48 protein-coding genes, 1 tRNA gene and 1 pseudogene (1 of these 50 running past the window's edge) are annotated in these 57,671 nt (G+C 48.4%); 24 read left to right on the top strand and 26 right to left on the bottom strand.

The window, feature by feature from the left end; genetic code table 11:
• Positions 1–513 carry the beginning of a cation transporter gene (locus Q365_RS0117495; protein ID WP_028024565.1) on the bottom strand. Its footprint begins 2,250 nt before the window's first position, so 513 of the gene's 2,763 nt are visible here — the first part of the coding sequence; it begins with the start codon at positions 511–513; its stop codon lies off the left edge, out of view.
• A gap of 121 nt (positions 514–634) precedes the next feature.
• Between Q365_RS0117495 and cueR the strand changes: the two genes are divergently transcribed.
• Positions 635–1,030: a Cu(I)-responsive transcriptional regulator gene (gene cueR / locus Q365_RS0117490; RefSeq protein ID WP_028024564.1), complete on the top strand. Its 396-nt coding sequence runs from the start codon at positions 635–637 to the stop codon at positions 1,028–1,030.
• 74 nt (positions 1,031–1,104) lie between these two features.
• Here the strand turns inward: cueR and Q365_RS0117485 are convergent, their stop codons facing one another.
• The 3 genes from Q365_RS0117485 to Q365_RS0117475 form a co-directional block, all read right to left on the bottom strand.
• On the bottom strand, positions 1,105–1,959 hold the full coding sequence (locus Q365_RS0117485; protein ID WP_028024563.1) for a co-chaperone YbbN: 855 nt from the start codon (positions 1,957–1,959) through the stop codon (positions 1,105–1,107).
• 450 nt (positions 1,960–2,409) lie between these two features.
• Positions 2,410–3,237, bottom strand: coding sequence for an SDR family oxidoreductase (locus Q365_RS0117480; protein WP_028024562.1), 828 nt, complete (start codon positions 3,235–3,237; stop codon positions 2,410–2,412).
• 8 nt (positions 3,238–3,245) lie between these two features.
• Complete coding sequence (locus Q365_RS0117475; protein WP_028024561.1) at positions 3,246–3,854, bottom strand: arylesterase; 609 nt, start codon at positions 3,852–3,854, stop codon at positions 3,246–3,248.
• On the opposite strand from Q365_RS0117475, the gene Q365_RS0117470 reads away from it, so the two are divergent.
• Entirely contained in the window at positions 3,853–4,530 is a 678-nt protein-coding gene (locus tag Q365_RS0117470) for an ABC transporter ATP-binding protein (RefSeq protein ID WP_028024560.1), read from the top strand. The two genes, Q365_RS0117475 and Q365_RS0117470, sit on opposite strands and share 2 nt — an antisense overlap.
• On the top strand, positions 4,527–6,947 hold the full coding sequence (locus Q365_RS0117465; protein ID WP_028024559.1) for an ABC transporter permease: 2,421 nt from the start codon (positions 4,527–4,529) through the stop codon (positions 6,945–6,947). Before Q365_RS0117470 ends, Q365_RS0117465 begins: the two co-directional genes overlap by 4 nt.
• A gap of 174 nt (positions 6,948–7,121) precedes the next feature.
• Here Q365_RS0117465 and Q365_RS0117460 read toward each other — a convergent pair whose 3' ends face one another.
• A complete protein-coding gene (locus Q365_RS0117460) occupies positions 7,122–8,015 on the bottom strand; it encodes a TIGR01777 family oxidoreductase (protein WP_028024558.1) in 894 nt (297 codons plus the stop codon).
• Positions 8,016–8,285: 270 nt separating this feature from the next.
• Between Q365_RS0117460 and Q365_RS0117455 the strand changes: the two genes are divergently transcribed.
• Genes Q365_RS0117455 through Q365_RS0117440 form a run of 4 tightly spaced genes read left to right on the top strand, consistent with a single transcriptional unit; the run spans position 8,286 to position 10,565 of the window.
• Positions 8,286–9,020 (top strand): DUF1538 domain-containing protein, encoded by a 735-nt coding sequence (locus Q365_RS0117455; protein ID WP_028024557.1) that lies wholly within the window; start codon positions 8,286–8,288, stop codon positions 9,018–9,020.
• Complete coding sequence (locus Q365_RS0117450; RefSeq protein WP_028024556.1) at positions 9,017–9,823, top strand: DUF1538 domain-containing protein; 807 nt, start codon at positions 9,017–9,019, stop codon at positions 9,821–9,823. Before Q365_RS0117455 ends, Q365_RS0117450 begins: the two co-directional genes overlap by 4 nt.
• Complete coding sequence (locus Q365_RS0117445; RefSeq protein ID WP_028024555.1) at positions 9,823–10,173, top strand: P-II family nitrogen regulator; 351 nt, start codon at positions 9,823–9,825, stop codon at positions 10,171–10,173. The genes Q365_RS0117450 and Q365_RS0117445 overlap by 1 nt, the downstream gene beginning before the upstream one ends.
• Complete coding sequence (locus Q365_RS0117440) at positions 10,170–10,565, top strand: CBS domain-containing protein (RefSeq protein WP_028024554.1); 396 nt, start codon at positions 10,170–10,172, stop codon at positions 10,563–10,565. The genes Q365_RS0117445 and Q365_RS0117440 overlap by 4 nt, the downstream gene beginning before the upstream one ends.
• 63 nt (positions 10,566–10,628) lie before the next feature.
• Here Q365_RS0117440 and Q365_RS0117435 read toward each other — a convergent pair whose 3' ends face one another.
• The 5 genes from Q365_RS0117435 to metN form a co-directional block, all read right to left on the bottom strand.
• The gene (locus tag Q365_RS0117435) at positions 10,629–10,904 is read right to left on the bottom strand and encodes a SelT/SelW/SelH family protein (protein ID WP_028024553.1); all 276 of its coding nucleotides are present in this window, start codon (positions 10,902–10,904) and stop codon (positions 10,629–10,631) included.
• A 2-nt stretch (positions 10,905–10,906) separates the two neighbouring features.
• Positions 10,907–11,671: a sulfite exporter TauE/SafE family protein gene (locus Q365_RS0117430; protein ID WP_028024552.1), complete on the bottom strand. Its 765-nt coding sequence runs from the start codon at positions 11,669–11,671 to the stop codon at positions 10,907–10,909.
• Positions 11,672–11,838: 167 nt separating this feature from the next.
• Positions 11,839–12,651 carry a MetQ/NlpA family lipoprotein gene (locus Q365_RS0117425; RefSeq protein WP_028024551.1) on the bottom strand — a complete coding sequence of 271 codons (813 nt, stop codon included), beginning with the start codon at positions 12,649–12,651 and terminating at the stop codon, positions 11,839–11,841.
• A gap of 52 nt (positions 12,652–12,703) precedes the next feature.
• Positions 12,704–13,396 (bottom strand): methionine ABC transporter permease, encoded by a 693-nt coding sequence (locus Q365_RS0117420; RefSeq protein WP_028024550.1) that lies wholly within the window; start codon positions 13,394–13,396, stop codon positions 12,704–12,706.
• Positions 13,386–14,420 carry a methionine ABC transporter ATP-binding protein MetN gene (gene metN / locus Q365_RS0117415; protein WP_028024549.1) on the bottom strand — a complete coding sequence of 345 codons (1,035 nt, stop codon included), beginning with the start codon at positions 14,418–14,420 and terminating at the stop codon, positions 13,386–13,388. The genes Q365_RS0117420 and metN overlap by 11 nt, the downstream gene beginning before the upstream one ends.
• Positions 14,421–15,047: 627 nt before the next feature.
• Between metN and Q365_RS0117410 the strand changes: the two genes are divergently transcribed.
• From Q365_RS0117410 to Q365_RS0117395, 4 genes are all read left to right on the top strand, one after another.
• The gene (locus Q365_RS0117410) at positions 15,048–16,157 is read left to right on the top strand and encodes a TRAP transporter substrate-binding protein (RefSeq protein ID WP_028024548.1); all 1,110 of its coding nucleotides are present in this window, start codon (positions 15,048–15,050) and stop codon (positions 16,155–16,157) included.
• A gap of 74 nt (positions 16,158–16,231) precedes the next feature.
• Entirely contained in the window at positions 16,232–16,798 is a 567-nt protein-coding gene (locus Q365_RS0117405; RefSeq protein WP_028024547.1) for a TRAP transporter small permease subunit, read from the top strand.
• Complete coding sequence (locus Q365_RS0117400; protein ID WP_028024546.1) at positions 16,795–18,174, top strand: TRAP transporter large permease; 1,380 nt, start codon at positions 16,795–16,797, stop codon at positions 18,172–18,174. The genes Q365_RS0117405 and Q365_RS0117400 overlap by 4 nt, the downstream gene beginning before the upstream one ends.
• A gap of 145 nt (positions 18,175–18,319) precedes the next feature.
• Positions 18,320–18,928 carry a LysE family translocator gene (locus Q365_RS0117395; protein WP_211254266.1) on the top strand — a complete coding sequence of 203 codons (609 nt, stop codon included), beginning with the start codon at positions 18,320–18,322 and terminating at the stop codon, positions 18,926–18,928.
• A 98-nt stretch (positions 18,929–19,026) separates the two neighbouring features.
• Here the strand turns inward: Q365_RS0117395 and Q365_RS0117390 are convergent, their stop codons facing one another.
• Complete coding sequence (locus tag Q365_RS0117390) at positions 19,027–20,127, bottom strand: response regulator (protein WP_028024544.1); 1,101 nt, start codon at positions 20,125–20,127, stop codon at positions 19,027–19,029.
• A 273-nt stretch (positions 20,128–20,400) separates the two neighbouring features.
• Between Q365_RS0117390 and Q365_RS0117385 the strand changes: the two genes are divergently transcribed.
• Positions 20,401–23,322: a hybrid sensor histidine kinase/response regulator gene (locus tag Q365_RS0117385; RefSeq protein ID WP_028024543.1), complete on the top strand. Its 2,922-nt coding sequence runs from the start codon at positions 20,401–20,403 to the stop codon at positions 23,320–23,322.
• Positions 23,323–23,475: 153 nt separating this feature from the next.
• Here the strand turns inward: Q365_RS0117385 and pta are convergent, their stop codons facing one another.
• A complete protein-coding gene (pta, locus tag Q365_RS0117380) occupies positions 23,476–25,620 on the bottom strand; it encodes a phosphate acetyltransferase (RefSeq protein ID WP_035025261.1) in 2,145 nt (714 codons plus the stop codon).
• A gap of 155 nt (positions 25,621–25,775) precedes the next feature.
• Positions 25,776–26,972, bottom strand: a complete 1,197-nt coding sequence (locus tag Q365_RS0117375) for an acetate kinase (protein ID WP_028024541.1) — start codon at positions 26,970–26,972, stop codon at positions 25,776–25,778.
• A 417-nt stretch (positions 26,973–27,389) separates the two neighbouring features.
• On the opposite strand from Q365_RS0117375, the gene yfbV reads away from it, so the two are divergent.
• The 3 genes from yfbV (at position 27,390) to Q365_RS0117360 (ending at position 30,074) form a co-directional block, all read left to right on the top strand.
• Complete coding sequence (gene yfbV / locus Q365_RS0117370; protein WP_028024540.1) at positions 27,390–27,839, top strand: terminus macrodomain insulation protein YfbV; 450 nt, start codon at positions 27,390–27,392, stop codon at positions 27,837–27,839.
• Positions 27,840–28,148: 309 nt separating this feature from the next.
• Positions 28,149–29,720 (top strand): cryptochrome/photolyase family protein, encoded by a 1,572-nt coding sequence (locus Q365_RS0117365; RefSeq protein WP_028024539.1) that lies wholly within the window; start codon positions 28,149–28,151, stop codon positions 29,718–29,720.
• 90 nt (positions 29,721–29,810) lie between these two features.
• Positions 29,811–30,074, top strand: coding sequence for a TIGR03643 family protein (locus tag Q365_RS0117360; protein ID WP_028024538.1), 264 nt, complete (start codon positions 29,811–29,813; stop codon positions 30,072–30,074).
• Between the two features lie 4 nt (positions 30,075–30,078).
• Here Q365_RS0117360 and Q365_RS0117355 read toward each other — a convergent pair whose 3' ends face one another.
• Together Q365_RS0117355 and rlmA are read right to left on the bottom strand one after the other, a co-directional pair.
• Complete coding sequence (locus tag Q365_RS0117355; RefSeq protein ID WP_028024537.1) at positions 30,079–31,035, bottom strand: ChaN family lipoprotein; 957 nt, start codon at positions 31,033–31,035, stop codon at positions 30,079–30,081.
• 95 nt (positions 31,036–31,130) lie between these two features.
• Positions 31,131–31,943 (bottom strand): 23S rRNA (guanine(745)-N(1))-methyltransferase, encoded by an 813-nt coding sequence (gene rlmA, locus Q365_RS0117350; protein ID WP_028024536.1) that lies wholly within the window; start codon positions 31,941–31,943, stop codon positions 31,131–31,133.
• Positions 31,944–32,377: 434 nt separating this feature from the next.
• On the opposite strand from rlmA, the gene Q365_RS0117345 reads away from it, so the two are divergent.
• Entirely contained in the window at positions 32,378–34,210 is a 1,833-nt protein-coding gene (locus tag Q365_RS0117345; protein WP_028024535.1) for a hypothetical protein, read from the top strand.
• Positions 34,211–34,367: 157 nt separating this feature from the next.
• On the opposite strand, the gene speB is transcribed toward Q365_RS0117345, so the two are convergent.
• The 3 genes from speB to Q365_RS0117325 all read right to left on the bottom strand — a co-directional run bounded on the left by speB (position 34,368) and on the right by Q365_RS0117325 (position 38,433).
• Positions 34,368–35,294 carry an agmatinase gene (gene speB, locus Q365_RS0117340; protein ID WP_028024534.1) on the bottom strand — a complete coding sequence of 309 codons (927 nt, stop codon included), beginning with the start codon at positions 35,292–35,294 and terminating at the stop codon, positions 34,368–34,370.
• Positions 35,295–35,345: 51 nt separating this feature from the next.
• Positions 35,346–37,265: a biosynthetic arginine decarboxylase gene (gene speA, locus Q365_RS0117335; RefSeq protein WP_028024533.1), complete on the bottom strand. Its 1,920-nt coding sequence runs from the start codon at positions 37,263–37,265 to the stop codon at positions 35,346–35,348.
• Between the two features lie 661 nt (positions 37,266–37,926).
• Entirely contained in the window at positions 37,927–38,433 is a 507-nt protein-coding gene (locus tag Q365_RS0117325) for a YfbU family protein (protein ID WP_028024531.1), read from the bottom strand.
• A 212-nt stretch (positions 38,434–38,645) separates the two neighbouring features.
• Between Q365_RS0117325 and Q365_RS0117320 the strand changes: the two are divergent.
• A pseudogene (locus Q365_RS0117320) lies at positions 38,646–39,296 on the top strand (energy-coupling factor ABC transporter permease); the annotation flags it as partial.
• Between the two features lie 80 nt (positions 39,297–39,376).
• On the opposite strand, the gene pflA reads toward Q365_RS0117320, so the two are convergent.
• The 5 genes from pflA to ycaO all read right to left on the bottom strand — a co-directional run bounded on the left by pflA (position 39,377) and on the right by ycaO (position 48,071).
• Positions 39,377–40,117, bottom strand: a complete 741-nt coding sequence (pflA, locus tag Q365_RS0117315; RefSeq protein WP_028024529.1) for a pyruvate formate lyase 1-activating protein — start codon at positions 40,115–40,117, stop codon at positions 39,377–39,379.
• Positions 40,118–40,336: 219 nt separating this feature from the next.
• Complete coding sequence (locus Q365_RS0117310) at positions 40,337–41,542, bottom strand: EAL domain-containing response regulator (protein ID WP_028024528.1); 1,206 nt, start codon at positions 41,540–41,542, stop codon at positions 40,337–40,339.
• A 248-nt stretch (positions 41,543–41,790) separates the two neighbouring features.
• Positions 41,791–44,067 (bottom strand): formate C-acetyltransferase, encoded by a 2,277-nt coding sequence (gene pflB / locus Q365_RS0117305; RefSeq protein ID WP_028024527.1) that lies wholly within the window; start codon positions 44,065–44,067, stop codon positions 41,791–41,793.
• 199 nt (positions 44,068–44,266) lie between these two features.
• Positions 44,267–45,811, bottom strand: coding sequence for a DUF3360 family protein (locus Q365_RS0117300; RefSeq protein ID WP_028024526.1), 1,545 nt, complete (start codon positions 45,809–45,811; stop codon positions 44,267–44,269).
• A 505-nt stretch (positions 45,812–46,316) separates the two neighbouring features.
• On the bottom strand, positions 46,317–48,071 hold the full coding sequence (ycaO, locus tag Q365_RS0117295) for a 30S ribosomal protein S12 methylthiotransferase accessory factor YcaO (RefSeq protein WP_028024525.1): 1,755 nt from the start codon (positions 48,069–48,071) through the stop codon (positions 46,317–46,319).
• 220 nt (positions 48,072–48,291) lie between these two features.
• Here ycaO and Q365_RS0117290 point away from each other — a divergent pair, with 220 nt between their 5' ends.
• Positions 48,292–49,452 carry a tetratricopeptide repeat protein gene (locus Q365_RS0117290; protein WP_028024524.1) on the top strand — a complete coding sequence of 387 codons (1,161 nt, stop codon included), beginning with the start codon at positions 48,292–48,294 and terminating at the stop codon, positions 49,450–49,452.
• 8 nt (positions 49,453–49,460) lie between these two features.
• Here the strand turns inward: Q365_RS0117290 and Q365_RS0117285 are convergent, their stop codons facing one another.
• Positions 49,461–51,107 (bottom strand): ABC transporter substrate-binding protein, encoded by a 1,647-nt coding sequence (locus tag Q365_RS0117285; RefSeq protein ID WP_028024523.1) that lies wholly within the window; start codon positions 51,105–51,107, stop codon positions 49,461–49,463.
• A 383-nt stretch (positions 51,108–51,490) separates the two neighbouring features.
• Between Q365_RS0117285 and Q365_RS0117280 the strand changes: the two genes are divergently transcribed.
• The 4 genes from Q365_RS0117280 to Q365_RS0117265 all read left to right on the top strand — a co-directional run bounded on the left by Q365_RS0117280 (position 51,491) and on the right by Q365_RS0117265 (position 54,735).
• Entirely contained in the window at positions 51,491–52,261 is a 771-nt protein-coding gene (locus Q365_RS0117280) for an ABC transporter ATP-binding protein (RefSeq protein WP_028024522.1), read from the top strand.
• Between the two features lie 111 nt (positions 52,262–52,372).
• A complete protein-coding gene (locus tag Q365_RS0117275; protein ID WP_028024521.1) occupies positions 52,373–53,137 on the top strand; it encodes a transporter substrate-binding domain-containing protein in 765 nt (254 codons plus the stop codon).
• 162 nt (positions 53,138–53,299) lie between these two features.
• Positions 53,300–54,001, top strand: a complete 702-nt coding sequence (locus Q365_RS0117270; protein WP_028024520.1) for an ABC transporter permease — start codon at positions 53,300–53,302, stop codon at positions 53,999–54,001.
• 11 nt (positions 54,002–54,012) lie between these two features.
• Positions 54,013–54,735: an ABC transporter permease gene (locus Q365_RS0117265; RefSeq protein ID WP_028024519.1), complete on the top strand. Its 723-nt coding sequence runs from the start codon at positions 54,013–54,015 to the stop codon at positions 54,733–54,735.
• 174 nt (positions 54,736–54,909) lie between these two features.
• Here Q365_RS0117265 and xthA read toward each other — a convergent pair whose 3' ends face one another.
• A complete protein-coding gene (xthA, locus tag Q365_RS0117260) occupies positions 54,910–55,716 on the bottom strand; it encodes an exodeoxyribonuclease III (protein ID WP_028024518.1) in 807 nt (268 codons plus the stop codon).
• Positions 55,717–55,927: 211 nt separating this feature from the next.
• Between xthA and Q365_RS0117255 the strand changes: the two genes are divergently transcribed.
• Together Q365_RS0117255 and Q365_RS0117250 are read left to right on the top strand one after the other, a co-directional pair.
• Entirely contained in the window at positions 55,928–56,356 is a 429-nt protein-coding gene (locus Q365_RS0117255; protein ID WP_028024517.1) for a hypothetical protein, read from the top strand.
• Between the two features lie 204 nt (positions 56,357–56,560).
• Positions 56,561–57,529 (top strand): glutathione S-transferase family protein, encoded by a 969-nt coding sequence (locus tag Q365_RS0117250; protein ID WP_028024516.1) that lies wholly within the window; start codon positions 56,561–56,563, stop codon positions 57,527–57,529.
• 53 nt (positions 57,530–57,582) lie between these two features.
• On the opposite strand, the gene Q365_RS0117245 is transcribed toward Q365_RS0117250, so the two are convergent.
• Positions 57,583–57,667: transfer RNA gene (locus Q365_RS0117245), tRNA-Tyr, on the bottom strand.
• Positions 57,668–57,671 lie beyond the last annotated feature (4 nt).

Raw genomic sequence — 57,671 nt, 5'->3', positions numbered from 1 at the left:
CTTGTCAGAAGGTACTTGCGTCACGTTGGCTTCGTTATTTTGCAAGGGTGCGGGACCTGCATTGTCAGCCTCCGATGTGACGTTTTCCGGATCGATAACCTGATAACCAGCCTGCTCAACGATTGCAACCAGGTCATGTCGCTCTAGCCCACTGGTGATGGTGGCTTCTGTTTTGCGAACGTCGACATCATAGACATCAGGGGATGCGTCAAAGGCTGCCGCCAGTTTTGCTACACAGCGACCGCAGCTCAGGCCTGCAAGTGGCAGTGTCACTGAATTTCCGACGTGGTAACCCAGCGATTGAACAGCGCCAATCACGTCCTTGATCGGCGCATCATTGTTGATTTTCAGGCTGGTTTTGTCTGCATCGGTGAATGTGATGCCGTCAATGTCGTTAACTGCCTTCATCACTTTACGCGCACAATTCATGCAATTTAACCCAGACAAGGGAAGCGTGATCAGATCTTGCGCTTTGGTTGGCGAGGTTGTGTTTGGAGCTTCTGTATCAGCCATTGCGTTAACCTTGTTTTGCCTCTCGTGACTTGAAGTCAGGCATAGGAATTGTTCATAATGTAGAGCATAAACCTTCCATCAACTGTAAGGTCAAGCATGAATGTGAGATTGGGTGTAATTGATGAAGATTAATGAAGTTGCCCGTATAACGGGGCTGACAGCGAAGACCATACGATTCTACGAACAGAAGGGCGTGATAAGCGAGCCGGACCGCAGTGATAACGGATACCGAGTCTACAGCGAGCGGCACATCAATGAACTTCAGATGATCAAGCGATCGAGATTGGTTGGGTTTAGTCTAGATGAGTGTCAATCGTTGCTGGATATGTCGCGCAACCCGAATCGCAGAAGTGCCGATGTAAAACAGAAAGCGTTGGATAAAATATCCGAGATTGATGAAAAAATCATTGAACTGAAAGCGATGAAAGCAACCCTCAAATCTTTAGCCAGCACATGCCCTGGCGATGAGAGCTCATGCTGTCCGATCATTGCGGCCTTGTCATCGGACGAAAGCTAGGCGGCGGATAGAGGCAAACAGAAACAAAAAAACGCCTGACGGCGTTTTTTTGTAGTCTGTATTTCTTTAAGCGCTTAGTAGAGCATTGAATACAGCTGACGACGGTAACGGCTGGCGACTTCATTGCCTTGACCGAGCGCAGCAAGAATATCCATCATGGTTTTCTTTGCATCACCATTGGCGCAGTTAAGATCTTTGCGCAGCAAGCCAATGAGTAACTCGAGTGCTTCTTCTTGGCGGTTAACTTGGCTGAATTGAATCGCCAACTCATAAGCCAAATCCGCATTGTCTGGGTCTGCATCATACGCATTTTGAAGTTCGCGAATTTCTGGCGTGTCAGCCGCTTGTTTGTGCAGTTCAACTTTGGCGATGAGCGCCTTGTATTGAGCATCTTGATCTTGCATCAGCACGGTCGCAAGGATGGCTTCTGCCGCGTCGTATTGCTGAGTTTCTACCAAGCATTCAGCCATCGCCAACTTAAAGGCTCCCGCCTCACTCAGTGCTGCTTCTAGCGTTTTAAGTTGCTGCAATGCATCAGTGTGGTTGCCTTCAGCAATCAGTGTGAGGGCATGTTTGAATGCCATTTCATCTTGGCTAGGCAGATGACGCGTCAGCATTTCACGCACAGTATCTTCAGTTTGCGGGCCTGCAATGCCATCAACCGGTTGCCCGTTGCTGAACAAGGCAAGGGTAGGCAATGCACGAACGCCAAATTGCTGCACAAGCATTTGTTGTTGTTCACAATTGAGCAATGCCAGCGTGAAAGCGCCCGCGTATTCATGCGCTAACTTTTCGAGAGCCGGAATGATCTCTGTGCTTTCTGGGCTCATTTGCGCCCAAAAATGTATTAAGACAGGGGTGCTTACAGAGTTCTCCAGCACTTGCTGAAAGTTTTGCTCGGTAAGTTCAACAATATAATTTGGTTGCATGGTGTCGCCCAATGAAAGGAGTAATGCTGTAAAGGTGGGGGGAGGACGCCGAAAATTCAAGGCATTAGAGAGTGAAATTCGTGCTTGATGGCAAAGTTGAGAGATTTGGTCGATAGGTTTGGCGAGAAACGAAAAAGGCCACTGATAACAGTGGCCTCTCTCTTGGCGTTTGTCGATATGAAACGCTGACTTAGAACACAAGCAATATCGCCAGCGTTACACTCAGACAGAGCCAGTTCAATTGACTTAAGGACATAGTCCGGCTCCTTGAGGGGAATTATTGTTTTTGTTTTCGTCCCCGTTCACGGCCTGATCCGACACACATCACACCGAAGTAGAAGGTTGGGGCAGGTGTTTCACGGTACAGCAAGGAGATTACCAAGGCTTTATGACAAAACTATGAACCTGACTAAATTGTTTTTATGCATTTTTTTGAGATCAAGTCGAGAATTAACCGCCTTTGGCCAAAATACGGTCGAGCATCCGCGATGGAAGCAGTCTTTTGCATAGCGCCATGTAGTGCGTTGGCTTCGTCACGCGGTAGCGAATTTTCGCTCTTGGTGCGGTTAACGCATGCAGTAGCGGTGCAACAATCGCTTCAGACGGTAACGTGTATTTGTTGGTGGAGTTTTCGCTTTCCATGCGAGATTGCTGGGCGCGGTAATCACTTTCAAAGCGGCTGCTGTTGATATTGATGGCTTGAAAAAAGGCATCCAGCGCATTGGCGCGAAAACGACTTTCGATAGGGCCAGGTTCAATCAAGCTAATCTGTATTGGAGTGTCTGCCAGTTCGAGTCGCAGTGTGTCTGTCCAACCTTCAACCGCGAATTTGCTGGCGTTATACGCGCCACGGAATTTAAGGGCAATAAATCCTAACACTGAGCTGTTTTGTACAATTCGCCCTGCGCCGTTTTCCATCATCATGGGGATCACGGCTTGCGTCAGGGTGTGCCATCCAAAAAAATTGGTTTCAAATTGTTTCCGAAGGGCATCTGTGGGAAGGTCTTCCAATGCGCCGGGCTGACCGTAAGCGCCGTTGTTAAATAACCCAAACAATTTACCACCGGTGTGCTCTCTTACCTTTTCTACCGCCGCTAGAATGCTGCTGGTATCGGCCAAATCAAGCTGAATGCAGTGCAAACCTTCAGCATTTAATCTTGCTACGTCTTCGCTTTTTCTGCATGACGCAATCACATCAAAGCCTTCTTTAGCCAATGCATGGGCGCACACGTAGCCGATACCGGTTGAGCATCCTGTCACCAAAACGGTTTTTGTCATTGTTTTTACTATCCTTGTTTGTTCAGATGAGGAAGCAGTTGTTCAGTAACGAATTCTGCGATCCAAGGTTGGGCGATGTCTTTCGGGTGAAGACCATCAGACATCATCCAGCCGTCAGTGAGTACGACTTTTTCCATAAAAAATGGAATGAGTGGGATTTGCATATCTTTACTTAGTGTTGGATAGATATCGGCAAAGGCCTTGCTGTATCGTTGACCATAGTTAGGTGGGATCTGGATCTGCATAATGGCAACGTTGGCGCCATTTTCCTGACTGAGACTGATCAGTTTTGCCAAGTTACTGCGTATTTGATTGGGTGGGAAGCCTCGTAATCCATCATTTGCGCCGAGTTCGATAAATACCCAGTCAGGGTTATGTTGCTCTAGCAGAGCAGGAAAACGGTCTAGGCTGTTGCCACTCGTGTCGCCAGAAATACTGGCATTGATAACACGATCTATCGGGCTTGAATCAGCCAATTTTGGTTCCATTAGTGACGGCCAGCTTTTTTCAATGGCCATCTGATAGCCCGCGCTCAGGCTGTCACCCAACACAAGTAGCGTCTGAGCCGCGGCGCTTTGACTCAGAATTAAAAGACAGAAAGAAAGGATGCGAATCATGACAACTCCAGTGATCAGGGCCAGTAATGTTTCAAAAACGGTGACGACGAATACGCAGTCTCTGACCATTCTGCAGGATGTTTCGCTTCAGGTCGAGCAAGGCGAAAGCATTGCTTTGGTTGGGGTTTCAGGTGCAGGAAAATCGACATTGATGACACTGCTGGCGGGGTTAGACACACCAAGCACGGGTGAAATCGAATTGTTGGGCCAACCTCTTAGTCAACTGGATGACGATGCGCGAGCAGCGCTTCGCGCCGAATCGATTGGTTTTGTTTTTCAAAGTTTCCTTCTCGTGCCGTCTCTCACCGCGTTAGAAAACGTGCTTCTTCCTTGTACCATTCGTGGTGAAGACGAAGATGAAGAGCGAGGCATGTCATTGTTAGCTTCTGTGGGCTTAACAGGGCGAGAAACCCATTTGCCTTCCCAGCTTTCAGGCGGTGAACAACAGCGTGTTGCCATTGCGCGTGCATTCATGACGAAACCGCGAGTGCTGTTTGCTGATGAACCCACCGGCAATCTTGACCAACATACAGCGGCAACCGTGATTGATCTGTTGTTCTCCTTGAATCGCGATCATGGCACAACGCTCATTCTGGTCACGCATGATCCGGCTCTTGCGGAGCGTTGCCATCGCACCTTGCATATCAATGCGGGCGAGATGGTGGAGGCTGCATGAGAAAAACACTGGTTTGGCGCTGGGCGTTGCGCGAATTATTTCATGGGCAGCTTTGGCCTGTCGTCGCGGCACTGGCACTGATTATTGCGTGTGTCTTTGCGCTGTCTGCTTTAGCGGGGCGCATTGAGTCGGTTCTGACTCAACAAGGGCGAACCATGCTTGCGGCAGATTTAGTGCTGCGAAGCAACCAACCGGTCGCGCCAGAAATCCTGACGACACTCGATGCAACGGGCGCGGAGTCATCGGATCAAACGCGCTTTGGCACCATGGCATTTAGTGATAATGGCATGCAACTGATCAGCGTGAAGGCGGTGGAAAGCAATTATCCACTTCGCGGTGCATTAGAGCTTCAAAGCGATGCTGAGATGCATGACAAAGTTCAACCTGGAGAATTGTGGCTCGAAGAACGCTTGTTCTCTCTCCTAGAGGTTGAGCGCGGGGACACCGTTGACGTGGGTGATGTCACGCTGACGGTTTCGGGCATGATTGTGTCGGAGCCCGAGTTGTCGTTTAACCCGTTCAGCCAAATGCCTGCGGCATTGATCCACCAAAGTGATGTTGAAGCTTCAGGAGTGGTGCGTCCGGGCAGCCGAGTGAGTTATCGCTATTTTTTCCGAGGCGACGACAGTGAGTTAGCTGCCGTGAAGGCCAATTATGCGCTCGATGAAGGGCAACGTTGGATTGATGAAAACGATGGCGACCGTACTGGCGACATGCTGGATCGCAGCCGTGGATACCTATCTCTAACCGTTGTGCTGGTGATCATCATGGCGGCGGCAACCTTGCTGTTGACTTGTCAGCACTACGTGGACAGTCGAACACAAACATTGGCGATGGTGAAGAGTTTAGGTGCTCAGCGAACATGGGTTCGACGCTGGCTATCACGACAGTTGCTGATGCTGATGCTGATGGCAACGGTGCTAGGGCTTGCTGTGGGTGCTGGCCTTGAATTTTTACTGCGTTTGCCATTGGCCGATGTGCTGCCTTCGCCGTTGCCTAGCTACGGGATCCTGCCTTGGGTGTTAGGCCCGATAGTGGCGTTTTTGGTGGCGTTACCTGCATTGGGTATTCCGTTGATCCGCCTTGTTGAAGCGCCAGCAATGAGCGTGCTCCAAGCACAAAACAAAGTGCGAGCGCGAAAAAATCCGTGGAGTTGGCTGCTTGCGGCAGTTCCTATATTGGCGTTGGTGGCGTGGTCTTACGATAACCGTTTGTTGTGGCTAGTGTTGGCCGCTTTGGTGCTGATGCTGAGTTTGCTCGCTGCGCTGGGCGTGATGGTATTGCGTTTTGCTCAAAAGCGTGTGAAACGTCCTGCCTTTAAGTTAGCTCTTAGCCGCATTACTCGTAACCCCGCTTCTAGTGGCGCGCAGCTCGGAGCCTTAGCGACCTCGTTCATGTTGTTGTCGATCATTTGGCTGTTGCGAACAGATTTGTTGGAAGATTGGCAACAAACTCTGCCGCCGAATGCGCCGAATGTATTCGCATTGAATATAGCCAAGCAAGAGTTAGGGGATTACGTCTCACGTATTGACCAAAATAACATTGAGCGCTCCGAAGCGTACCCGATTATTCGCGGCAGGCTGATTGGGCGAAATGGTCAGAACTACGCCGATTTAGAGCCTAATCGTGAAGAACGTGATGAAGCACTTCGTCGTGAATTGAACTTCACATGGCGCGATACCTTGCCGAGCCACAATGAGTTACTGGAAGGCAGTTGGCCTAGCGAAGGTGGCGTGTCGGTCGAAGACGGTATTGCTCAGCGGCTTGGGCTGCGTTTGGGGGACGAGTTAACCTTTAGCGTCAACAGTCAGGAGTTTACTGCCACCGTTAATTCGATTCGTGATGTTGAATGGCGAAACATGAAGCCAAACTTCTACTTTATCTTCGACCCCGCGCTGGTGGAAACACTGCCTGCAAACTGGCTGATTAGCTTCCGGTTAGAGCAAGCGCAGAGCGATATACTGAATGGGCTCGGTCGTGATTACCCGACGGTGACCTTGTTGGACTTGCGCACCATGAGTAGCCGTATTCAAGCCATTCTCAGCCAGGTGAGCTTGTCGCTCTCGGTGTTAGCGGGCTTGGCGGTGGTGAGTGGGTTGTTACTCCTACTTACGCTATTGCGGATCACGCTGGCAGAGCGCCAACGCGAGATCATGCTTTACCGAACCTTGGGTGCCAGTAAGAAGCGTATTAACACCACCTTGTGGGCCGAATACGGCATCATGGCTTTAGTGTCAGGTTGTATGGCCGTGGGTGGTGCGGAACTCGCTATGGCGGCATTGCTTAAATGGGGCGTTGAACTGCCTGTTCGTCTTCACCCTGAAGTGTGGTTAGTGCTGCCGACGCTGGCAGTCGGCTTGGTATTCTTGACCGTCGCTTGGATGATCCGAGGCTTGCTAGAACCGCTCAAACGCTAAGCGTAGTTGAACTGACAGACTAAAAGGCACGTGACTCACGTGCCTTTTTATTGGGCGGTGGGGAATGGTATCTCCAAGTCATCTGAACAAGTAATCTGAAGATGCAAGGCCCATAGATACGAGGCCCATAGATGCAGTATTCATCGTGCATCTTCAGGTTGTTCGGGTATGGCGTTACCTCAGCAGGTCTTCCAATGCCGAAGGGAGATCGGGGAAATCGAAAGTGAATCCATTGTCTTCAAGCGCACGAGGCACCGCGCGCTGGCCTTCCAGAAGCAATTGTCCAGCTTCACCCAACATGAGCGTAATGACAAATTTGGGGGTGAAAAGCAGGTGAGGGCGCTTCAACGTTGCCGCCAATGTTTTGCTGAAGGCTTTGTTTGTCGCCGGATTGGGTGCAGTCAGGTTGAATGGGCCTTGCGTCTTTTCATTATTGAGCAGAAATAGTATGCCCGACACCATGTCATTGATATGGATCCAAGGAAAATACTGACTGCCGTCACCGATAGGCCCACCAAGACCTAACTGATAAGGCAATAGCATTTTCTTCAATGCGCCACCCTCTTTACTCAGAACGATTCCCGTACGAAGAAGACATACTCGCGTATTGTCTGATTGCGCTCTCTTCGCAATCTTCTCCCAATTCGCACACACGGCGTGGGCAAAATCGGTGGAATCGACTTTCAGCGACTCATCAACGATCGTATCGCCTTGGTCGCTGTAATAACCCACGGCAGAACCACTGATAAAGGTGTGAGGCGGTGTGTCCGCTGATTGGATGCGTTTAACCAGCTTTTCAGTGATCCCCCAGCGGCTTGAGCAAATGATGCCTTTTTGCTGTTCGCTCCAGCGTTTGTCGACGATGGGCTCTCCCGCGAGGTTGATGACGGCATCAACGTCATTGAAATCGCTCAACTCATCCAAATCCCGGATAAACCGTACATCGCTTGGCAATATCTTCTGGGCGTTTTCAGGTGATCGCGTCAATACCGTCACTTGATGGTGATCCAATCGAGAAACGAGTGCGCGGCCAATTAAGCCTGTGCCCCCGGTAACCAGAATATGCATGGGATTAGTCCTTTCTATGAGCGATAAGATTGAGTATGCATTCAATTGGTTAAATGATCACTATCTCACCAAATTCAGAGTTACCAGCAAGAGTGATTTTGTAGAAAACCTTGTTACCTTTATCACCCTATAGACATTGTGGAATGGAAAATTTCTGTACAGTGGAACAGGGTTATAGAGAGGGGTTATCAAAGCCTCCGTCTTTATTGTTGGTTTGCCACTCGTGGTTTGGGCTTTCTCGTGGCTCAAATCTTTTCGCTTGGAGAGTGTGTGAAGGGAATTACTGCACTATTGACCTCTATGTTGGGAAGCTTGAAGGATTTGCTGCCCATCATCTTAGTCATCGGTTTTTTTCAGGTTATTGTCTTGCAACAGCCGTTGCCGGACTGGATATCTATTGTCGTTGGACTGGTTCTGGTGGTGATGGGGCTGACGTTCTTTGTGTTTGGTTTGGAAATGGGTCTGTTCCCCATTGGCGAATCAATGGCTCACGCGCTGGCGAAGAAAGGCAGCGTGTTTTGGCTGATGGTTTTTGCCTTTTTGCTCGGATTCGGCACCACCATTGCGGAACCTGCGTTGACGGCTGTTGCCGCAGAAGCCGCCGAAGTAGCGGCAGAAGGCGGGATCATTTCGATGGACGAAGAGTCGCAATCTTCTTATGCCAACGGTCTTAGGATCACGGTGGCATTGTCGGTGGGCTTTGCCATCATGCTCGGCGTACTGCGCATACTCAAAGGCTGGCCTATCCATCGCATTATCATCGGCGGTTACATGCTTGTGGTTGCCATGACCATGATTGCTCCGCGTTATATTATTGGCATCGCCTATGACTCAGGTGGTGTCACTACCTCAACCATTACAGTGCCGCTGGTTACTGCTCTGGGCGTCGGGTTAGCCACGGTAATCAAAGGCCGCAACCCGATGATTGATGGCTTCGGATTGATCGCCTTTGCCTCCCTCTCTCCGATGATTTTCGTGATGGTTTACGGAATGGTGGCGGTATGACGTTATTTGCCTCACTGATCCCCACCTTTTTCGACACCTTGCTTTCGACGGTCAGGGATGTATTTCCGATCGTCTGTATCATTTTCGGCTTTCAGTTTGCGGTTTTGCGCAAACCTGTGGTCAACCTAAAGAAAATCGTTTTCGGTTTCGCCTACGTTATTTTAGGGCTGTCTTTGTTTTTGATGGGGCTCGAGATGGCCTTGTTCCCGTTGGGTGAATCCATGGCCATTCAGCTCACTGCGCCAGAGTTTCTCTATGGCGAAGGTGCTGTCATGCCCAGTGTTGTTGAGTGGCATCATTACTATTGGGTGTACTTGTTTGCGGCTGCCATTGGTTTCAGTACCACGGTTGCTGAACCGTCTTTGATTGCAGTTGCGATTAAGGCGGCGCAAGTGTCTGGTGGCGCTATCAGTGTGAATGGTTTGCGATTCTCAGTGGCTTTAGGCGTGTCGATGGGGATTGCTCTGGGGTGTTATCGCATTGTCGCTGGCGACCCTATTCATTACTACATCATTGCAGGTTACGTGTTGGTGGTGATTCAAACTTTCTACGCGCCAAAATTTATCGTCCCACTGGCCTATGACTCAGGCGGCGTGACGACATCAACAGTGACGGTGCCATTGGTCACGGCGCTTGGCCTTGGTCTTGCATCGACCGTACCAGGCAGAAGCCCACTCATTGATGGGTTTGGATTGATTGCGTTTGCCAGCTTGTTCCCGATGATTACTGTCATGGGGTACGCCCAGTTAACCGAATGGTCGGCGAAGCGCGGATCGGCTCAAAAAGAAACGAGGGAACCATAATGCGATTCAAACTGATTGTCGCTTTCATCGAAGACTCAAAAACCGATGCGGTGCTTGATGCGGCGAGAAATGCGGGAGCAACAGGCGCGACCGTGATTAACAATGCGCGAGGTGAAGGACTTACCAAGCAAAAAACGTTCTTTGGCTTAACCCTAGACGTGCAGAGAGACGTATTGCTGTTTGTGGTGGAAGAGCATTTGGCCCGCAGTATTCTCGAAACCATCAATGAAGTCGGGGAGTTTGACGCGACGTCTGGCAAAGGAATAGCGGTGCAATTGGATATCGAAGATGCTGTTGGTGTGGCGCATCAGGTGCAAGAGCTGAGTAACGTGATTGGGGATGAATTATGAAGATAACGAAGCGTGTCGGTGACGTAATGAAAGATGATTTCGCCTTGGTTGATGGGCTAATTACCGTTGCGGAAGCCATTCGTATTGCGCGTGATAAGCACATCAAAGCGCTGGTGGTAAACAAGCGCGATGAGAATGATGAATACGGTTTGGTGCTGATGAACGATATCGCGAAAAAAGTGCTGTCACAGAACAAGTCGCCTGAGCGCGTCAATATCTACGAGATTATGACCAAACCTGCCTTGGGTGTACCGCCAGATATGAACGTGAAATATTGCGCCAGACTGTTTGAGCGATTCGGCATTAGCCGCGCCCCTGTGATTGATAACGGCAAGGTACTGGGTGTTGTGAGCTATAACAGCATTGTCATGTTCGGCATTTTGGCGGATTAGGCCAACATTTGCCGTCAGCAAATAAGCCAGTCAGCCAATCAGGAATCAAGTAAGCATGCTTGCTTAGCGATCGTTATGACCTAAATCGCGCTGCGGGTCGAACACATCGCGAACACGCTGTTTGAGAATTTTGGCTTCGGGAAAACCGCCGTCTTTCTTGCGTTCCCATATAACTTCACCGTTACAGTGGATCTCAAAACGTCCTCCTGTATCAGGGTGAAGTGCTAGGCAACCTATTTCTTCGCTAAACGTTGAAAGCAGTTCTTGCGCCATCCATGCCGAACGCAACATCCAGTTGCACTGACGGCAGTAATATATATCAATCTTCATTTTGTCCATTCTTACCATGCGCTCCAAAGTAATTTGAGCCCGACGGAGAAAGTGAGCCATTCAAAGGCGACTTTGATCAATTGATTGCTGTATTTGTCGGCCATGTATGCGCCCAAGTAACCGCCGAGCAGCGAGCCCGCCAGCAGTGCGGGGATCCATGGCCAATAAATATCAGCCCCTGCGACAGCCAGCGTGACCGCACCTAATCCATTCCAAAAGATACCCACGCTGACCAAGGTAAGCGCCACCGCCTGTTTATAATCTAAACCAAACCATCGTACCAAAAACAGGGTAACGAAAAGCCCTGTGCCTGCGGTTAGTGAGCCATTGAGTATGCCAATGATGCTTAACCCTAAACAGCCAATCACCATGCCGATCGTGTCACGATGTTTAGGCTCTGCTTCTTGGCCTAGGGTTTTCCGCATGCGGGAATAGAGGCCGAGCGCGATGATCAGCGCACCCAGCAGTGCTTCTGCCAAAGGGCCGGGTACGAATAAAATAAGGTTAGCGCCAGCAATTACGCCTGCAGCCCCAGCCAGCACCACATAGATGGTGAGCGCGGGGTCGAGGTTTCCGCTTCTTAAGTGCTTCACTGCCGCACCCAAACCTAGGGCAACCGATGCCACTTTGTGTGTGGCGAGTGCCACCGAGAAAGTCAGTCCGAGAAACAGCAGAAGGGGCAATTGCAACAGCCCTGCGCCCCCACCAGCGAGAGAGGCCAATGTATTAGCAATGAGTGAGCCTAAAAACAGGCCAAGAGTTGCGAGAATATCCATATTCGCTCAATGAGTACCAATCCGGTTGGTATAACAAGAAGTTAGTTGGCGGTGTAAATGCCGTGATTGAGTGTTGATACCACGGGGGCTAGACAGATGCCAGCGCGAGTAAAAAGAAAAGCCTGTGACGAGCACAGGCTTAGGTGTTGGATCGCAGGGAAGGAGGATTACCAGCCTTTTACTGCGCCACCGTCAAAGATGTCCATTGCAGCGCTGAATACCGCATCAGATTGGTATGCTTCAACGAATTGCTGCACGTTCTGCGCTTTAACATTGTCGGTACGAGCAACAATCAGGTTCACATATGGAGACTCTTTGTCTTCGACAAATACACCGTCTTTTTCTTGTGAAAGACCGATGGTCGATGCGTACGTGTTGTTGATGATTGCCAGTGTTACGTCGTCCAGAGAACGTGGAAGTTGCGCCGCTTCTAGCTCAACAATGTCCAAGTTCTTTGGGTTGCCCACGATATCTAGCACTGTCGCTTGCAGGCCCACGCCGTCTTTTAGCGTCAGCAAGCCTTGTTCTTCAAGAAGAATCAAAGAGCGGCCTAGGTTCGTTGGGTCGTTAGGCACGGCGATTTGTGCGCCATCTTGGATTTGGTCAACAGAGGTCACTGTGTTTGAGTAACCCGCAATTGGGTAGACCAAGGTGTTGCCTGCGATGGTGAACTTGTAGCCACGGTCGGTGATTTGCTGATCCAAGTAAGGCTTGTGCTGGAATGCATTGGCATCAATGGCGCCTTCTTCCAGTGCGGCATTCGGTGAAACGTAATCGGTAAACGTCACCAGTTCAACGTCTAAGTCGTACTTTTCTTTGGCAACTTTAGCTGCGATTTCTGCCACTTGCTCTTCTGCACCCGCCATCACACCGATTTTTACTTTCGTCAGGTCAACGGCTTTTTCTTCACCGCAGCCGGTTAATACTAGTGCTGACGCTAAACCTAGAGCGGTGGCGATTTTTTTAAGATTGAAAGTCATTTGCGCATCTCCTATGAGCTTAAATTTCCATTATTTTTTTGATTTTCTATGTTTATCTGTGATCGACACGTTTGACGAAGTAGTCACCTGCCGATTGGATCAGTTGAACCAGTATGACGAGCATGACAATGGTGATCATCATGACAGTGCCGTCAAAACGCTGGTATCCGTAACGAATGCCGACATCGCCCAAACCACCGCCACCAACAGCCCCCGCCATGGCGGAATAGCTCACCAGCGTCACCAAGGTGATTGTCGCGCCGTTCACAATGCCCGGCAGGGCTTCTGGTAGCAGAACCTTACGAATGATTTGCAGCGGGGTGGCACCCATGGCTTGTGCGGCTTCCACAAGGCCTGATGGCACTTCAATCAGTGCACCTTCGACAAGGCGAGCAATGAAAGGAATAGCACCGACAATCAAAGGCACAATCGCCGCGGCCGTGCCGATCGAGCTCCCCACCACAAGGCGAGTAAACGGAATGATGGCGACCAGCAAAATGATGAAGGGGATAGAGCGACCAATGTTCACCACGGCCCCTAGGACGCGATTAAGTAGCTTGTTTTCCAACAAACCTCTTGGCTTTGAAAGGTGAAGCAATACGCCCAATGGAATACCAAATACAAAGCCGATAAAACCAGAGACAAACACCATGGTGAGGGTTTGCCCGAGGGCATCAATCAACAAGCTGACGAGGCGTTCGTTTTCGGCAAACCAGCCAGAAACAGCAGCAATACTAAGCGACATAACCAAGCACCTCGATGTTGACGTTGTGTTCTTTCAAATAATTCAATGCACGAGTCACGTCGGATGCATCGCCGAAAAACTCTGCCAGCATCAGGCCGAATTTCACTCCGCCAGCGTAATCCATGTCGGCGCTTAGAATGCTCACATCGATATTGAACATGCGCGAAACTTGGCTCACGAGCGGAGCATCCACACTGGTGCCAGTGAATTCGAGGCGAACTAATGGCGGCAGATCCCCTGTGTTTTCTGCTTGAAGACGCTCGGCGTAATCTTGTGGAATCGACAGGTTCAACGTAGCGCGAATGAAATCGCGGGCAAGTTCGGTTTTTGGATGAGCGAAAATATCGCCGACTGTGCCTTTCTCCACCAATTTACCGTCGCCAATAATTGCCACTTCATGACAGATGCGTTTCACCACATCCATTTCATGGGTGATCAGCAAAATGGTTAAACCCAACTTCTGATTAATGGTTTGCAGCAGATTCAAAATCGAATGGGTGGTGGCTGGGTCTAACGCGCTGGTGGCTTCGTCACAAAGCAGAACCTTGGGTTCGCTAGCGAGTGCGCGTGCAATGGCCACGCGTTGCTTTTGTCCGCCACTTAGATTGGCAGGGTAGGTGCTATGTTTGTCTTCTAGCCCAACCAGCTCAAGTAGCTCAGCGACTCTTTGTTGGATGTGTGCGCTTTCTTTTCCTGCCAGTTCTAGCGGCAAAGCCACGTTATCAAACACGGTGCGAGAAGAGAGAAGATTAAAGTGCTGGAAGATCATGCCGATCTTCTGACGTTCACGTGTCAGCTCAGACGCTGAAAGGGTGGTGAGTTCTACGCCATCGACGTTCACATTTCCACTTGTTGGGCGTTCCAACAGGTTAACAATCCGAATCAGGGTACTTTTACCTGCGCCAGACGCACCGATAACCCCAAAAATTCTGCCCCTTGGAATGTGAAGGTCAATATCACGCAAAGCATGAATCGTTTTCACGCCCTGTTTGAATTCTTTATTAACCTGACTAATTTCGATCATAAGCCATCCTGGACAAAATCGTGTTAAATAATCGTTAAAAGCTAGTGATAGTTGTTGCTTTTGTTCTTGGTTGTAGCATTTGATGCTATTTATAGTCGTGCGACAAGTCAATAGATATTTTTACGGCTAGACGTCTATACGGTTGTTTGAGTGGTTTTTGGATGTTGATCGAGGGAGTCACAAAGGGTGTGTTGCGCTATAAGCCTTGGTTCGCAGGGCTACGAACCAAGGAGAGCCTATAGGAATACCTAAACCAGCGAGGTTTGTAATTAAATTTCTTGTGTTCGTGAACTGACTGCTTGGTTTTTGTACTGAGGCATGAGCAGCGTTCGATTCGCCCCACTTTTAATGTGTGCGGTCAGCTTGGCGTAGCACGCTATCAGTCGGTCACAGAGGGCGTTATCAATCAGATGTTTAGATTTCTGGTGATCATTGTTTGACCAACTTCAAACAACCTTGCCCTTTCACTACTTGCTTGCGTCGATAATGGGTAAAGTTATTGCAACAAACCATTAACTCATCAGTGCGATTGATGAGTGTCGTGTTAGTAAGGCAGTACCTACTTTTAGATGTAAACCTTCGGTTCTGCTAAACCTTTCGCCTTTCCCAAGCAAGGAGATCACTCTCATGTACAAACGTCGTTCGTTTCTTGCCGCAACAGCAGTGGCACTCAGTGTGTTGCTATCTGGTTGTGGTGAAGAAAAGCAGGAAGCGAGTGCGCAGGCGCAGCCAGCAGCACAAGAAAAAATCAGTTGGAAAATGGTAACGACTTGGCCGAAAAACTTCCCAGGGCTGGGCACAGGGGCAAACAACCTTGCTGAGCTAATCACTGAAATGAGTGATGGGCGTTTGGACGTGAAAGTATACGGTGCGGGTGAGCTTGTTGGCGCACTGGATGTGTTTGATGCCGTGTCTCGCGGTACAGCAGAACTGGGTCACGGTGCAGGTTACTACTGGAAAGGTAAAGCGCCAGCAGGTCAGTTCTTTGCGGCGGTACCGTTTGGTCTAACTGCACAAGAAATGAACGGCTGGATCTACAGCGGTGGCGGTCTTGAGCTTTGGGCTGAAGCCTACGAACCGTTTGGTATTATCCCAATGCCTGCTGGTAACACTGGCGTGCAAATGGGCGGTTGGTTTAATAAAGAAATCAACACCATCAGTGACCTTGAAGGTCTGAAAATGCGTATCCCAGGTTTGGGTGGCGAAGTGCTGAAACGCGCAGGCGGTACACCTGTTCTGTTACCGGGTGGCGAAATTTTCCCATCACTGCAATCCGGTGCGATTGACGCGACAGAGTGGGTAGGTCCATACAACGACCTTGCATTCGGTCTGCATAAAGCATCGAAATACTACTACTACCCAGGTTGGCACGAGCCAGGTACAACGCTTGAAGCGCTGATCAACAAAAAAGCCTTCGATGCGTTGCCAAAAGATCTGCAATCTATTGTTCTGGCGGCAACGCGTGTTGCGAATGCTGACATGATTGCTGAGTTTACGGCGCGTAATAATGCAGCGCTGGAAAGCTTGGTGAACGAGCACAAGGTGGATTTACGTCCATACCCGCAAGAAGTGCTTTCACAGCTTCAAATACTGTCTGATGAAGTGGTTGCAGAGCAAGCGCAAGTCGATGAAATAAGTAAGAAAGTTTACGAGTCTTACAAAGGCTTCCGTGATCAAGCGATCGATTGGCATGCCATTTCTGAGCAAGCGATGTTGAACGCACGTAACCCGCAATAACCTTTAAGAGGCGATCTTAGATCGCCTCTTTTTCTTTCCAAATTTAGCCAACAGGCTGTTGTTAGAGTAGCTCTATGAATACCGCCTCTCCCCAATTGATTGCTCTGATTAAGGGCATCAACCGTTTTAGTGATTGGACGGGACGCATTGTTTCCTGGTTCGTCTTAGCCATCGTGCTTATTACCTTTGTGGTGGTAGTCATGCGCTATGTGCTCAATTCCGGATCGGTGTTTTTGCAAGAATCTGTCCTTTATTTCCATAACTACGTCATCATGCTCGGCGCGGCTTATGCCCTATTGAAAGGCGCTCATGTTCGCGTTGATATTTTTTACCGCCCTATGTCTGATAAGAAAAAGGCATGGGTCGATTTGCTCGGCTTTCTCTTTTTGCTGCTTCCAACATGCAGCTTCATTTTTTACATCGCATGGGACTACGTCTCCGTGTCTTGGCAGATCATGGAAGGCTCGCAAGAAGCGGGTGGCGTTGATGCCAAATACCTTTTCAAAACCAGCATCTTACTGATGCCAGCACTTGTGATTATTCAAGGCTTTGCCGAAGCATTGAAATCGTTGCTGACCATTACAGGTCATCAAGATATAGCCAAACAACTTGAAGAACATGATGAGGAGCACGCACTATGAGTGAATTCCTCGCCCTGTTCCTTTTCCTGTTTACCTTTGGTGTGTTGCTCGTTGGCTATCCAGTGGCCTTTACGCTAGGCGGTTCAGCCCTTTTGTTCGCCTTTATTGGCGGCGTGACAGGCACGTTTGATCCGGCTTTTCTAGAAGCCATTCCAAACCGTATTCAAGGCACGTTATCGAACGAACTATTGGTGGCAATCCCTCTGTTTATCTTCATGGGGGTCATGCTTGAAAAATCTCGTATAGCAGAAGACTTGCTCGATACCATGGGGCAAGTGTTTGGCGGGCTTGCCGGCGGCCTAGGTATTTCCGTGACCATTGTTGGCATGTTGCTGGCGGCAAGTACCGGTATTGTCGGCGCTACGGTGGTGACCATGGGCTTGCTGTCGCTGCCATCAATGATGAAACGAGGATACTGCCCACAGCTATCTACCGGCATCATTTGTGCGTCGGGTACGCTCGGCCAAATCATCCCGCCGTCTATTGTGCTGGTATTGCTCGGAGATGTAATTTCTTCGGCGTATCAACAAGCGCAGCTGGACCAAGGTATCTACTCACCAGAAAGTGTCACTGTGGGTGATCTCTTTCTCGGAGCGTTGATCCCGGGCTTTATGCTGGTGGGCATGTACATCGTTTATTTGATTGTGATTGCGATTACCCAGCCGCACCGCGTCCCGCCTATTCCTGCTGAAGAACGAAAAGTCAGCAAAGAATTGTGGATGCAGGTACTCACCGTCTTGTTCCCGCCAGTGCTGTTGATCGTGTTGGTATTGGGCTCGATTCTTGGTGGCATCGCAACGCCGACGGAAGCTGCATCTGTCGGCTCGGTAGGTGCAATTATTCTGGCTGTCAGCAAGCGCATGTTTAGCCTGTCGATATTGCGCGACGTGCTCAGAAGCACCACCGAAGTCACTGCCATGGTCTTTTTGATCTTGATTGGCGCATCGTTGTTTGCGTTAGTGTTCCGTGGGTTCGGCGGTGATGACATCGTTCGCGATTTCTTGATGAGCCTGCCGGGCGGTGTATTCGGTGCCATGTTGCTCGTGATGCTGGTGCTGTTCCTATTGGGCTTCTTCCTCGACTTCATTGAGATCACCTTCGTCGTTATCCCGATTGTCGCGCCAATACTGCTGACAATGGGCGTTGACCCAGTATGGCTTGGGATCATGATTGCGCTGAACTTGCAGACATCATTCCTGACACCGCCATTTGGCTTCTCGCTGTTCTACTTGCGAGGTGTTGCTCCAGATTCCATATCGACCATGGACATCTATCGCGGGGTGCTCCCTTTTATATTGATTCAGTTAGTGATGCTGGCATTACTCGCGTATTGGCCAACATTGGCGACATGGTTGCCTGATGTTGTCTACGGTTAATTAGACGTAAAGAGGGCCTCCAAATTCTGGAGGCTCTGTTGTCTCAACAATTACGCTTGACGCCTGTGCGCTCTCAGTTTCTACTACGCTCCTTTTGAGTCACTTTTTGTCTGGAGATGACGTGACATCTGCTGTTGATTTCGCCATGTTAGCGGTCTTTATTCCCACCTTTTTCTTTGTCTCGGTCACGCCGGGAATGTGCATGACGTTTGCCATGACGCTCGGAATGAGCATCGGCGTTCGTAAGAGTCTGCATATGATGTGGGGTGAATTGATTGGTGTCGGTTTGGTGTCGCTAGCCTCGGTAGTCGGCGTGGCTGCCATCATGCTGAATTACCCAAGCCTGTTTTCGGTACTTAAGTATTTGGGTGGCGCATACCTGTTCTACTTGGGTGTGCAAATGTGGCTGTCTAAAGGGAAGATGGCCATCCCTGATGATTTGTCCGTTAGCACCAACACTTCTCCTTTGTCATTGGCGATGCAAGGCTTTGTGACCGCGATAGCTAACCCGAAAGGTTGGGCGTTCATGGTGTCACTATTGCCGCCGTTTATTAATCCTCAGTTAGCAATGCCACCACAGTTGGCTGTGCTGATCGGGATTATTTTGATGACGGAATTTGGTTGTTTGCTGCTTTACGCGAGCGGCGGTCGCACGCTGCGCCACTTTCTACAGAAAAGCGGCAATGTGCGTTTGATGAACCGTATTGCAGGAACGCTAATGATGGGCGTTGGGGTTTGGTTAGCCATAGGCTAAATGGTCTCGATTACCGCACTTTTTAATCTATATGGTGAATGAAAAAGGTGCGGTAATGCTTTGACAGAATAAGAATAAATGGCGAGATGAGCCGCTGATTAGTCTTTGTAGGTTTCAGCGATTTTAATAAATTCGTTTTTCATATCAAACATCAAGTCGACCAGCATTGGGTCAAAATGCGTTCCTTTACCTTCTCTGATGATCCCAAACGCCTCATCGTGGGTCATCGCCGATTTGTACACCCGCTTACTCACCAACGCGTCGAAAACATCTGCCACAGCCATAAGGCGTGCGCTGAGCGGAATGTCTTCGCCAACCAAGCCCTGCGGATACCCTGAACCATCCCACTTCTCGTGGTGGCCATAAGAAATCTCTTTCGCCGCGCTCAAGAACGGATAGTGCGCATCGACTTCTTTTTCCGCTTTTACGATGGCGTCGTAACCCAATTTCGCGTGGGTTTTCATGATCTCAAATTCATCAGCCGTCAGCTTGCCGGGTTTGAGCAAAATGGCATCAGGAATACCGACTTTGCCAATGTCATGCAGCGGCGCTGTCTTGAATACCATGGTGATGTATTCGGGGGTGACAATGTCAGGGAATTTGCCACGAAGATAGAGTTGGTCAGCAAGAATTTTCACATAGTACTGCGTACGAAGAATGTGATTACCTGTTTCTTGATCTCGGGTTTCAGCGAGACTTGCTAGCGCATTGATCGTGACATCTTGAATGACGCTGAGCTCTTTCACTCGTCGCTGAACTTCATCTTCAAGATATTCATTTTGGTCGTGAAGAAAATCTTTGGACGCTTTGTTTTCCAGATGGATTTTGATACGCGCCATGGTGATCGGTGGGCTCAGCGGTTTATTGATGTAGTCTGCTGCGCCAACAGAGAAGCCGTATTCTTGGTCTTCGGATTTTGATTTCGAGGTCAAGAAGATAACCGGGATATCCCCCCCGTTTTTCTTACCTTTTATCTGGCGGCACACTTCATAGCCATCCATGCCGGGCATGACGACGTCCAATAAAATAAGATCGATGGAGAATTTCTCCACGATAGCGAGCGCAGTTTGACCATTCGTCGCTGCTTTTACTTCATAGCTGTCTTTCAGCATTTCGCTGACGAATACTAAATTTTCGGGAGTATCGTCAACGACCAGGACGGTTGCTCGCTTGTTCGGTTTATTTTCCGGTGACTCCATCAACGGGATCCTGATTCGCTTTTCACTAATTCAATCCTAGGTCTACTCTTAATATTGCTCCAATTCTGAAACGCATTAATTTAATTTGAGACATATATTTAGCCCAAAACGAAAGTCTCAACTGATTAGCGAAACCCTTGCTGGTATCCGGAAGCCTTGTCAGTGTTTTTGGAGTGAAGAAGGTATGAACTCGCTTCAGATAGTGAAGCGGGAAGGTTGCATGTTGAAATGAGGGAATGGTAGCGCCTGAAGAGCGTGCCTAATAATCGCCTTATGACCAAATTTTTTATTTTAGTTTGCGCTGTGATTGTTTCTGCCCCTCTCCTTGCCTCCGGCAAGGACGATCATGGTTATCTTTCTGGTGTTAATTTACCAGAGGTGAACCATACGCTTGCTGATGGCGTGACAAACATCACTACATTGCTTGTCATCTTGGTGATAGCTCTCGCGGGAGCCTTGGTCGTCAATAGCATGATGAGTAAGCGCACCCAAGAAGAGATGCGAGAGCAGAGACAGCTGCTTAAACAAGCTGAAAAACAATTGCAAATAGCCAAAAAGGCGGCGCAATCGGCCCAAAAAGCCAAACGAGACTTCCTTTCAAATATGTCTCATGAGTTTAGGACGCCTTTAAACGCCATCATCGGCATGTCGCAGTTGGCATTGGATGCAGGGTTGGAAGGCAAACAACAGCAGTATATACGGCGAGTGGTCGTCTCAGGGCATGCTTTGTTGGATGCAGTAAACGCGACATTGGATTTTACCAATGTTAAAGCGGGAAATCTCGAAATTGAATGGGTTGAATGCAACGTTGAAACCATTCTTTCACCAGTGGCGAAAGCGCTGGGAGAGCGAGCGAGAGATAAGGGGCTGTTGCTCTGCGTCAATGTAGATATGTCGATTCCAAAAGTGATTGATGCCGACATCGTTCGAATGACTCAGGTGCTGATGGCGCTGGGTGACAATGCCATCAAATTTACCGACCACGGTGAGGTCATTATTTCTGTATCGCTGGAATCTCGGCGTGAAGATGATGTGAAAATCCGTTTTGCGGTTACAGATACAGGCATCGGGATTAAACGCAAAGAATTGGACATGTTGTTCCAGCCCTTTTCTCAAGCGGATACGTCAACATCACGTGCCAAGGGTGGTAAAGGACTCGGCTTGTCACTGGCGAAAGAGCTGGTGGCTCTAATGGGAGGAGATATTCACGTTGAAAGCCGCGTGGGTATTGGAACGACACTTTCGTTTACGCTTCCATGTCAGTCAGGGGTACGAGAAAACACGAGGCTTGGCGGCGCTTGGTCTCGCGCGTTGACAACCAAAAGTGTCTTGGTGATAGCGTCACACACCACGCTTCAATCCAATATCTGCGATCCATTGGTATTTGCTGGCGCGAATGTCAGCCAGTGTCGCAGTTTCTCCGAATTGGAAGAATGTCAGACCGGAATTGAACGCGGTATTTACGCGCATGTCGTGGTGGATTGGGAAGGTATTGATTCAGAAATGAAGTCACTACTGACCACCATCTTCAGCAAATTAGAGGTCACGCCTCAGGTGTTATTGCTCTGTGGCCCAGAAAACAGTTTTGATATAGCAGAAACGCGCCCTTCTTTTCCATTCAAATGGCTCGCTATGCCGACATTGCCTTCAGCCTTGATGCGCATGCTAACTGACGAAAATAATACGATCAGCCCCATTCGCTTAAATTCGGGAGAGTTGGGGCCTGAGCTCGAACTGGAAGATATTCCTGAGGAGGAATGGGCGTTACGTGACCGTGTCATCTTGTTGGTTGAAGATAACTTGATCAATCAAGAAGTGGCGATTGGCGCCATGGAAAGCTTGCCTGTGAGAGTGCTTGTTGCGAACAATGGTGACGAGGCAATTCAATTGCTGAAAGCACATGCCATTGATCTGGTACTCATGGATATGCAAATGCCAGTTGTTGACGGCGTAACGGCAACCAAAATTATTCGTCGAGAAATGGGCATCGCGACTCTGCCCATTTTAGCCATGACGGCCAATACGGATGCACACGACGTTGCCGCTTGTCGCGAGGCGGGAATGAACGAACATATTGCTAAACCCATCAATTTTGATCTATTGAAAGAGCGATTGATCTATTGGTTGGCTAACTCTGAGTACAACCCAGAAGATTCGCTGGTAGCGCGGTTGCCAGAAGATGTTTCTCCACCCCAAAGTGCTGTGCCTGAGTTGCTTCATATGCCTGACGAAGATGCTCAATCCAGTGATGATGTGTCAGGTGTCGTGGATGTTGATGACACGACCACCACGACGGCATCTTCAACGCCATCATCAAACGTGGCAGAACCAAGCCAAGCTGTACCTAACCAAGCAGCACCTCACAAAGCTACACCTAACCTAGCAGCATCGAACCAAGCATTGCCGGTTGAAGCGCCTATTAGTGAAGCTTCAGTAAATCAGGCGGACATAAAGTCAGATCCTCCCATAGGATCTGAACCTATTGAACCTATTGAACCTATTGAACCTCAGCAACCGCAACCCAAAGCAGCAGATCTTGAGGCGGACGAGACCCGAAGGAGAGCAACAATGGAATACAACGAAACCATGTTTGATCTGATGGTGGACAACGTCCCGGGTATCAACCTCGCCGACGGGGTTAAGCGTTTGGGGGGGAATAAAGCCAAGTACCTGAAAATTCTATCGCTGTTCCTTAACTCTCAAGTCAGTGCGATTGAACAGCTTCTTACATTAGATGACAACAGTGAGAAGGCTATCTTGGCACACTCGTGTAAAGGGGCGGGCAGCAACATTGGTGCGGACGAGATGGCCAATTTTGCCTCTGGATTGGAAGACAAATACAACGCGGGAGAGCCGGTAGCTGAAAGCGATGTGTTAGTGCTGAAAACGATGGTCACCAGTGCCTTGGAAAAGTTTGATGAAATCGCTGAAAGTGCCGTTGAAGCCCCTGCGCCAGAGCAGACTGAAGACATTAAGCCGCTTGATGCGTATTTGGTGGAACAACTCAATGCGCTGCAGGTGAGCCTTCAGGAGTTCGATATTGAAGTGCAAGACAAGGTGACCGTATTAGCCAAAGCCTTACCGCGCTGGTGCAATCAGCTTGAAGAATTCCAGCGTTTACAAGATGCTATCAATCAGTTTGATTTTTTGACCGCGGAAGATCATTTGAAAGAGCTCAAAAAGAAAACGGGCTGACGTACTTTTTTGCCAGAGCGGGTTAATTAGGAAGCGAGTTAGCTAGGTAGTGAGTTAGCTAGGTAGTGAGTTAAAGACGAAGTGAGTGATGAGCGACAAAGACAAAAAAGCCGATGCATAAGCATCGGCTTTTTTCATCAATAAGCGTGTGGCTTATTTAGCAGCTTCTGCATCATCAGCTTGTTTCGCTTGAATCGCAGTTAGAGCAACTGTGTAAACGATATCGTCTACCAGTGCGCCGCGAGACAGGTCGTTCACAGGCTTACGCATGCCTTGAAGCATTGGACCGATAGAGACCAAGTCAGCAGAACGTTGTACTGCTTTGTACGTGGTGTTACCGGTGTTCAGGTCAGGGAATACGAATACAGTCGCTTTACCCGCTACTGGCGAGTTTGGCGCTTTCGATGCTGCTACGTTTTCCATGATCGCTGCGTCGTACTGAAGCGGACCATCGATGATCAGATCAGGACGTTTCGCTTGAGCCAGTTGCGTTGCTTCACGTACTTTATCAACGTCTGCACCCTTACCAGATTCACCAGTAGAGTATGAGATCATTGCTACGCGCGGCTCGATACCGAATGCAGCCGCAGAATCTGCAGACTGGATAGCGATTTCAGCCAATTGCTCAGCGGTTGGATCAGGGTTGATCGCACAGTCACCGTATACCAATACTTGATCAGGCAGAAGCATGAAGAAGATTGACGATACGATAGATGCGTCAGGTGCTGTTTTGATGATTTGGAACGGAGGAACGATGGTGTTTGCTGTGGTATGAACCGCACCAGAAACCAGACCGTCAACTTCACCCGCTTCAAGCATCATGGTGCCAAGGAATACTGAATCTTGTAGCTTCTCACGAGCAACAACTTCAGTCATGCCTTTCGAACCACGTAGCTCAACCAAACGTGCTACGTAGTTTTCACGTACTTCGTCAGAGTTGATGATGGTTACGCCAGCGCCTAGCTCAACGCCTTGTTGCGCAGCAACACGACGAATCTCTTCTGGGTTACCCAAAAGCACACATTCAGCAATCTTACGCTCAGCACAGATAGCTGCCGCTTTCACTGTACGTGGTTCGTCGCCTTCAGGCAGAACGATACGCTTCGCTGCTTTACGCGCGAATTCAGTCAGCTGGTAGCGGAAAGCGGGTGGGCTTAGACGCAGTGCACGGTTAGAACCGACAGAGAGTGATTCAATCCAGTTACCGTCGATGTGGCTAGCCACATGTTCGTTAACGAACTCAACACGTTCTTTATCGTCAGCAGGAACTTCAAGGCTGAAGCTTTGAAGGTTCAAAGACGTCTGCCAAGTGTTACCTTGGGTGGTGAATACTGGCAGGCCAGATTCAAACGCACGCTGGCACAGGCCACGCAGTTGTTCTGGGATGTTGTAACCGCCAGTCAGAAGCAGGGCACCGATTTCCAAGCCGTTCATTGCAGCAAGACATGCAGCAACGATAACGTCAGGACGGTCAGCAGAAGTTACCAGCAGTGAACCTGCACGGAAGTGCTCAACCATGTTCGGGATAGAACGCGCACAGAACGTGATGCTCTTAATACGACGAGTGTTGATTTCACCTTCGTTCACGATTTCAGCATTCAAGTGCTTAGCCAAATCGCTAGCACGAGTTGCAATCAAATCGATGCTCCAAGGCACACAACCCAGAACGCGGATTGGGCTTGAATTGAAGATTTCCATCACTTCTACGTTGCCTGATTTCGCTGCATTTGCATCATCAAAGACGTCAGACAGGTCAGGACGCGTGCGGCCTTCTTCATCAACAGGTGCATTGTGCTTGTTGATGATAACGCCAGAAATGTTTTCGTTCTTCGAACCACCGAAGTTAGAGACAGCAACTTCAATGCGCTCTTTCAGCTGTGCAGGGTTGTCAGTGCCTGGAGTGGCAACGAATACAATTTCTGCACCTAGCGTCTTCGCGATTTCGTAGTTTACTTGGTTCGCGAAAGGGTGGTTACGAGTCGGTACAAGACCTTCAATCAGTGCAACTTCAGTACCTGCAGTTGCGCCTTTGAAGCGTGCGATGATTTCTTCCATCAACACGTCATTTTGGTCAGTACGGATCAGCGCTTCAGCGTTAGCCATGGTCAGTGGCTCGGCCACTTTCATGTCGCTGTTCGCTTCGATAATGGTCGTCGTTAGATCTGGCTGGTTGTCGCCATGACGTGGTTGCGCGATTGGTTTGAAAAACGAAACGCGAACGCCCTTATGTTCCATCGCACGCAATACGCCAAGACTGACACTTGTCAGGCCTACGCCAGCACCGATAGGAATGAGCATAATAGTACGGGACACGGATAATTCCTCTTTACTATGTTAAAACCAAAGCCCGCATAGATGCAGGCTTTGTTGAGGTGTTCAATTTGGACATATCACTATGCCAAATTGAAACGACTGATCGCATTGATCAGCCGCAAGTTCACGTCAGTCGCTAATTAAATAGCAGCTAGACGTGCAGTATCTTGAGCGATAACCAGTTCTTCGTTGGTAGAGATAACCATCGCAGGAACACGGCTGTTATCAGAAGTGATAACGCCTTCGCCGCCGAAGCGAGCTTTCAGGTTACGCTCTTGGTCAACTTCAACACCTAGAAGGCCAAGACGGTTCAGAACTAGCTCACGGATTGGGCCAGAGTTCTCACCGATACCACCAGTGAACACGATCGCGTCCAGACGGCCGTCAAGACATGCAGTGTAACCTGCAACGTACTTAGCAAGACGGTGACAGAATACGTCCATCGCGCGAGTCGCTTCTTCTTTAGTGCCGTAGTTGTCTTCAACGAAACGACAGTCAGAAGTCACTTCAGTCAGACCAGCAAGGCCAGACTCTTTGGTCAGCATGTTGTTGATTTGCTCAACGCTGTAACCCAGTGCATCGTGCAGGTGGAAAATGATAGCTGGGTCTAGGTCACCAGAACGGGTACCCATTACCAGACCTTCAAGAGGAGTCATACCCATTGAAGTGTCAACAGACTTACCATTTTTGATAGCACATACAGATGCGCCGTTACCTAGGTGACAGTTGATGATGTTTAGTTCTTCAACTGGCTTGCCAAGTAGGTTTGCTGCTTCTTGCGCGATGAAGAAGTGAGAAGTACCGTGCATACCGTAACGACGGATACCGTTCTCTTTGTACAGCTTGTACGGAAGCGCGTATAGGAACGCTTCTTCAGGCATAGTTTGGTGGAACGCTGTGTCGAATACTGCAACGTTTTTCAGTTCTGGGAATGCAGCTTTAGCCGCTTCAATACCAACAAGGTGTGCTGGGTTGTGAAGAGGTGCGAAGCTAGAAGCATCTTGAATGCCTTTCAGAACGTTTTCACAGATCAGTGCAGACTGAGTGAATTGCTCGCCACCGTGAACAACACGGTGACCAATTGCGCCCAAGTTTTCAGCCAGTTCAGGCTTAGAAGCCAGAATGGTGTCAACGATGAAGCTCAGTGCTTCTTTGTGTGCAGCACCGTCGCCCAGTTGAGCTTCGTGTTTGCCGTCCAATTTCCACTTAATGCGAGCTTCTGGCAGGTGAAGACACTCAGCCAGACCAGACAGGTGCTCATCACCTGTTTGTGCGTCAATGATAGCGAATTTCAGCGATGAGCTGCCGCAGTTAAGAACAAGAACCAGCTTAGACATTTGAGACTACCTATTCGTGTAAAGTAGAGTGTGTTAACTATTCGAAGAAGGATAGTTGAAAAAAAATTCACCAACCTTCTCACAAAAGCAATAAGCAAAAAATTTGTCGCGGAATAGATGCATCGCCCATCGGTCCCTGATATGCAACGAAAAACGCCAGACAGACTCACCTACTGCGCTCACCTTTCTGGTGATTTGTTGCGCTGCCGGTTATCCATATGGCGTTTCTGTGGTTGCGAGATAATCAAATCCGAGCAACAATTGATTTAGGTCGGCTAAGAATAGCGATACTTGCGGCAGATAACAAAAACTTTTGAGTCATTATTGATTTGAATTAATGTTTTTAAACTTTATTTTAAAGGTTGCGGCAGGATTTTAGCTGACAATACAGAGACATCGCTGAGAGGTATGCGCCGTATGAGCAAAAAATCGATGTGGAACAGTTTTCGTGACGGTCAGAAATATATGACCGAATGGCCAATCCGAAAGGAGCTGGCTCCCATGTTCCCAGAAAACAGAGTGATTAGAGCAACACAGTTTGCGATAAAAGTGATGCCTGCTGTCGCGGTGATAAGCGTGCTGATACAAATGGCGTTCAATAACTATGCGGGATTACCTCAGGCAATGATCATGGCATTATTTGCATTGAGCATGCCGCTACAGGGGATGTGGTGGTTAGGAAGACGTCGCGATACACAACTCCCCCCTGCATTAGCAGGATGGTATCGTGAGCTTCATGAGAAAATTGTGAGTGAAGGTGGGGCAATGAAGCCAATCAAAAGCCAACCTCGTTACAAAGAACTCGCGCAAACCTTGAACCGTGCATTTAAGCAACTGGATAAATCGTCACTGGAGCGCTGGTTCTAGTACTCCGACGAAAACAAGTAAGAACGAAAAGCGCCTTGGGATCCACGAGGCGTTTTTGTTTGTCATTCCGCCTCACTTCCTTTTCGTTTTTCCACTTTCCTCTTTGTGATCCCTTCCTCAGGGTTAAACCAAACACGCTGCCGCCACGTAAGTCATTTATGTTGCGAATAAAATATCAATGACAGGCTGCGACTGAATCAACAAAGCCATTTACGGGTTTACTCACGATTTTCGATTGCAGGACAACGATCTGCGACTTAAAGAAGTGAAGATCAGCGAAGCTAAAAATCAACGGTTAGCGAGAACAGAATGACAATAAAAACCTCTCGATTACGTTTACTCCTCGGTGACCAACTCAACGCCAGCCACTCGTGGTTTCGTGAGCAAGATGACGACACCCTTTATGTCATCGCCGAGCTTCACCAAGAAGCCAGCTACGTGCCTCACCATGTACAAAAGGTGTGTGCCTTTTTCGCCGCCATGTCGGCATTAGCTCAGGCGCTGCAACACGCAGGGCACAGGGTGTTGCATTTAACTTTGGACGACACTGCGCAATTTCCAGATCTACCGGCCTTGCTGACGCACCTCATCGAGCAACATGGCGTAAGTGCATTCGAATACCAATTGCCCGATGAATACCGACTCAGAGAGCAGTTGTCGGTGTTTGCATCATCGCTACCTATTACGTCCACAGCAGTCGAATCTGAGCACTTCTATCTGTCAGACCAAGAACTTCCCCGCGACTTTAAGCAAGGCAAGCGACACCGCATGGAGGCTTTCTACCGCAAGATGCGCGTGCGGTTTAATGTGCTGATGGACGGTGAGAACCCAGAAGGGGGGCAATGGAATTTTGATGCCGACAACCGAAACAAACTCAAAGCGAAAGATATCGGTGAGGTGCCGCAACCGCTGCTGTTTGGTAATGATGTTTCAGACATTCTCACGCGTATTGAGCGCCATCAAGTCAAGGTGATTGGAAAGCCAGAGCCATCCCTGTTGTGGCCGGTCACGCGCACGCAAGCGAACGAGTTACTGGCTTTTTTCTGCCAACATTGCCTGCCAAACTTTGGGCGTTTCCAAGATGCCATGACAGGACAAAGTGACGACGAAGGTCAGCGTAAACAGTGGAGTCTGTATCACTCTAGGTTGTCATTCGCCCTCAACAGCAAAATTCTTAGCCCTCAGCATGTGGTCGATACCGTGATTTATCACTATCAAACTCGCCCCGAAGAGATCAGCTTGGCGCAAGTGGAAGGTTTTGTGCGCCAAGTGATTGGGTGGCGCGAGTTTATACGTGGTATCTACTGGGCAAACATGCCCGATTACGCCACCCTCAATAGCTTGTCTGCGACCCGCGATTTACCGGCATGGTTTTGGACTGGCGACACTAAAATGGCCTGCATGAAACACGCGATTGAGCAGTCACTCGATTATGCGTATGCCCATCATATTCAGCGCTTAATGATCACAGGTAACTTTTGCCTGATTTCAGGCATAGCCCCCGATCAAGTCGACGAGTGGTATCTCGGCATTTATATCGACGCCATTGAATGGGTAGAACTCCCCAATACACGAGGCATGAGCCAGTTCGCAGATGGCGGTATCGTTGGCTCAAAAGCCTATGCAGCGAGCGGTAACTATGTGAAGAAAATGAGCGATTATTGCGGTAGTTGCCACTATCAGGTATCGAAAACCACTGAAGATGATGCCTGCCCATTGAATGCGCTTTATTGGCATTTCATGGACAAACACCAAAACGATTTTGGTGGCAACCCGAGAACCAAGATGGTTTATGCAAATTGGAACAAGAAGACTGACGAGCAGCAAAAAGGGGTGTTAGAGCGGGCAGAAACGCTACTGACGGGCATTGATGAAATATAAAGAGAGGTTCGAGGAATAGCAGGTTCTAGGCACCAGAACATCCAAACGTGCCTGTGCGCCGAATGAGTAAATCGAACACGGAGGCTAACGATGAAACAGAGCTTTAATGACGAAGACACGTCACGCATCATTGAAATGGCATGGGAAGACAGAACGCCGTTTGAAGCCATTGCGACCCAATTTGGCATGATTGAAAGCGATGTTATCCGCTTTATGCGTTATCACCTGAAATCGGGCAGTTTCAAATTGTGGCGCAAGCGCGTGTCAGGCCGAGTCACCAAACACGCGATGCGACGCCCTGACGGCATTGATCGGGGCTACTGCTCGACACAGTACAAACATCGCGGCAAGTGAAGGTTTAACCACAATCTGGCTGACTTCTCGATGAATGGCGCATCTTGCCGATCGCCGCATTCATCTCTTCCTCTGAAAGCCATTGCTCTGGCAGTGGTTTGACAATCAAACGATAATCTTCAATGTCATTAGGAAGCGGATCATCGTCGGTTTGCGGCGAAATGATCGCGATCTTTAAATCAGGGTTTCGCTGGTGGATTCGACTGGCGATCCCCAATCCTTCTTCAACGTGAAATGCGCCAGCCACATGCATCACCGCGAAATCAGGATGGATGGCGAGAAAGTCAACGATGCTTTCCGCCATGGTGTCGTCCCAGGCGATTTGGGCGAAGTATTGGTTCTTGGTTTTCTCTTCATCGCCGTGAAACATCACGGAGAAAAACTTTTCTTTGTATGGCGATGCTTCTGACGACAATTGTTGGGCAACGTGCTGGCGCTTATCCGCTGGTAACGTATCGAGGTAGCTTTCTCCCTTGGATGACAGGCAGCGCACAATGTCCTGTGTAGTGTTCGAAGCAATCACAGGCAAAGCTTGTTGCTTGGCGATCTCCATGAGCGGTCGGTAATCACTGGCATAGTTCGGCCATTTCCCGGTGTAGCTCAATAGGGCTTGTTCACCTCTGTCGCCATTCAAATACGCATCTATCACAGGTTGGGCAGGGCGCGAGAATTGCTCCATTGAGAGGGCGGTGGCTGGGTAGCGGGCGGCAAGTGTGGCAAGCAATTGCGCCTGAAACAAATGAATGCCGGGATGGGTATGCCATTCCCCCACCAATATAACATCGGCGCTGTCGAGGGCGTTGGCTAGTTCATTGAGAGAATAGGGAACACCCGTGGCGGAGGTAATGTGATAGTCGTACAGAGTGTCGGTGGGCGGCGGTGTTTCTTTGGGCGTGAGCGGGTGGCTGCAGCCCAAAAGCGTCGCGAGGATGAAAGCGGAAGAGAATGCGCGTATCGACATGAATTCATGACCTTGAATGTCAGGAGATACGCACCAGTATGACGGAAAATGTGGTTGATTGCTTTGTTGCGTTTTTACCGCGCTTTTTCTGAGTTTTAGGCTTTCTTGCGATAAACACGCAGCGTGAAATCCGCTTCACAGTCAAACTGCGTCGTCTCTTTTAGCGTCTGCCACAACGCCTCAGGTGCTCGCCATGCAAAAGGCGTCATCTGAAGCAGCGTGGTTGCGTCTTCACTGTTCAGTGTCATGGGATAAGCGACACTGGTTTCCGTTTCCAATTCAAAGCCCGGTAGTGCTTCGACAGGCACGTCATGAAGTTTCACTTCGTCGTATATGCCCGCTTTCAATTGATACAAATGGCGAGGCCCTGGTGTAACGGTGACGACCACGCCGTTGTCTTTGACGGTGCGTTGCAGTTCTTCACCATTACACGGCGCATAGATGCGCACGACGGCGTTTAGCTGGGTATCGGAGAAGGGAAGGCGTTGGCTTGATGCCACGAGGAAATCACAATCTGTATAACGCTTGGCGGCATGGCGGATCATGACCTTGGAGATGTCGAGGCCAAGCACTTTGGTGTCTGGTAATGCCTGCGCAAAGTAACTGGTGTAATACCCTTCGCCGCAACCTATATCTAAAAGCTGGGTGTATGACTGATCGGCCAATAGGCCAGACAGCAACTCGCACACTGCATCGCGCATAGGCTGGTAGTGACCGCCGTTAAGAAACTGACGGCGAGCCAGCATCATTTCTTTGTTATCACCGGGATCTTTTGAACGCTTGTGCTGAACCGGAAGAAGGTTCACATACCCTTCTTTCGCCACATCAAACTGGTGGTTATTGGTGCATTTGTAAGTGCGTTCAATGCGCTTAAGCGGAAGCTGACACAGCGGGCAAAGGTATGACATAGCAATTTCGATATGGGTGAATGAGCGCAAAGGATACGGCGTAGAGGCTAGGGGTTCAAGCGGAGAATAAGTGATATGAATAGCGGAGATGACGCTATGGGGTGATTTGATAATCAAATCATTTTAAAAAAGTCTCTTCCTATTTTCTTCCAACTCTGAGCTTAAACACAAACATGCGACTTAATTTATTTAACTAGCCATTTAAGAGCAGTAAAGTAAGTGCACTATTGACTCTAAGAAAATCTATAACTTTTCTTTTTTTCTTTTTTTGTTTTTTTACTCCTCCATCTAATTGCAATAACACGATAATAAATTACGTCTGGTTCTTAATTACAAGGCAATAACCTGGTCCTATCTGGTTTATAAAAAGAAGCTAGGATAGATTGTCAGTGCTCCTCGGTGACATGGCAGCAGAAATAACAAGGAATGTTGAAATGTCAGCAGTTAAGGTTTGTAGTCCTCTAATTGTCTCCCTGTTACTCATTGCCTGTGGCGGTGGAGGTGGTGATACGCCCTCTTCAAGCTCTCCCAATGATATCGATTCAAACAGCGCTAGTATCTCCCCACAGCAAAATCAGTATGAGGTTTTACCCTTGTCAGACAGCGCGCCTGACCTTTTTATCCCTTTCAACTTTTCGTACGGGCAGAATGTTAACAGCTTGTACTATGATTCTTGGCGCGAAAGTACGGAACCTTTTGCCTATGATTACCAACTAAAACTGTTCAATGGCGCACCTGGCGTTACCATTTCTTCGCATGGGTTTCGAGAAAGAGAAGCGGGGGTTTATACTGATAAACTCTGGTTTAAAGTCTGCTATGACGAAGCGTGTACCCGCGAAATAATAGGTTCCCCTTTTGCCGTCGATATAAATTATAGAGTTGTAAAACAAACGCTTGAACACGATTATGCAACTAACCTCTCTGAGGAGCGCTTTAAAAACGATACAAGAGAAATTAGAAACACCTATACCTTTGGTATAGGTAATGCAAACTATCAAGAATCCTTTAAAGTTGTCTCTGAAACCAATGGTAGTGACTTCATTGTCAATTGCAACTTCAACCCTGAAAGAACTCAAGTTAGCTGCACCTATTATCGCGAGTCTTTCCACAACATGACTCAGGCTGAAATTAATGAAGGTGACACACTCACGGTGTCTCTGTGTTATCAGTTTGATACAGCCTGTGAAAGTCCGGCGGATCGTTTCGTCCAGGATATTGAATTTGCTGTGACTGAGCAGCCGATTGCGACTTTTACTGAAACACTTGATATGGACGCTATATACCAAAGTGGACGTTTCTACACAAATGGCGACATGATTGGAGGATATTCTTCGCTATCAAGTCCTCAGTTGCTTCTATATAGACGGGATGGTTCAGGAAGTATTGCTACACCAGTTCCTCAAGCATATCAAAGTGGTTTCTTCTCGAGTTACGGTATGTACGAAGACCCTACAACAGGTAAACCGATTGTCGTGCTGGGCGATTTTGGGGTGAAGAAGTTTGCCTTTTTGTTTGTCAGTCCAGATTTCAATAATGCGCAGGATACGCTTATCGACACGTTTGAGATAAATACTCCCGATTTCGACATTGAAGTAAAAAATATGATGAAAGTGGAAGACACTCTGTTTGTGGCGTTTACTAACTCAGTGTTAAATGTTTATGACCTTGTATCAGAGGAACTCCTTTTCTCCATTGATCAGTCGTTCGATAGCTTTTACGTTATTGATAATCGCATCTATCTTTTCAGAGGTGATGGTCAAAGGTTATTTATCACTCGCTTTGACTATGTGAATAACGAGAGCACTATGCGGTTTAACAAGGCTATATCACTCGTTTCCCACAGAGCAGAGTGCAATGAAATTTTGACCGTGATTGACAGCACCCTTTATACAAAATGTGGCCAGCGAATTTCCACCGATGAAGACACTCACCTTGATGGTCATCAGTTGAGTACTCTGCCTCGACGTCCTTGGTCTGAGGACTTCACAAACTCGCTTTCAGTGTCTGAGCTTATTAGCCTTTTACCATCGGCTGACAACACATTACTTGCGCTTGAAAAAGATTACACGAATAATGCCTATTATCTGACGAAAGTAGATGTAAATAACCAATTAATAAGCTCGCATCTGCTTTCATTGGGCGATGAGAATAATGTGAATGACTTTAATCCGCATGCATTTACTTATAACAATGTGATTTGGCTAATAGGTTCAGATTATGATTCCAACTTTCCCTCTGCAATCACTGGCTTCGTGACCTTAGAGTAACTCTATGCCCCACAGAGTAAGTGGGGCATAGATGTAATATATAATTTAACATGAAATAATCAAATTATATATTTGAGGCAGTGCATAAATCCATGTGGCTTATTAATTTACTGGATCGTTATGAAACACTCAGGTTCACTGGTTTAGCCAACGTGTTTTACTTGCTATTTTTACGATTCGCGGCCCATACATGAAGTAGATCTGTCGCGATGGTCGCTGCAGCCAGTGAGGTTAGCTCTGCGTGGTCATACGCAGGAGCCACTTCAACCACGTCCATGCCAATCAGGTTAATGCCCTGAAGCCCACGAATCACCTTTAGGATCTTGTCGGTGCTCAGGCCGCCACATACAGGTGTCCCTGTGCCCGGTGCGTAAGCAGGATCTAAACAGTCGATATCAAACGTCAGGTAAACTGGACGATCGCCGACACGTGTTTTGATCGCATCAATGATTTGATCTGCAGTCCAATCATTCGCGGTGGCAGCATCCACCACTTGGTAGCCAAGTTTGTGGCTGTGCTCAGTACGAATACCGATTTGAATGGAGCTATGTGGGTCAATCAAACCTTCATTCGGCGCATGGTAGAACATGGTGCCGTGGTCATATTGGCTGCCCATGTCGTAGGTGTCGGTGTGCGCGTCAAAGTGTACCAGCGCCATTTCACCAAACTGTTTGGCGTGCGCGCGCAGCAGTGGCAGTGTCACGAAGTGATCGCCACCAAACGTCAGTAGCGTTTTGCCTTCTGCCAGCAAGCTGTTGGCGTGCGCTTCTAGGCGCTCGCACATTTGTGCGGCATCACCACAATCAAACACCAAATCGCCACAGTCAGCCATTTTGATTTCTTTGGTGAGAGAGAACTCCCACGGCCAGCGTTTGCCTTCCCAAGCCAGATTGATCGAAGCTTGGCGAATGGCACCGGGGCCCATACGGCTACCAGAACGTCCGGTGGTCGCCATATCAAACGGCACACCGGTGATAATCACGTCAGCGTCACAACCTTGTGGTTGAAAAACCAAAGGCTGACGAAGAAAACCGAACGCATTGGAATACAGCGAATAGTCTGGGTAGTTGGCCAGTGTTGCCATGTGAAAATCCCTATGAAATAAGATTGCCCGCCATAAGCGGGCAATCAAAAATTAACGGTGTGAACGAATGTCTTCGAGGTAAGTGTAGCCTTTTAGGCCTTCTGCCATTTCTGCAAGAATCGCTTCGTGTTCTTGTTCTGGCAAATACTCCTTCACCATCTCTTGGTATTGGCCCATAAACTGTGCCGGATCGAGGTGAACGTATCGCAATACGTCTTCAACACTGTCACCACGGTCGATAGATTCGATCGTGTATCCATCGGCGCTGCTGCGCACAACGGCGGTATCGGTATCACCAAACAGGTTGTGCATGTCGCCCAGAATCTCTTGGTATGCGCCGACAAGGAAGAAGCCCATACGGTAAGGTTCTTCGTCGCTCCATGCTGGCACGGCAAGGGTGCGCTCAATGCCTTGGCCTTCCACGTACTGATCAACTGCACCGTCAGAATCGCAGGTGATGTCGAGCATGACCGCGCGGCGCTCTGGTGCTTTATCAAGGTTACTTAGCGGTAAGATCGGGAACACCTGATCAATACCCCATGCGTCTGGTAACGATTGGAACAGCGAGAAGTTCACGAAGAACTTGTCAGCTAAGCGCTCGTTCAATTCGTCCATGACAGGGCGATGGGCACGGTTCTTCGGCGACATTTTGCATGAGAGTTCGTAGCAGATACGCAGGCTGATTTGCTCTGCCCAAGCGCGCTCTGCAAAGTTCACCATGCCCATTGCGAACTGCATGTGGACTTCTGATAGGTCGCTTTGGTTGTCATGGTAGATCTCAACCAATGAACGCTGATCGCCAGACTGGCTAAGATCTTTAAACGAGTGCCACATGTTATGAAGAATCTGTGGCGCACTTTCTTCGGGTGCAAACACTTCCTCACGTTGGTAGCGTTCAACGCCAACCACGTCTGTCACTAGCACGGCATGGTGTGCCGTGAGGTTACGACCCGACTCAGAAATAATGCGCGGCATCGTAATGTCGTACTCTTTGCAGACATCACCAATGGTATAAACCACGTTGTTGGCATATTCGCGCAAGCTGTAGTTCATGGAGCAGCTGCTTTGGCTGCGAGTGCCTTCGTAATCTATCGCCAAACCGCCACCTACATCGACGGTGGTGATGCCAGCGCCCAGTTTGTGCAGTTCGGCATAAACACGTGCCGCTTCGCCCACACCAGAGCGCACATCGCGGATATTGGCGATTTGTGAACCGAGGTGGAAATGCAGCAGTTGCAGGGTGTCTAGCATGTCTTGCTGGCGCAATTTGTCCATCACGGTCAGCACTTGTGATGCAGAAAGACCAAATTTAGACTTCTCGCCGCCACTGGCTTGCCACTTACCTTTGCCTTGAGAGGCGAGACGTGCGCGAAGGCCAAGACGTGGTGTCACGCCCAATGCTTTGGCTTCTTCTAGCACCACATCTAGCTCAGAGAGCTTCTCAAGCACGATGTAAACTTCATGACCTAGCTTTTCGCCGATCAATGCAAGACGGATGTATTCGCGGTCTTTGTAGCCGTTACAGACTATCACTGAGCTTGCTTGACGTGCCATGGCCAATACAGCCAATAGTTCAGGCTTGCTGCCGGCTTCTAGTCCAAGCTGACGCTGTTGGCGCGCATATTGGCTTTTCAATATTTCGCTAACAACCGCTTCTTGTTGGTTTACTTTAATTGGGTAAACCAGCAGGTATTCACCTAGGTAGCCGTAGTCGGCGATCGCATCGTTGAAGTTAGCACACAGGCTATCGACGCGATGATGCAAAATCTCAGGAAAGCGAACCAATACAGGCAGTGAAGCGCCTTTGGCAATCAGTTCATCAGCCAGCGTAGATAGCGCGACAGTGTTCTCCGGACGCTTTACGTCAGGACGAACAATCACTTCCCCTTGCGGATTAATATCAAAGTATCCCTGACCCCAGTAAGGCGTGTTGTAGACATCACGGGCGTCATTAATAGACCAATCACTCATGTTCATTCCTCGGCGGTGATTGGGCACAAGAATATGGCGGATAGCAGAATGAGTAGCGCTATCAACGCTTGCTTGTACCAAAGAAAATTATCAGTGCGGTTAACGCAGGCAGACCTTATTCAGGCATCTGCAGCGAAAGATCAAGAAGGACGGCGTCCGCGCTTCGTGTTCGCTTTAACGATGCCCTTTTCCTGCGCGAAGGGGCTGACAGGGTCTGGGAGTTGTTTTGCGGGTGAAGTGTCGCTGTGGCGTCGCAAACGGGGGTCAGGGTGTTCGCCTGAGCAAGCGGTTTTGCGAAAGATTTCATTGCCATTCCTATAAAAGGCCGTACTTCAGACAGGTACGGTATGACAGAGAACAAGGCTTGTGTCGGCAGCAATGATGGTATTAGCAATTGCTGCTCGAAGCCTGGATACACCTCTTTGGTATCATCTAAACCAGAACGGGTGCGTGGCGATTAGACAACCGTTTTACGCGCGGTGCAAATAAATTAATTTGCCGCTAATGATTAGTTTTTTTCATCAAGGTCGAGGGTGGTTTTGGAAGGCAAACCCTGTGCGGGATTGTGCGGCGTTGACATTGAAATGGGGGACGGAAACAGCGCGTCTTTGTGATAAAAAAGCCGCTCTGAGAGAGCGGCCTTCTTGGTGTTTGTCAGCGTTTACGCGTTCACGATTTGGCACAATTCGTTGCCACAAAGGTGATATTGGCGCGGGCACTTGCGCCACGCTTGCAGCATGCGCTGGTACTTTTCTAGCATTGGCGTTTGGCTGTTGAAGTGGTGTGACCCTTTGTCGAACTGGGGGTAAAGACCTTCAACGTCAGTGAGGAAACGCACATAGTTAACCAGATGTGCTTCGGTTGCCGCATCAAAACCCCAGAATTGCAGGCGACGTGCATCCACTTCGCAATCACAGCGTGTACCGTCTTCTAGCATGCGGAAAGATTCTTGCAACGCGTGGTGCATTTCCATCACATCGATCACTAATCGACAAAGCGCTTCAGGCATATCCCCGAAATCTTTATCCAATTCGCGCATTTGCAGTGCGTAACCACGTTCTACAATGGTTTGTAGGCGGCCGTATTTGTCGGCGTTCTGTGGGTCAAGTTGTGACATCAAAGTATATTGATTAGATAGGATAAGACGCTGAGCGTGAGTCATTTCCATAATAGTGGCCTCAAAAGATAAAAATTCGTTGTCCAAACAGTCCCTTAATTGTGTTTTTAGGTGAGAGAGTTTGGTAATTCATGTGCCACAGAGTATCAGTTAGTACCCGCAATTTTTTTGATCTGACTACAGGTTAGTTACGGTTTTTTAACTTGAAAAAATATGGCTAACAAGGTTAGTCATGGCGACGATAGACTAAGAGTGATGGAGCATTCATGGTTTACTGGCAAGTGATGGGGTGGGCATGTTTGGTGTTGGCGCTTTGGTTGTGCTGGACACCACTAGCGTGGCACAAAATGCGGCAAGACAAAGATTACCAACATCTGGTTTTTGCCAGTGCCATGGTGCTGTTTTGTTTGTGGGCGCTCAAAGCCGGGATCAGTGAGGGCCTTGATATTCACTTCCTCGGTATGACGGTGTTGACCTTGTGCCATGGCCCGCGCATTGCAGTGTGGATTAGCGTCTTGCCATTGTCACTCATGGTCGGATTCGGCTTGCTACCATGGGAAGATGTAGGCTTATATGCGTTCACCACATCAGTGATTCCCGCTTTTGTGAGTTACGCTATTTTCTGGCTTTCCTATCGATACCTCACGCATCACCTGTTTATTTATATCTTTATTGCGGGCTTTCTTAATGCCGCCATTACGATCGTTTTGCATCTCTGCGTGGTGTCGGCGGGATATTGGATGTCGGGGCTTCATGCGTGGACAACGATCGTTGATAACTATCTGATGCTGTCTTTGTTGATGTGGTTTCCTGAAGGTTTGCTTAACGGCATGGCTGTGACGTTGCTGGCGGTCTATCGCCCGCATTGGCTACGAACATTTTATGATCGAGAGTATTTATCGCCTGACCGCTAGATTCGTTTAATCGCTAGCGTGTTGCTGGGAGCAAAGAAAAAACGGCCCGCAGGCCGTTTTTTGTATTCTTGGACATGTAATTAGTACATGACCTTGTGACCATAGCCTTCCAAAATTGCTTTCAGGTTTTCCATGGTTTCTTTCTTTGGTGGCGTGGCATCTTTGAGTTCGTATTCGTAACCCAAAGCTTCCCACTTGTGCGCACCCAGCTGGTGGTATGGCAACATTTCAATTTTTTCGATGTTGTCCATGTCTTTGATGAATTCACCAAGGCGATGTGCCGAGTCTTCATCATCGGTGTAGCCTGGAACAACCACGTAGCGAATCCACGTTTTTTGGCCACGCTGATGCAAGTAGCGGGCAAAGTCCAGCGTGCGGCGGTTTGACACACCAATCAGATCTTTATGGATTGCATCGTTCAGTTGCTTGAGGTCCAGCATGACCAAGTCTGTTGCGTCGAGTACTTCGTCAACCACATCGGTGTGTTTGCGAATATAGCCGTTGGTATCAAGACAAGTATGGATGCCTTCTGATTTAGCAGCACGGAAAAAATCACGAACAAATTCAGGCTGAAGCATGGCTTCACCACCTGAGGCCGTGACACCGCCGCCCGATGCATTGATGAAATGGCGATAGGTCACCACTTCTTTCATGATCTCTTCGACCGACACTTCACGGCCATCATCCAAATCCCACGTATCGCGGTTGTGGCAATATTTGCAGCGCATCAAGCAGCCTTGCAAAAACACGATAAAGCGAATGCCAGGGCCATCCACGGTGCCACAAGACTCAAAAGAGTGAATACGGCCAATCACCGACATGAGATTCTCCAAAAACTACTGTAAAAAGTAAGGGGTTATATTATACCGAAAGCCCTTTCAGATACAGGGCTTCAGCGAGTTTGAAAAGCGAAGAGTGTAAAGGGGAGTGACGTGTTAGAGAGCGTTTAAGTCAACAGCAAGCGATGGGCTATTACTTGCTGTTGGCGTTAGGGGAACTGGTGAAATTGACGCGATGAGTGCTCGGCGTTGTTTATGTTCTTAAACGGTGCTGATGGCGTGTGGTGGACACAAAGAACGGTGGTTTTTTAATTCGTCCCACAAGTTATGCCAATTGTTTAAATTGGTTGCTGGCATCGGTTTCGCTATGAAAAATCCTTGCCCATAATCGCACCCCATGTCGCGTAATCCATGCCATGTTTCGATGCATTCAATGCCTTCAGCGACGGATGCGACGCCGATACGTCTCGCAATCAGTATGCTGGCTTCCACTAATGCGCTTGAGGTGCGGCTACTTAGCATTGGAAGCACTAAAGATAATCCTACTTTTAGGGAGTCGATAGGCAAAAACTCGACCTCTTGTAGTGAACTGTGCCCCGTCCCAAAATCGTCGATGGCGATACGAAACCCATTCAACAGTAATCGAGAGGCGGCTTCTTGTACTTGGCTGATATGGTGAAAATGCTCGGGTTCCATTAATTCGAAATAGATCTGCTCGCAAAGCTGGGGGTGATCTTCCGCCATTGAGATGATGTTGTCGACGAACTTAAGTTCTATCAGATTATTCATCGAGATATTGATGCCGACAGGCCGTCCTTGCAACTTCTCTTGATGCTGAATCACCGCCTTTATCACCGTCATGGTTAATTCAGACTCAAGCGCGAGTGCTGAGAGCTGAGGGAGAAATTGACGAGGTAGCATGATGTCACGTGTTGGGTGGCGCAAGCGTTGGAGTGCTTCACACGCGATCCATTCGCCGTCCTCCAGACGAACAATCGGTTGAAACCATGTCTCGAATAACCCTGCTTTCCAGGCTTCGAGTACTTCCTCTTCCCGCAAAGGCACTAGATCTTGAGGGAACTGTACGTCGTGCTCGTTCGCAATGTCTAAGTAGTGTTTTAGCAAAGGGATTGAGGCGGGCTTAGGAAGAACACCCAGCACATTGAGGTGAAGTTTCTCACACATGTTTTGTACGGTTTCGAGCACTTTTTGAGATGCTGTGCTGGTGATCACAATACATCCCATAAAGCCTCTTTCTGCCATGTTGCTGAGAAGCTCAATGCCATCGATATCGGGTAGCTGTAAATCACAAAAAACCAAATCCGGTTTTTCGACCATTATGTGTTCAAGTGCATCGCTGCCGCTTTGTGCCGTCGATAGCTCGTCATTCCCAGACAAAAGCTGCATCAATTGTCCGGACATCATGTCCCGCTGAAAGGGATGATCTTCGACAAGCAATATTTTCATATTTCCTCACAAATGCGGCGAATGCGCCTTCGCTATTTGTTTGATGAGTAAGTGTTTCCAAAGAGTATGGTCAGCTTTTTTGCATTCGTCGACAGAACGTCATACGGCAACGTGAGTGGTTAAGGCGCGGTAGAGCCGGGGGCAGGCGAAGAGGCTCATTGCTTGGGAGTTTGGTGAATATCGAATAATACGCATAAAAAAACACCTCCACATGGGAGGTGTTTTTTATCATTCAGTGAAGACTCAGATTATAGAGTTTCAGTGAATGTACGCGCGATAACGTCTTTTTGCTGTTCAGCAGTCAGAGAGTTGAAACGCACAGCGTAACCCGATACACGGATAGTTAGCTGTGGGTAGTTCTCTGGGTTCTTAACAGCGTCTTCCAGTGTTTCACGGTTCAGAACGTTCACGTTCAGGTGTTGACCACCCTCGATGCCTGATTCGTGGTGGAAGTAACCGTCCATAAGACCAGCAAGGTTCGCTTTCTGCGTGTCGCCATCTTTACCAAGTGCGTTAGGCACGATAGAGAAGGTGTAAGAGATACCATCTTTTGCGTGAGCAAATGGCAGTTTACCTACAGACGTTAGTGATGCTACTGCACCTTTCTCGTCACGACCGTGCATTGGGTTTGCGCCTGGTGCGAATGGTGCACCTGCACGACGACCGTCAGGGGTGTTACCCGTCTTCTTGCCGTATACCACGTTTGACGTGATAGTCAGGATAGACTGAGTAGGAACCGCGTCACGGTAAGTCTTCAGTTTACGAATCTTGTTCATAAACTTCTCAACCATTTCACAAGCGATGTCATCTACACGGTTGTCGTTGTTACCGAACTTCGGATAGTCGCCTTCGATTTCGAAATCGATCGCAATGCCGTCTTCGTCACGAACTGGTTTCACTGTCGCGTATTTGATAGCAGACAGTGAGTCAGCGGCAACAGAAAGACCCGCGATACCACAAGCCATAGTACGGTAAACGTCACGATCCATCAGCGCCATTAGCGATGCTTCGTAGCTGTACTTGTCGTGTGAGTAGTGGATAGCGTTCAGTGCGGTCACGTACTGAGTTGCCAACCAATCCATGAAGTTGTCTAGGCCAGCCCAAACTTTGTCGAAGTCTAGCACTTCGTCAGTCATTGGTGCTTGCTTAGGACCCACTTGAAGTTTCAGTTTCTCATCCACACCACCGTTGATTACATACAGTAGTGTTTTAGCAAGGTTTGCACGAGCGCCGAAGAACTGCATGTGCTTACCGATAACCTGCGGAGATACACAACAAGCGATAGCGTAGTCATCGTTGTCGAAATCTGGACGCATTAGGTCATCATTTTCGTACTGGATAGAAGAAGTATCGATAGATACTTTCGCACAGAACTTCTTGAAGCCAATAGGCAGTTGCTCAGACCAAAGAACAGTGATGTTTGGCTCTGGGCTTGGACCCATGGTGTAAAGCGTGTTCAGGAAGCGGAAGTTAGTACGGCTTACTAGTGTACGACCGTCACAACCCATACCACCCATTGATTCTGTTGCCCAGATTGGGTCACCAGAGAACAGCTCATCGTACTCAGGAGTACGTAGGAAGCGAACCATACGCAGCTTCATAACGAAGTGGTCGATCATTTCCTGTGCTTCAACTTCAGTGATCTTGCCTTCAGCAATATCACGCTCGATGTACACGTCTAGGAACGTAGAAGTACGGCCCAGAGACATTGCAGCACCGTTCTGTGATTTAACTGCAGCTAGGTAGCCGAAGTACAACCATTGAACAGCTTCTTGAGCCGTGGTAGCAGGACCAGAGATGTCCGCACCGTATTTCTGAGCCATCTCTTTGATTTGGATCAGCGCACGGTATTGCTCTTGAATTTCTTCACGCAGTTGCATGGTCATTTGTAGATCGTCGCCAGCTTCCAGTTTCGCTTGTAGCGAATGGAATTGCTTAGCTTTGTCCTTTAGAAGGAAATCTACACCGTAAAGTGCAACGCGACGGTAGTCACCGATGATGCGGCCACGGCCGTATGCATCTGGAAGACCAGTCAAAACACCAGACTTACGGCAGTTCATGATATCAGGGGTGTAGATATCGAAAACGCCTTGGTTGTGAGTCTTACGGTATTCTGAGTAAATCTTAGAAACCATTGGGTCTAGCTCGCGATCATACGCTTTGCAAGAACCTTCGATCATACGCACACCACCGTTAGGGATAAGTGCACGTTTCAGTGGCGCTTCAGTTTGCAGACCCACGATCTTTTCAAGATCTTGGATGATGTAGCCTGCGTCGTGAGCAGTAATGGTAGAGATAACAGAAGTATCGAAGTCTACAGGGGCGTGAGTTGAGTTCTCAAGCTTGATGCCTTCCATGACTTTTTCCCAAAGCTTGTTAGTCGCTTCAGTACCTTCAGTCACAAGGAATGATTCATCGCCCTCATAAGGGGTGTAGTTCTTCTGGATGAAGTCACGAACGTTAACTTCGTTCTGCCATTCGCCTTCAGCGAAACCTTCCCATGCTTTAGCAAATTGCTCAGACATGATGTACCTACCTTTTTAGTAGAAGAAAACAAGTACTTAGCGGTTTTATTCCCGCTCCACTGTTGAACCAGTGGGTAGTACGCGATCATTAAAAACTGTAAAAGCAAAAACGCTTAATTCAAACGAATTTGATTTTACGCTTTCTTAGCCTTGGTTGGATAGTAATTTGGGCAGCCAAAATGACTGCCCAAACCGAGTATTACATGAGTGCTGGAATACCGAACTGGTCTTCAAGCATGCCCACCGCCAGCATTGCTACCAGACAGATAACTAATACTGAGCCAGGAATCACTATGCGGTCTATGAAAGACAGCTTTTTCGCACGCTCTTTGTCACCAATGAGACCATTGTTGTCGAGCAGCATTGCGAGTGCCCAAGCAAGAACAGGGTTAGCAACCATCGCAGCGAAGATACAGATACCAGCAGACTGTGAGTCTTTGGTTTCACGAATCATCTGAACACCAGCTTCAAGCAGTGGAAGGAATACACCCACTAATAGAGCAATACGCATGACTGGAGGCCATACCGCGACGTCCATTGGGAAACCAAGGATAGCGATGAACATAACCAAACAGCCAAGAAGAATCGCACCCGCTGGGATTGGACGCTTCGCGATAGCTGCAGGGATCATGTATGTACCCCAAGATGAAGTGATGTTACCACCACCTACTGCTGTACCTACCATTTGACGGATAGAACACATGGTCATGGTGTCATCCACGTCCATCAGTACTTTCTCAGTCTTCTTCGGGTAGTTAAGCTCTTGGAAGATACGGTGACCTAGGAAATCAGGTGACCACATTGCTACCGCCAGGATTGCAAATGGCAGTGACGCAATGAAGTGTTGCAGGTTAGGTAGGCCTAGCATCCAACCTTGCTCAGTGCTTCCCCACCAGTAAACTGGATTCAGGTTAGGCAGACCCATTTCAGTGGTGAACGTCAGGTCAAAGCCAGCACCCAGTGCCAATGCACTGATCAAGCCCGTTACCGCACAAGCAGGAATCGCCAACCAACGTTTACCAACGCGAGCAAGCAATGCGTAGAGGATAACGTTAACAGCAAGAACAACCAGACCGACATAACCCATGCTGCCTTTGGCAACAGACGCAGACTCTAGCCCTTTAGCCCAAGTTTGAATGTCAGCGATTTGGCTCATGGCACCGGTAAAACCAAGGAAGACAAGCAGACCACCTGCTACACCTTCACTGGTGAGGTTAACCAGCTTTGAACCGCCCTTGAAGTAACTCAACATCAGGCCAAACACACCAAGAAGAAGTGCTAAAGCGAGTGGGTGAGCACCTGCCAGCGCAATGGTACCGATCAACGGAATCATTGGGCCGTGGTTACCAGCAAGGTTTGCGCGTGGGTTGATAAAGCCAGAAGCGAGTACGCAGAAAAGCAGTGCAGGGATAAGCATCTCAACACGTGCGACTTCGATAGCGAATTCTTTACCGAGGTTAATGTGGTCCCAAGCTTGTGTCAGACCGTCAGCCCAAGACATCATTACCGCAGAGTACATCGCGATAATACCAATAGTACCTGCAAGTGCAGGAACCAAGTCTTCGAGTTCAAAACGGAAGTCACGACCAGGAAGGTTTAGCTTCCAACGGCGCGGGTTCATGATTTGGAGTTCGTGGTCCAGATATTCTGAACGAGTTGCGAACTCTGAAGCGGGACGGTGCTTAGCTTGATATTCGCTTTGCGCCTTATCACCGATTTGCTCTGATGGAGCTTGGATTGACATAAAGTCCTCTACGTACAAAAGCAAACAGAACTGACATAGCCCTCTACTTTTTACGTGATCGCTTAGCACTGAGTAACGGGCTAAACCATATCAAGCTGAGAGCCAAAATTCGTTACATGAATACTAACAAACCTCATGCTGGCAAACTTGATTTAGATCATTTTCGTGAAAATAAATTACACCTTTGATGTGCCAGTATTGGATGTTTTCTATTCAGTTGATGATTTATGGGGCAAAAAGTGCCGTCATAGCTGCAAAAGTGAAATTTAATTACCAAAATAGGCGGGGAGGGCGTGCTACAGGAGAGGTGTTTCATCGTGTTTTACAGTGAACATCCGACGCTATCCAGTACCGACGAATAGATTTCGGATGCATATCACTAATACCAATCCACATTGAGTGTGAAGGTATTGGAAGGGGCGGGGGTTGGTGAGGCACCATGTACAAAAAATATCGCCCATATTGGTGATAACAATATGGGCGATAACATGATGGCTAGCGGTGTTTACGCTGTCGCGAGTGCTTTGGCTTTTTGTAGTTTCAGGTAAGAGCCAATTAGCTTCTGGTGCGCGCTAAACTCAGTCAATGAGCCGTTCGGCGCAGATAAACCGAAGAAACGGATATCACCAGAAATGGACTGCCACACCGATTCCGTGACGTCGTCACCATAGATAAAGCCAAACGCCTGACGGTATTCAACCGGATCGCGGCTTTGATCTTGAGCCAGCTCAAGGCTCGCAATCAAACAGCGCATGAACACGGAGCGCTCTTGGCTGTAGATGGTTGCGTTGTAATCCAAACTCCATACCGCGAAGTCTTGTGCGGATTCCAAATCGCCCATGGCCAATGCCAGTAGGCATTTCAGTTCGCCAATGGTCAGAGACTTCCATGCTGTATTGGCATCAGGGGCGATACCCATCAGCTCACACACCATGTAGCTGTCGTCAAAGTCTGCCATTTCAAGCACATCAAACAAGAATTCGATGGCTTCGTCGTTGTATTCAGAAGCAATCAACATTGACATAGCATCGCGCAGATCGGTGCCGCGATTGTTATTGCACAGTTGAATTTCCTCTGGCGGGTAAATCTCAGACCAGCCCGGCACAATCACTCGGCAGCAATTCACATCAAGATGGGTGTAATCAGCGATGTAGGCATCGGCATCTTCCGCATGCAGTTTGCCCAGCAACCAATCACACTCTTCTTGCGATGTGCCATCGAAGTTCCAATCGGCGAATTCGATATCAGCGGTCGCCTTGAACATGTCCCAAGACACAGTGCCTGACGAATCAATGAAGTGGGTTTCAAGGTTGTGGTGATCGGCGACGTCTTCATCGTGGAAAGAAGGTGCTTCGAACACATCCAAATCTTTTAGGCTGCGTCCTTGAAGCAGTTCCGTGACGGTACGCTCAAGCGCGACCTGAAAACGTGGGTGTGCGCCCCAAGACGTAAAACAGGTGCCATTGTGAGGGTTGAACAATGCCACACAGATGACTGGGTATTTGCCGCCTAAAGACGCATCGTAAGCAACAACCGGGAAGCCTTCGGCAATCAGTGCATCAATAGATGCTTGCACTGACGGGTAACGCGCCATCACCTCTGCAGGGATTTCAGGCATGCTAATGCGTTCGGCGATAATGCGGTTTTTGATTGCGCGTTCGAACACTTCAGACAGCGCTTGGCTGCGCGCTTCCGTTTGGGTGTTACCAGCAGACATGCCATTCGACACGTACAAGTTACCGATAACGTTCATCGGCACATAAACGGTTTGTTGGTCACGTTGGCGCTCAAAAGGTAGCGCACAAATACCACGCTCTTCGTTGCCTGATTGCAGGTCAATCAGATCGCTAGCGGCTAACGTATCTTCTGGGTCATAAAACGCTGACATCGCGTCGTCCAGCAAGCCTTCTGGCAAGCTGTCATCGTCAGTTAGAGGGAACCACTTTTCGTTCGGGTAATGCACAAATGCATCATTCGCAACGTCATCACCCAAGTAGAAATCGGCGTAGAAATAGTTACAAGACAGACGTTCAAAGTACTCACCTAACGCAGAAGCCAACGCAGCTTTCTTGCTCGCCCCTTTACCATTGGTGAAGTTCATAGGTGCGTCGATGTCACGGATATGAACTGACCAAACATTGGGTACAGGGTTTAGCCAAGAAACAGGTTCAACATTGAATCCATGCGCGGTGAGTTTTTCCTCAAAGCGGTTAATGGATTCTTCCAGCGCGGCGTCTTTACCAGGAATATAGGTTTTCATGGGAGTCTCAGTCTCATAGGGGGAGAGGGAGTATATACGTATACCCAAGCAACCTGAACAAGCAAGCTGATCCCAGACCGTCTTTAGGCTTTCGTAGCGGTGATTGGGTATATACCGGACAAATATTGCTACTTACCCGCAAAAAATAGACGCTCAGATAAACAGCAGTTGTCTAATTTACGTTATAGTCGAGATATCAACCCGTTAATGGCTGAGGGATATGAAAGTAATTGGCGTCGGCATTCTTTTATTCAGTGTGATGTTTCCTGCTCAGGCTAGTGATCCTGATTTCTCCAAGCACCTGAATCGCATTGAAAAGCTATTGTCAGAAGAACAATTTCGCGAAGCGGCAGACCTTGCTAAGGCCATTGTTGCCGATAACGACGAACAAGAGGCATTGCATCAGCGCCTTCTGGGCTTCATTTATTTGCACGAAGGCAATTATCAACGTGCTTATGCTGCTTACAGCAAAGCTATTCAATATCGTCAATTACCACCAAGTCTTCGTCAAGATACCTTGGGTGCGCTCGTCTCTTTGTCGATGAAGCAACAACGGTCTGATTTAGCGGTGGCCCATGGGCGTACTTACTTGGATGAATTTCCGCCGTTCCAGCCCGTCGAACAGCTTTTTGCTCGCGCACTGTTTACGGAAAAGCGCTATGACCAAGCACTCGTGCAAACGAACGCAATTATCGCTCGCTATGCTGATGTTCCTGAATTTGTTTGGCAGATAAAAGCTTTGAGTGAAGAGCAACTTAAACAGCATCGTGCTTTGATCAACACCACACGTCTCATTCAGGAAAAGTTTGGCGATGCGTTGCGCTGGCAGCAAAAACAAGCCATGGCTTATGCTCAACTTGGCGCAATACGTCAGGCGCTGGCTATTTTGAAAGCAGAGCAGGAAAAAGGGTCTGCACTAACAGACGCGGATTATCTCGATATGGCGCAGTTTGCCAGTATGCTGGGTCAACCAGAGAAAGCCATGGCGTTTTTGGACGAGGGGATCCAAGACAAAGAATTGCTCGCCAGTCGAGACCTATTGAAGCGTAAGCTTCAGTACCATATGGAAGCCAATCAGTGGACAAGCGCGTGGGATGTGGCGTCAATATTGAACAAAGAGCCAGATCTGTATTTGCTTAAAGCGCAGTGTCGAATTGCATCTCGTCTTCAACGTTGGCCTGATGCCGTTGTCTTAGCACAACAAGCCATTGACATGGGCGGCGGTAGTGACACATTTTTTTGGGAAATTCTGGGTTATAGCGCCATGAAGAGCGAGCAGCTCTCATTGGCGCGTTCATCTTATGAAATACTTCGTGAGCTTGACCCAGAGAGCGATGCGGCTGTGTGGTTAAAAACAATTGATTTGATGGAAAATCAATAAGTAATGAGTTAAAGGCTGTCGATAGGTTCTAACGCCAATAACTGTATTAGTCTCGCTCTTTCGGTGTACCAAATAGGGGGGACGTTCGGTGAACCATCTTCTTGCATTCGCCAGCCTTTAAACCGTGATGTGGTAAATTCAACCGTTTCCAACTTGTAATAGAGGGGAACGGTGATCTGCTGTTTTGAAATGCGTAAATGAAGCTGATTGATGATCGCCTTCTGGGCTTTCTTATCTGATGTCAGTAAGTAGTCATTCAGTAATTTATCAATGCCTTCATCACGATAATAATGCTTTGCAAAACGCGGATCACTTGGGGTTTGGTTTCGGCTATTAAACGCTGAATCTAAGTAACGGTAAGGGGTAGAGCCTGAAAAATAGTTTGTGATGCTCATGTCATAGCTACCCTTCGCCATCAATTGCTCATAGCGAGAAAAGGGGACACTTTGGCTCTCTACGTTAATACCCACTGCCGATAACATTTCAGCGGAAACATTCGCGGCAGACACGAAATCACTCCATCCAGACGGGCTTATCAAGCTTAATGATAGAGGCTCGCCAGAAGGCAGTTCGCGAAAGCCATCACCATCCTTATCAACGAGACCCATTTCATCCAGCAATCGATTTGCTGCTTTTGGGTGGAAGCGAATGTAGTAAAGGTGTTGTTCTGCTGCTGATGGGCTTATCCAATCTTCAAATCTTGGTTCTAAGCCGCTAGCAAATGCGGCTATCTCACCTTGGCCAAATACCGCTACGTCAATCAACAATTCACGGGCAAGGCTCATGGAAATGGCTCGGCGGAACCTCACGTCTTGAATCACTTTTCTCGTTTCAGGATTGGGGTGATCGAAGTTAAACAATAGGCTGACAATGGTGGACGCTTTAAAGTCATAACGATAGTCAGGTGAGTAGGACGCATAGTTGCGTTCAATATCAGGAATAAAGGCGCTGGCCCAATCAAATTCACCATTGCTTAGGCGGGAGATAAGCTCGTCGTTGCTGCGAACCTGCGGATAGCGAATGCAGTCTACGTTTAACTCATCTTGCTGCCAATAATAGGGGTTGCGGCACTGAACGATATTGTTGCTACTAAACGCCTTGATGTAAGTAAATGGGCCTGTGCCAATGGGGAACGCATTGAGGAAGTAACGTTTATCTTTCACTTTGCGCCATTGGTGAGCGGGAACAATAATGGCTTCCTGTAGTTGCAGTGCAATTTGTGCGTTCGGGTTGGTTAACGAGACGTACACCTCATTTTTACCACGTTTTTCGACACGTTCGATCCACTTCCCAAGTGAATTGTAATCCAATTCGGGCTCATTTTTGAGTAACGATAAACTGAACTTCACGTCGTCTGCAGAGAACGGAGTACCGTCTGACCATTGAATGCCCTCTCTCAGTTTGAGAGTAATGCCTTTAAGATCAGAAGATAAGGAATAGCTTTCGGCCAAGCGAAAATGAACGATATCGTCCTCAAAAACCATTAGCGGTTCGAAGATGAAATCTCGGGTTGTCGCCAGCTTATCCGTGCGAAAAGGGTTGTAGTTCTGCACAAACCCATTCGATAACTCAGGAATAATGGTGAGCGTATGGGTCGTCGCCATGCCTGCAAAAGAGACTAGCGCAAGACACAGTGTCAGCAAGCGGGGAAGCATAGTTCTCTCGATGTTGAAATATAAGAATATTCTATCGAAATACACCCTACACTAACCGTCGCGAGCCAGCAATGAGATCGATCTCATAGCAAATTGGCGCTCTGTTTATTTATGCACTTTAAATGACTTATTTTTTACTGACTTAAAGGTTAACAAATTGTTGCTGTTGGAACTAATGGGTGTTATTTTCACAGAAACGAGCTTAAGTAGTGGATTGTGTTGTAGCACGGGTGAAAATGGCAAGATTGTCAATGGAACCGCCGAGCTCGCCCTTTTTGTTAGTGTTCGTCTATTACTCATTGATTAATAGGCGATGTCAACATAGGAACCAAGCGCTACAGTATTAAAAGCGACGTGCTAACAGAATGACAGGAGTCAAGCGCATGACGGAAGCAGTAGCGCTGCAAATCAAAGACCTACACAAAACGTTTGGTCAACATGAAGTATTAAAGGGAATTTCTCTGGATGCACATCGTGGCGATGTGATTTCCATCATTGGCTCCTCTGGCTCAGGTAAGAGTACGTTCCTTCGTTGCATCAATCTTCTCGAAACGCCAACCAGTGGTGAAATCTGGGTCAATGGTGAGTTGATTGAAATGAAGAACGGTCGAGGTGGTGAAGCCGTTCCTGTCAGTGAAAAACAAGTCCAACGCATTCGTTCTCGATTAGCCATGGTGTTCCAAGGTTTCAACCTGTGGTCACACATGACGGTGATGGAGAATGTCATCGAAGCACCTATTCATGTCTTAGGTGTGCCTAAAGCTGAAGCCATTGAGCGCGCAGAAGCCTATCTGCAGCGTGTTGGTCTTTATGAACGTCGAGACTACTATCCTGGCCATCTCTCTGGTGGGCAGCAACAGCGTGCCGCGATAGCGCGAGCGTTGGCTGTAGAACCTGAAGCCCTTTTGTTCGACGAGCCTACCTCAGCACTTGACCCAGAATTGGTCGGTGAAGTGCTCAACGTGATGAAAATCCTCGCAGAAGAAGGACGTACTATGCTTGTGGTAACCCACGAGATGGCGTTCGCTCGTGACGTGTCTAATCACGTGATGTTTTTGCATCAGGGCAGAGTGGAAGAGCAGGGTGACCCTGAAAAACTCTTCACCTCGCCTGAATCAGAACGTCTGAAACAGTTTATTTCTTCAATTTACTAGAGCCTCAATTTACTAACGTTCTTCAATTTATTAACGCGTAGCTACGCATATTCGGCAGATGGAAAAGGATTGTTCGCCATCTGGTTCAAATATCCATAAGGAGACAGAAAGATGAAAAAATGGTTAGTTGCTGTAGCTGTTACTGCTGCACTTGGTGCGACAGCTGTTCAAGCCAAAGAATGGAAAGATGTGCGCATCGCTGTGGACGTACCTTATGAACCTTTCGAATATAAAGCACCTGACGGCACACTGACGGGTTTCGAAGTGGATCTCGGTAATGCGGTATGTGAAAACGCCAAGCTGAACTGTAGCTGGGTGGTTCAAGCGTGGGACGGCATTATTCCGGGCCTAAAAGCACGTAAATATGACGTGATTTTCTCTTCAATGTCTATCACTGAAGAGCGTGCGAAGCAGGTTGCATTTACTAAGCCTTACTACAACACGCCAAGCGGTTACTTTGCGCCAAAAGCGTCTACCCTTGACCCAAGTAATGTGGCTTCTCTAGCTGGCAAACGCATTGGTGTTCAACGCGGTACGATCCAAGACAACCACGCTACAGATACCTTTGGCAAAGTGGCTGAAATCAAGCGTTACACAACAGGTGATGACTTGGTTCTGGATCTTCAAGGCGGTCGTCTTGATTTGGTTCTGATTGATTTCCCTGTGGGTGAAGCTGCGATTTTGGGTGCATCTGACGGCGCCGATTTCAAAACAGTTGGCGAAAATATCCAACTGGGTGGTGGCGTAGGTGCTGCAATGCGTAAGCGTGACAAAGACCTACTTGCTATCTTCAACACCTCGCTAGACGAAGTGAAAGCCAACGGTACGTACGACGAGATCATGAACAAGTACTTCAAGTACGACATCAAAATGTAATTGCTCGTCATTGAGGGTGGGTGTTCTAGGTAGAATGCTCGCCCTCATGTTTAAGCAACACCTTGTATGTCACTGATATACATAGCGCTCCAAAGGGAGCGGGATGTGCTCCCTTTCGACCGATGACTATCGAAATCGGTTTCTACGTGCAGGAGGTAAAGGATGTTAGATCTGCATGGTTATGGCCCTTCCATATTTATGGGCGCAATTCTTACCGTTGAACTGGCGGTGCTCTCAGCAGTGATCGCATTGCTGCTCGGTTTGGTCACAGCGATGGCCCGACTTTCAAATAATCGTTTAGCGCGTGGCGCAGCAACGGTGTATTCCACCGTGGTGCGCGGCGTGCCCGACTTGGTTCTGATGTTGCTGATTTTCTTCGGCGTTCAGATCATGCTCAACAACTTCTCTGATTGGCTCTATGACAGCTATGAAATCGATGTTTTCTTTAATGTCGATGAGTTCACTGCGGGTGTGTCGACCATTGGTTTCATCTTTGGTGCGTACATGGCGGAAACGTTCCGCGGCGCATTCCTCGCGGTTGACCGTGGTCAGCTAGAAGCCGGTACTGCGTATGGCATGAGTAATTGGATGGTGTTTCGTCGAATCATGTTTCCGCAGATGATGCGCCATGCATTGCCAGGTATTGGTAATAACTGGCTGGTATTGGTTAAAACCACGGCACTGGTATCTGTGATTGGCTTAGCTGACATGACGCGCTTAGCAAAAGAAGCCGCTGGGGCGGTGAACGAACCGTTTAAATTCTTCATTCCAGTCGCGATGGTGTACTTGCTGATCACGTCTGTATCGGAGCTTGGCCTAAAGCGACTTGAACGTAAGTTCAGTGCGGGTGTGGTAAGAGGCTAGGGAGAGTCAGAATGTTAGAATCAATATACGCGTTTCTAGACCAGAACGAGATTTTCACTTCAACGACCATTCTCCATTACTGGAGTGGTTTGACGATGACCGTTCAATTGGTGGTACTTTCCCTGTTTCTCGGCATGATTTTATCTGTGCCGTTAGCGGTCGCAAGAACCTCGAAAAACCCTTGGATTAACCGTCCTGTTTGGGTCTATGTGTACATCTTCCGTGGTACACCACTGCTTATTCAGTTGTATCTGATCTATTACGGTGTGGCGACGATAGAAGGCATTCAGCAGTCCATGTTTTGGGCTATCGTTGAAGACGCGTTCTACCCTTGCTTGATTGCGTTTGTGCTGAATACAGCTGCTTATACCACTGAGATTTTACGCGGTGCGATGATGGCAACGCCGCGTGGCGAAATTGAAGCCGGCGTGGCGTATGGTATGTCACGCTTTACGATTTTGCGCCGCATTATCCTGCCATCATCATTTCGTCGTGCATTACCGGCTTACAGTAACGAAGTGATCTTCATGCTGCATGCGAGTTCCATTGCCTCTGTCGTGACTATCATTGACCTGACAGGCGCAGCACGAGACATCTACGCACGTTTCTATGCACCGTTTGATGCGTTCTTGTTTGTCGCGGGTATCTACCTATGCCTGACTTTTACCATCGTTTATGGCTTTAAGCGTCTAGAGCACCGCTGGCACAGACACCTGAGACCGTTGGAGAGCTAAGAGCGGAATTTAGTTGCGAGGAAAAGCAGGTGCGAGGAAAAGCAGGTCCTAGGAAGAGAAAAAGATCAAAAGCATAAAAAAACCGCCTTGAATGGCGGTTTTTTATTTCTGACTTTTGAGGTTGAGGCTTCGCTGTTCCCTAGGACCTAGGACCCACTCTTCCTCGGTCCTTCTCTATCTGAATTCCGCCCAAATTGGCGCGTGATCTGACGGCTTTTCAATGCCACGCAGTTCGTAGTCAATGCCTGTATCCACACATTTCGCCGCTAACGGTGCTGTGGCGAGTACCACGTCAATGCGCAGACCGCGGTTGTCGTCAAAGCCGCGTGAGCGGTAATCAAACCACGAATACTTATCGTCAGCATCTGGGAATTGCTGGCGGAAGGTATCCACAAAACCCCAGTCCATCAAGGTGGCCAGCATTTGACGCTCTTCGGGTTGGAATGAGCACTTACCGGTTTTCAGCCAGCGTTTGCGGTTGACCTCGCCAATACCGATATCAAGATCGATAGGGCTGATATTAATGTCACCCATCACGATCACGTTTTGATCATTTGTGTGTGCATCGTTGAGATAGGTCATCAAGTCTTTGTAGAATTTGATCTTCGCAGGGTACTTGGTTTCGTGAGCAATATTCTCACCTTGCGGGAAGTAGCCATTTAGCACGGTCACTTCACTGCCATCTTCTTGCTTGAACGTCGCCATGATCATGCGGCGTTGAGCGTCTTCATCATCGGTAGGGAAGCCTTTCTGAACACTCACAGGCTCTTGTTTACATAACATTGCGACACCGTAGTGTGCTTTTTGGCCGTGGTGATACACCTTGTAACCCATGGCTTCGACGTCAGCTAGCGGGAAGGCTTCGTCGTGTACTTTAATCTCTTGCAAGCCAATCACATCAGGCTGATGTTTTTCGATTAATGCTTGAAGCTGATGAAGGCGGGCGCGTAGGCCATTGATATTGAATGAGATGACTTTCATGTTGTTGTGCTTCTCTCTATCTGTGAAAACCGTCGAGCGTAGGCTTAGTGTACCCGATCTCAGTTCTGAATTGTTGCGTAAAGGCTCTCGATAAAAAACTCGGAAATGCCTTACAACGCAGAGTCTTATATTTGCAACTATGCTGTAGTTAAACATTGTTATTGGCAATCAAGACGTTGTCTGTATTTTACGAAGAGTAGGAGCGCCTTTCATGAAAATGTTCAAGCTGATCAAAACGGCAATGGTGTCATCGGCTTTGGTTCTCTTGGTGGGGTGTAGCGAATACGGTGACTTCACGACGGAGCAAATTTGTAAAGCAAGCCTTGCTGCCATTAAAGGGAAAAGCCCGACTATCATGACGACAGATAAAGTCGTCAAAGAAGCAGAAACAGAGCGCGATATCTTCTACATGTCGTATACGCGACCTGATGATGGGAACAAATGGCATGTTCGCTGCAAAGTTGATAGGAAGCGTGCAATTTGGGCGCAAAACGATGGGAGATGGCGAGATCAAGCCCAAGACCCAACCATTCGATTTGCCATTAACGACGACGAAATTGAAATCCAAGAAACCTATCCAGACGGCAGTGCTGCACGAAACGTGACCTTCAATATCAGCATGCTGGGCGGACGCTCTTAAGCTATCAATCACGTTAATTCTCTGAACCAAGCCCTCTCACGTTAGAGGGCTTTTTCGTTTTCCTGTTCAGTTTTTTCGAATAAGTCTGCCTAATTCTTCATGCCGACTTGATCGCCGATACTTAATACACTGAATCTATACCCAAGCAACCTGAATCCTGCATCTTCAGGTTGTTTGGGTATAAATGCATTGAGGAGAGAGACGATGGGAAAATTAGTAGAAGGTGTCTGGCACGATGTTTGGTATGACACGAAAACATCGAATGGAAAGTTTGTGCGTGAAGATGCGGGCTTTCGTTCTTGGGTGACCCCAGACGGCGAAGCAGGGCCAACAGGAGAGGCGGGTTTTAAAGCCGAGTCTGGTCGTTATCATCTTTATGTTTCGCTGGCTTGTCCTTGGGCTCACCGGACACTGATTTTCAGACAACTCAAAGGGCTTGAGCAGCACATTGATGTGTCCGTCGTCAGCCCAGACATGCTGGAAAGCGGTTGGCAGTTTGATGAGCCAGAAGCGCTGTATGGTTTCAACTTCATGCATCAGGTGTATACCAAAGCAAAATCTGATTACACAGGCCGTGTCACCGTGCCAGTGCTTTGGGACAAACACACCCAAACCATAGTGAGCAATGAATCATCGGAAATCATCCGCATGTTCAACACGGCGTTTAATGACATCACGGGCAATACCGAAGATTTCTACCCAGAAGCCCTTCGCCACACCATTGATGAGTGGAATGATTATATCTATCCAAACATTAACAACGGTGTGTATCGCAATGGCTTTGCAACCACTCAAGACGCCTACGAAGAAGCATTCGATAATCTGTTTGCTGCGTTAGATAAGGTTGATGCGCATTTGGCGAGCCATCGTTATTTGGCTGGAGACAACGTGACAGAGGCAGACTGGCGCTTGTTTACCACGCTAGTGCGTTTTGATCCTGTGTATGTGGGGCATTTTAAATGTAACCGTCAGCAGATCGCACAATATCCGCATTTGTTTGGATACTTGAAGGATCTCTACCAAGTTGAAGGCGTCGCTGACACGGTCGATATGTACCATATCAAGCGTCACTACTATTACAGTCACGCTAATATCAACCCAACACGCGTTGTGCCAAAAGGGCCGGAGCAAGATCTCTGGGCACCTCATGGCAGAGGAAATGTTGGCCAGTAACAGGCTTGAACAGAAACGAAAAAGCCAGCTCTGAGAGCTGGCTTTTTGAATGATGGTGGTGGGAGAAGGATTCGAACCTTCGAAGGCGGAGCCGTCAGATTTACAGTCTGATCCCTTTGGCCACTCGGGAATCCCACCACGA

It is taken from the genome of Enterovibrio calviensis DSM 14347 (assembly GCF_000621165.1).
GTDB lineage: Bacteria > Pseudomonadota > Gammaproteobacteria > Enterobacterales > Vibrionaceae > Enterovibrio > Enterovibrio calviensis.
Note: the sequence above shows the minus strand (reverse complement) of the source record. Positions and strands in the feature narration are given on the sequence as shown.

Coding starts and splice junctions, on each gene's coding strand:
- Q365_RS0117475 (WP_028024561.1), bottom strand. CDS start 3,854: ATGATTCGCATCCTTTCTTTCTGTCTTTTAATTCTGAGTCAAAGCGCC.
- Q365_RS0117440 (WP_028024554.1), top strand. CDS start 10,170: ATGAAGATAACGAAGCGTGTCGGTGACGTAATGAAAGATGATTTCGCC.
- Q365_RS0117445 (WP_028024555.1), top strand. CDS start 9,823: ATGCGATTCAAACTGATTGTCGCTTTCATCGAAGACTCAAAAACCGAT.
- Q365_RS0117405 (WP_028024547.1), top strand. CDS start 16,232: ATGAATACCGCCTCTCCCCAATTGATTGCTCTGATTAAGGGCATCAAC.
- Q365_RS0117460 (WP_028024558.1), bottom strand. CDS start 8,015: ATGCATATTCTGGTTACCGGGGGCACAGGCTTAATTGGCCGCGCACTC.
- xthA (WP_028024518.1), bottom strand. CDS start 55,716: ATGAAAGTCATCTCATTCAATATCAATGGCCTACGCGCCCGCCTTCAT.
- Q365_RS0117465 (WP_028024559.1), top strand. CDS start 4,527: ATGAGAAAAACACTGGTTTGGCGCTGGGCGTTGCGCGAATTATTTCAT.
- Q365_RS0117280 (WP_028024522.1), top strand. CDS start 51,491: ATGACGGAAGCAGTAGCGCTGCAAATCAAAGACCTACACAAAACGTTT.
- Q365_RS0117435 (WP_028024553.1), bottom strand. CDS start 10,904: ATGGACAAAATGAAGATTGATATATATTACTGCCGTCAGTGCAACTGG.
- Q365_RS0117290 (WP_028024524.1), top strand. CDS start 48,292: ATGAAAGTAATTGGCGTCGGCATTCTTTTATTCAGTGTGATGTTTCCT.
- Q365_RS0117425 (WP_028024551.1), bottom strand. CDS start 12,651: ATGACTTTCAATCTTAAAAAAATCGCCACCGCTCTAGGTTTAGCGTCA.
- Q365_RS0117285 (WP_028024523.1), bottom strand. CDS start 51,107: ATGCTTCCCCGCTTGCTGACACTGTGTCTTGCGCTAGTCTCTTTTGCA.
- cueR (WP_028024564.1), top strand. CDS start 635: ATGAAGATTAATGAAGTTGCCCGTATAACGGGGCTGACAGCGAAGACC.
- speB (WP_028024534.1), bottom strand. CDS start 35,294: ATGGCAACACTGGCCAACTACCCAGACTATTCGCTGTATTCCAATGCG.
- Q365_RS0117480 (WP_028024562.1), bottom strand. CDS start 3,237: ATGACAAAAACCGTTTTGGTGACAGGATGCTCAACCGGTATCGGCTAC.
- Q365_RS0117430 (WP_028024552.1), bottom strand. CDS start 11,671: ATGGATATTCTCGCAACTCTTGGCCTGTTTTTAGGCTCACTCATTGCT.
- Q365_RS0117470 (WP_028024560.1), top strand. CDS start 3,853: ATGACAACTCCAGTGATCAGGGCCAGTAATGTTTCAAAAACGGTGACG.
- Q365_RS0117375 (WP_028024541.1), bottom strand. CDS start 26,972: ATGTCTAAGCTGGTTCTTGTTCTTAACTGCGGCAGCTCATCGCTGAAA.
- Q365_RS0117325 (WP_028024531.1), bottom strand. CDS start 38,433: ATGGAAATGACTCACGCTCAGCGTCTTATCCTATCTAATCAATATACT.
- ycaO (WP_028024525.1), bottom strand. CDS start 48,071: ATGAAAACCTATATTCCTGGTAAAGACGCCGCGCTGGAAGAATCCATT.
- Q365_RS0117385 (WP_028024543.1), top strand. CDS start 20,401: ATGACCAAATTTTTTATTTTAGTTTGCGCTGTGATTGTTTCTGCCCCT.
- speA (WP_028024533.1), bottom strand. CDS start 37,265: ATGAGTGATTGGTCTATTAATGACGCCCGTGATGTCTACAACACGCCT.
- Q365_RS0117485 (WP_028024563.1), bottom strand. CDS start 1,959: ATGCAACCAAATTATATTGTTGAACTTACCGAGCAAAACTTTCAGCAA.
- Q365_RS0117255 (WP_028024517.1), top strand. CDS start 55,928: ATGAAAATGTTCAAGCTGATCAAAACGGCAATGGTGTCATCGGCTTTG.
- Q365_RS0117355 (WP_028024537.1), bottom strand. CDS start 31,035: ATGTCGATACGCGCATTCTCTTCCGCTTTCATCCTCGCGACGCTTTTG.
- pflA (WP_028024529.1), bottom strand. CDS start 40,117: ATGTCGGTGATTGGCCGTATTCACTCTTTTGAGTCTTGTGGCACCGTG.
- Q365_RS0117250 (WP_028024516.1), top strand. CDS start 56,561: ATGGGAAAATTAGTAGAAGGTGTCTGGCACGATGTTTGGTATGACACG.
- Q365_RS0117310 (WP_028024528.1), bottom strand. CDS start 41,542: ATGAAAATATTGCTTGTCGAAGATCATCCCTTTCAGCGGGACATGATG.
- Q365_RS0117420 (WP_028024550.1), bottom strand. CDS start 13,396: ATGTCGCTTAGTATTGCTGCTGTTTCTGGCTGGTTTGCCGAAAACGAA.
- Q365_RS0117410 (WP_028024548.1), top strand. CDS start 15,048: ATGTACAAACGTCGTTCGTTTCTTGCCGCAACAGCAGTGGCACTCAGT.
- pflB (WP_028024527.1), bottom strand. CDS start 44,067: ATGTCTGAGCAATTTGCTAAAGCATGGGAAGGTTTCGCTGAAGGCGAA.
- Q365_RS0117365 (WP_028024539.1), top strand. CDS start 28,149: ATGACAATAAAAACCTCTCGATTACGTTTACTCCTCGGTGACCAACTC.
- metN (WP_028024549.1), bottom strand. CDS start 14,420: ATGATCGAAATTAGTCAGGTTAATAAAGAATTCAAACAGGGCGTGAAA.
- Q365_RS0117395 (WP_211254266.1), top strand. CDS start 18,320: ATGTTAGCGGTCTTTATTCCCACCTTTTTCTTTGTCTCGGTCACGCCG.
- yfbV (WP_028024540.1), top strand. CDS start 27,390: ATGAGCAAAAAATCGATGTGGAACAGTTTTCGTGACGGTCAGAAATAT.
- Q365_RS0117265 (WP_028024519.1), top strand. CDS start 54,013: ATGTTAGAATCAATATACGCGTTTCTAGACCAGAACGAGATTTTCACT.
- Q365_RS0117450 (WP_028024556.1), top strand. CDS start 9,017: ATGACGTTATTTGCCTCACTGATCCCCACCTTTTTCGACACCTTGCTT.
- Q365_RS0117360 (WP_028024538.1), top strand. CDS start 29,811: ATGAAACAGAGCTTTAATGACGAAGACACGTCACGCATCATTGAAATG.
- Q365_RS0117275 (WP_028024521.1), top strand. CDS start 52,373: ATGAAAAAATGGTTAGTTGCTGTAGCTGTTACTGCTGCACTTGGTGCG.
- Q365_RS0117390 (WP_028024544.1), bottom strand. CDS start 20,127: ATGGAGTCACCGGAAAATAAACCGAACAAGCGAGCAACCGTCCTGGTC.
- Q365_RS0117270 (WP_028024520.1), top strand. CDS start 53,300: ATGTTAGATCTGCATGGTTATGGCCCTTCCATATTTATGGGCGCAATT.
- pta (WP_035025261.1), bottom strand. CDS start 25,620: ATGCTCATTCCTATCGGTGCTGGCGTAGGCCTGACAAGTGTCAGTCTT.
- Q365_RS0117345 (WP_028024535.1), top strand. CDS start 32,378: ATGTCAGCAGTTAAGGTTTGTAGTCCTCTAATTGTCTCCCTGTTACTC.
- Q365_RS0117400 (WP_028024546.1), top strand. CDS start 16,795: ATGAGTGAATTCCTCGCCCTGTTCCTTTTCCTGTTTACCTTTGGTGTG.
- rlmA (WP_028024536.1), bottom strand. CDS start 31,943: ATGTCATACCTTTGCCCGCTGTGTCAGCTTCCGCTTAAGCGCATTGAA.
- Q365_RS0117300 (WP_028024526.1), bottom strand. CDS start 45,811: ATGTCAATCCAAGCTCCATCAGAGCAAATCGGTGATAAGGCGCAAAGC.